General features: G+C 62.9%; 33 protein-coding genes, 3 tRNA genes and 3 rRNA genes (1 of these 39 only partly in view). 13 read left to right on the forward strand and 26 right to left on the reverse strand.

The annotated features are described in order from the left end of the window. From GRI55_RS11760 to GRI55_RS11805, 10 genes are all read right to left on the reverse strand, one after another. Nucleotides 1-2388, reverse strand: the 5' portion of a protein-coding gene (locus GRI55_RS11760; RefSeq protein WP_160767278.1) for a TonB-dependent receptor. The gene continues 537 nt to the left of window position 1, outside the view; 2388 of the gene's 2925 nt are visible here — the first part of the coding sequence; the start codon lies at nucleotides 2386-2388; its stop codon lies beyond the left edge, outside the window. Between the two features lie 201 nt (nucleotides 2389-2589). Beyond that, nucleotides 2590-3615 (reverse strand): P-type DNA transfer ATPase VirB11, encoded by a 1026-nt coding sequence (gene virB11, locus GRI55_RS11765; protein ID WP_160767279.1) that lies wholly within the window; start codon nucleotides 3613-3615, stop codon nucleotides 2590-2592. Nucleotides 3616-3630: 15 nt separating this feature from the next. Then, nucleotides 3631-4764, reverse strand: a complete 1134-nt coding sequence (locus tag GRI55_RS11770) for a TrbI/VirB10 family protein (RefSeq protein ID WP_237452505.1) — start codon at nucleotides 4762-4764, stop codon at nucleotides 3631-3633. A gap of 3 nt (nucleotides 4765-4767) precedes the next feature. Then, entirely contained in the window at nucleotides 4768-5526 is a 759-nt protein-coding gene (locus tag GRI55_RS11775; protein WP_160767280.1) for a TrbG/VirB9 family P-type conjugative transfer protein, read from the reverse strand. Continuing rightward, on the reverse strand, nucleotides 5523-6692 hold the full coding sequence (locus tag GRI55_RS11780) for a TrbL/VirB6 family protein (protein WP_307019041.1): 1170 nt from the start codon (nucleotides 6690-6692) through the stop codon (nucleotides 5523-5525). The genes GRI55_RS11775 and GRI55_RS11780 overlap by 4 nt, the downstream gene beginning before the upstream one ends. A gap of 2 nt (nucleotides 6693-6694) precedes the next feature. Continuing rightward, a complete protein-coding gene (locus GRI55_RS11785; protein ID WP_160767282.1) occupies nucleotides 6695-9148 on the reverse strand; it encodes a VirB4 family type IV secretion/conjugal transfer ATPase in 2454 nt (817 codons plus the stop codon). Next, complete coding sequence (locus GRI55_RS11790) at nucleotides 9138-9422, reverse strand: VirB3 family type IV secretion system protein (RefSeq protein ID WP_050600125.1); 285 nt, start codon at nucleotides 9420-9422, stop codon at nucleotides 9138-9140. The genes GRI55_RS11785 and GRI55_RS11790 overlap by 11 nt, the downstream gene beginning before the upstream one ends. Nucleotide 9423: 1 nt before the next feature. Then, nucleotides 9424-9723 carry a TrbC/VirB2 family protein gene (locus GRI55_RS11795; protein ID WP_156488709.1) on the reverse strand — a complete coding sequence of 100 codons (300 nt, stop codon included), beginning with the start codon at nucleotides 9721-9723 and terminating at the stop codon, nucleotides 9424-9426. Between the two features lie 4 nt (nucleotides 9724-9727). Then, nucleotides 9728-10354: a lytic transglycosylase domain-containing protein gene (locus GRI55_RS11800; RefSeq protein WP_063507087.1), complete on the reverse strand. Its 627-nt coding sequence runs from the start codon at nucleotides 10352-10354 to the stop codon at nucleotides 9728-9730. Nucleotides 10355-10500: 146 nt separating this feature from the next. Beyond that, the gene (locus GRI55_RS11805; protein ID WP_160767283.1) at nucleotides 10501-10884 is read right to left on the reverse strand and encodes a hypothetical protein; all 384 of its coding nucleotides are present in this window, start codon (nucleotides 10882-10884) and stop codon (nucleotides 10501-10503) included. A gap of 264 nt (nucleotides 10885-11148) precedes the next feature. On the opposite strand from GRI55_RS11805, the gene GRI55_RS11810 reads away from it, so the two are divergent. Further along, nucleotides 11149-12717: a hypothetical protein gene (locus tag GRI55_RS11810; protein WP_063507086.1), complete on the forward strand. Its 1569-nt coding sequence runs from the start codon at nucleotides 11149-11151 to the stop codon at nucleotides 12715-12717. 124 nt (nucleotides 12718-12841) lie between these two features. Next, nucleotides 12842-15592, forward strand: a complete 2751-nt coding sequence (locus GRI55_RS11815; RefSeq protein WP_160767284.1) for a TonB-dependent receptor domain-containing protein — start codon at nucleotides 12842-12844, stop codon at nucleotides 15590-15592. 499 nt (nucleotides 15593-16091) lie between these two features. Here GRI55_RS11815 and GRI55_RS11820 read toward each other — a convergent pair whose 3' ends face one another. The 6 genes from GRI55_RS11820 to GRI55_RS11845 form a co-directional block, all read right to left on the reverse strand. Next, on the reverse strand, nucleotides 16092-16769 hold the full coding sequence (locus tag GRI55_RS11820) for a response regulator transcription factor (RefSeq protein WP_370873255.1): 678 nt from the start codon (nucleotides 16767-16769) through the stop codon (nucleotides 16092-16094). A 106-nt stretch (nucleotides 16770-16875) separates the two neighbouring features. Beyond that, nucleotides 16876-17898 (reverse strand): aldo/keto reductase, encoded by a 1023-nt coding sequence (locus GRI55_RS11825; RefSeq protein ID WP_160767285.1) that lies wholly within the window; start codon nucleotides 17896-17898, stop codon nucleotides 16876-16878. A gap of 31 nt (nucleotides 17899-17929) precedes the next feature. Further along, on the reverse strand, nucleotides 17930-18667 hold the full coding sequence (locus tag GRI55_RS11830; protein WP_160767286.1) for an SDR family NAD(P)-dependent oxidoreductase: 738 nt from the start codon (nucleotides 18665-18667) through the stop codon (nucleotides 17930-17932). Nucleotides 18668-18680: 13 nt separating this feature from the next. After that, a complete protein-coding gene (locus GRI55_RS11835; RefSeq protein WP_050600117.1) occupies nucleotides 18681-19823 on the reverse strand; it encodes an acyl-CoA dehydrogenase family protein in 1143 nt (380 codons plus the stop codon). 14 nt (nucleotides 19824-19837) lie between these two features. After that, the gene (locus GRI55_RS11840; RefSeq protein ID WP_160767287.1) at nucleotides 19838-20815 is read right to left on the reverse strand and encodes an NAD(P)H-dependent flavin oxidoreductase; all 978 of its coding nucleotides are present in this window, start codon (nucleotides 20813-20815) and stop codon (nucleotides 19838-19840) included. A 60-nt stretch (nucleotides 20816-20875) separates the two neighbouring features. Beyond that, nucleotides 20876-21466, reverse strand: a complete 591-nt coding sequence (locus GRI55_RS11845; RefSeq protein ID WP_050600115.1) for a flavin reductase family protein — start codon at nucleotides 21464-21466, stop codon at nucleotides 20876-20878. A 186-nt stretch (nucleotides 21467-21652) separates the two neighbouring features. On the opposite strand from GRI55_RS11845, the gene GRI55_RS11850 reads away from it, so the two are divergent. Continuing rightward, nucleotides 21653-22384, forward strand: coding sequence for a 3'(2'),5'-bisphosphate nucleotidase CysQ (locus tag GRI55_RS11850; RefSeq protein WP_160767288.1), 732 nt, complete (start codon nucleotides 21653-21655; stop codon nucleotides 22382-22384). Here the strand turns inward: GRI55_RS11850 and GRI55_RS11855 are convergent, their stop codons facing one another. Then, nucleotides 22385-23278: an HpcH/HpaI aldolase/citrate lyase family protein gene (locus tag GRI55_RS11855; protein WP_160767289.1), complete on the reverse strand. Its 894-nt coding sequence runs from the start codon at nucleotides 23276-23278 to the stop codon at nucleotides 22385-22387. Between the two features lie 107 nt (nucleotides 23279-23385). Here GRI55_RS11855 and GRI55_RS11860 point away from each other — a divergent pair, with 107 nt between their 5' ends. From GRI55_RS11860 to GRI55_RS11870, 3 genes are read left to right on the forward strand one after another with little or no spacing between them, the layout of a single operon-like run. After that, a complete protein-coding gene (locus GRI55_RS11860; RefSeq protein WP_160767290.1) occupies nucleotides 23386-24597 on the forward strand; it encodes an acyl-CoA dehydrogenase family protein in 1212 nt (403 codons plus the stop codon). An 18-nt stretch (nucleotides 24598-24615) separates the two neighbouring features. Next, a complete protein-coding gene (locus tag GRI55_RS11865) occupies nucleotides 24616-25686 on the forward strand; it encodes an acyl-CoA dehydrogenase family protein (protein WP_160767291.1) in 1071 nt (356 codons plus the stop codon). A 9-nt stretch (nucleotides 25687-25695) separates the two neighbouring features. Then, a complete protein-coding gene (locus GRI55_RS11870) occupies nucleotides 25696-26997 on the forward strand; it encodes an MFS transporter (RefSeq protein WP_237452507.1) in 1302 nt (433 codons plus the stop codon). On the opposite strand, the gene GRI55_RS11875 is transcribed toward GRI55_RS11870, so the two are convergent. Together GRI55_RS11875 and GRI55_RS11880 are read right to left on the reverse strand one after the other, a co-directional pair. Continuing rightward, nucleotides 26989-28215 carry a TetR/AcrR family transcriptional regulator gene (locus GRI55_RS11875; protein ID WP_160767292.1) on the reverse strand — a complete coding sequence of 409 codons (1227 nt, stop codon included), beginning with the start codon at nucleotides 28213-28215 and terminating at the stop codon, nucleotides 26989-26991. The genes GRI55_RS11870 and GRI55_RS11875 overlap by 9 nt on opposite strands. Further along, a complete protein-coding gene (locus tag GRI55_RS11880; protein WP_160767293.1) occupies nucleotides 28212-29948 on the reverse strand; it encodes a class I adenylate-forming enzyme family protein in 1737 nt (578 codons plus the stop codon). Before GRI55_RS11880 ends, GRI55_RS11875 begins: the two co-directional genes overlap by 4 nt. A gap of 178 nt (nucleotides 29949-30126) precedes the next feature. Here GRI55_RS11880 and GRI55_RS11885 point away from each other — a divergent pair, with 178 nt between their 5' ends. From GRI55_RS11885 to GRI55_RS11900, 4 genes are all read left to right on the forward strand, one after another. After that, nucleotides 30127-31362 (forward strand): serine hydrolase domain-containing protein, encoded by a 1236-nt coding sequence (locus GRI55_RS11885; protein WP_160767294.1) that lies wholly within the window; start codon nucleotides 30127-30129, stop codon nucleotides 31360-31362. A 10-nt stretch (nucleotides 31363-31372) separates the two neighbouring features. After that, entirely contained in the window at nucleotides 31373-33409 is a 2037-nt protein-coding gene (locus GRI55_RS11890; protein ID WP_160767295.1) for a 3-hydroxyacyl-CoA dehydrogenase NAD-binding domain-containing protein, read from the forward strand. 163 nt (nucleotides 33410-33572) lie between these two features. Continuing rightward, on the forward strand, nucleotides 33573-36311 hold the full coding sequence (locus GRI55_RS11895) for a TonB-dependent receptor (RefSeq protein WP_202392473.1): 2739 nt from the start codon (nucleotides 33573-33575) through the stop codon (nucleotides 36309-36311). Between the two features lie 273 nt (nucleotides 36312-36584). Continuing rightward, nucleotides 36585-37436, forward strand: a complete 852-nt coding sequence (locus tag GRI55_RS11900) for a TonB-dependent receptor plug domain-containing protein (RefSeq protein WP_160767296.1) — start codon at nucleotides 36585-36587, stop codon at nucleotides 37434-37436. Between the two features lie 3 nt (nucleotides 37437-37439). Here the strand turns inward: GRI55_RS11900 and GRI55_RS11905 are convergent. Continuing rightward, nucleotides 37440-38791 (reverse strand): IS3 family transposase gene (locus GRI55_RS11905; protein WP_156491322.1). Its coding sequence is split into 2 segments (ribosomal slippage): nucleotides 37440-38453 and nucleotides 38456-38791, totalling 1350 coding nucleotides; the frame shifts between segments, so codons are not numbered across the junction. A 134-nt stretch (nucleotides 38792-38925) separates the two neighbouring features. Between GRI55_RS11905 and GRI55_RS11910 the strand changes: the two genes are divergently transcribed. The 3 genes from GRI55_RS11910 (at nucleotide 38926) to GRI55_RS11920 (ending at nucleotide 43596) form a co-directional block, all read left to right on the forward strand. Further along, nucleotides 38926-41457: a TonB-dependent receptor domain-containing protein gene (locus GRI55_RS11910; RefSeq protein ID WP_160767297.1), complete on the forward strand. Its 2532-nt coding sequence runs from the start codon at nucleotides 38926-38928 to the stop codon at nucleotides 41455-41457. A gap of 344 nt (nucleotides 41458-41801) precedes the next feature. Beyond that, a complete protein-coding gene (locus GRI55_RS11915) occupies nucleotides 41802-43205 on the forward strand; it encodes a sensor histidine kinase (protein WP_160767298.1) in 1404 nt (467 codons plus the stop codon). Between the two features lie 16 nt (nucleotides 43206-43221). Beyond that, nucleotides 43222-43596, forward strand: a complete 375-nt coding sequence (locus GRI55_RS11920; protein WP_160767299.1) for a response regulator — start codon at nucleotides 43222-43224, stop codon at nucleotides 43594-43596. Between the two features lie 179 nt (nucleotides 43597-43775). Here GRI55_RS11920 and GRI55_RS11925 read toward each other — a convergent pair. The 6 genes from GRI55_RS11925 to GRI55_RS11950 form a co-directional block, all read right to left on the reverse strand. Continuing rightward, nucleotides 43776-43852, reverse strand: a tRNA-Met gene (locus tag GRI55_RS11925). Between the two features lie 110 nt (nucleotides 43853-43962). Then, nucleotides 43963-44077, reverse strand: a 5S ribosomal RNA gene (gene rrf / locus GRI55_RS11930). 165 nt (nucleotides 44078-44242) lie between these two features. After that, nucleotides 44243-47034 (reverse strand): 23S ribosomal RNA (locus tag GRI55_RS11935). Between the two features lie 295 nt (nucleotides 47035-47329). Next, a tRNA-Ala gene (locus GRI55_RS11940) sits at nucleotides 47330-47405 on the reverse strand. A 15-nt stretch (nucleotides 47406-47420) separates the two neighbouring features. Next, a tRNA-Ile gene (locus tag GRI55_RS11945) sits at nucleotides 47421-47497 on the reverse strand. Nucleotides 47498-47700: 203 nt separating this feature from the next. Continuing rightward, nucleotides 47701-49189, reverse strand: a 16S ribosomal RNA gene (locus GRI55_RS11950). Together the 16S, 23S and 5S rRNA genes with 3 tRNA genes alongside form the textbook arrangement of a ribosomal RNA operon. Nucleotides 49190-49604: the final 415 nt, after the last annotated feature.

The following is a 49604-nucleotide window of genomic DNA, read 5'->3' on the forward strand; positions in this document are numbered from 1 at the left end:
GACGAAAGCGTTGGCCCCCGCGCCGGTCACCGCGCACAGCGAGCCGTTCGACAAGTCCTTGATGATCACGGCGTCGGGATCGCCGCCGCCCGGATCGCGCGGATTGCTGAAGAACTGGTCGCCTGCCACCTTCGCATTGAGGTAGCTGACATTCATGTTGACCATCCAGTTGTAGCTGGGCCGCAGGATGGTCTCGAGCTCGACGCCCCAGATATTGGCATCGATCGTGTCGTTGACCGAAGTCCGAGCGACGATGCGGCTAAGCTGCAAGCCCTTGTACTTGTAGTAGAACCCCGTGAGGTTCACCTGAGCCGCACCGTTCAGGAAACTGTTCTTCGAACCGATTTCGAAAGCGTCGATCTTCTCCGAATCGAAGCTTTCCGAAACTGCGAAGACCGGTGACAGCGGCGGGTTGATCCCGCCCGACTTGTAGCCGCGCGAATAGGAGAAATAGAGATTGTTGTCGGGCGAGATCGCGAAGTCGAGGACCGCGCGCCCGGTAATCGCGTCGAAACTGACTTCGCGTTGCTGCAACAACTGGTTCCCCGGTGTCCCGGCGTCCGCATCGAAGCTTCCGACGAATGGCGACGTGAACGGTTCGCCATTGCCGAAGGGATTGAGGAAGCTTGCGTAGGTCGTCCGCGCGGCAACGCTCTTGCTGTCGTCATTGTAGCGGATGCCGCCCGTGAACTGGAGCCGGTCGGTGATGTCGACATAGACTTCGCCGAAGATGCCGAAGCTTTCCAGTTTGAAGTCGGTCGTGTTGTTCCGGTACATCGACGTCGCGAGGTAGGATGGCGGTGCCCCTGCCCCGAATGCCGCGAATGTCCCGAGGATCGCGCTGGCGTAGTCCAGCCCGAAGTTGTTGACGTAATAGCTGTTCTCGCCGACTTCGGATTCGGCGTAGATACCGCCCAGCAGGAAGTTGAACGGTCCGTCGAAATCGCTGGAAAGAATTGCCTCGCCCGACCACGAGGTCTGCTCCTGGCTCGACCGGTCGAAGGCCAGCGGAACATCGGCGCAGATCGAATTGCCCTCGAACGCCCCCAGATTGCCCGCATCGTTATCCGATGTGCACAGCACGCCGTTGGGCCCGTTCGGGATCAGCGCGTTTGCGATCGGCGCGAAATAGGCGTTCGACCCCGGAACGAAGGGCTGGGCCGGTACGCCCGTGGGAATTCCGTTCGCTGCGAAGAAAGCCAGCGTGTTCAGGGCGCCGGCATAACCGCTGCGATCGAGGATACCGAGGTTGTAGTCCTGGCGGGAATCAACCGAGGTTTCCTGATATATTCCCGTAAGCGACAGGTTCATGGGCCCGATCCGCTGATCGAGATGGGCCTGCAACTGCAATTCGTCGGCGAAGTATTCGGGCGTGAACGCGGTGTTGACCGTGCGCACATCGTTGGGCTCGTCGAAATTGGCGTATCCGTCGGGTCCGTAGACGCTGCCCAGGGCCAGCGCCTCGGGGATGCCCTGGATGCGGAACAGTTCTACCGAAGACAGGACCGAACCCAGCGTCGAATTGGCATTGGTGCTGTCGAAATCGCGGCGGTTGTTAAGGCAGCCCAGCACACCGGTAGGGTCGCGCTGGCAGGCCTGCTTCTGGATCCGCAACCGGTCGTCGTTCTCGCGGAAGTAGAACGCCATAAGGTCGAGCGTGGTGTCGGCGGTGGGCTCGAAGCGCAACGATCCGCGCACTGCATACATGTCGCGTCCGTCGATATCGGAGTTGTCGTAGAGGTTGTCGGTGAACCCGTCGCGATTGAGATAGAACCCGGCCGCGCGGAAGGCCAGCGTGTCGCCGAGCGGCACATTCACCATGCCCTTGGCCTTGATGCTGTTGTAATTGCCGTATTCGAATTCGGCAGCGGCCCCGAAAGTACCCAGTTCGGGCTTGGCGGTCACCACATTGACCACGCCCGAAGTCGCATTGCGACCGAACAGCGTGCCCTGCGGGCCGCGCAGGACTTCGACGCGCTCGAGATCGAAATATTCGGTTTCGAAGAGGCGCGTGCCGAACAGCGGCGAACCGTTGGTATGGATCGCAGTCGCGCTATCGCAAGTCACGCCCACGCAAAGGTCGCCGATCCCGCGGATCGTGAAACTCGCACTGGTGAAGTTCGACTTGGTGAAGGAGACATTGGGCAGCGTAAGCTGGAGATCGCTGGCGTTTTCGATCTGCTGCGCCTCGAGCGCCTCGCTGTCGAACGCGCTGACTGCAATCGGCACTTCCTGCAGCGACTGGTTCTGACGCTGCGCGGTAACGATGATCACGTTGTTATCGAACCGCGGATCATCGAAGCCATCCTCGGCAGCGTCCTGCGCAAATGCAGGGAACGAAATAGCGCTCGCGCAGATACCCGCGAGCAGGGAAGCCCTTACCCTCATTAACCCTCTCCTCTCCATGTGCCGTCTTTGCGGCTTATGGCGTATTGCTAACACACATTCGTATGCACGCAAGCACGAGCGCATGATTGTTGCGCAAAAGGACGGCGAATTTTGGCGAGTGTTGTTTTAGAGACGCTAGCCGAGCGATCATTGACGCTACGGCACTCGACGCTGCGCAGGGTGTGTACAAAAATACCGCTGTCAGACGAGAGTATGGCTTTCGGCCAGTTCGATAATGCCGCGCCTGCCCGATTCATCGCGTCCAAGCTGCACGAACACGTCGATCACGCTGGCCGCATAGGCGATGGTATCGCTCCGTGTCAGCCCGATTCCCGTCTGCATGACCATCAGGGACAATTGCTCGAGCGCGCCCCGCAGCGAGTTGGCGTGGACGGTGGAGAAGCTGCCCGGATGGCCGGTGTTGATCGCGCGCAGGAAGCTGACGCTTTCCGCACCGCGCAGTTCGCCCAGCACGATGCGGTCGGGGCGCAGGCGCAGCGCGGCCTGCAGCAATTCGTTGGCGGTGACCTTGGCTTCGCCCAGTTCGCCCTTGACCGCGACCAGCCCGACGCCGTTTTCGCCGGGCAACCTGAGCTCGGGCGTATCCTCGACCAGCACGACGCGTTCGTGACGCGGGATTTCGCCGAGCATGGCGTTGAGGAACGTCGTCTTGCCGGTGCTTGTCCCACCCGAGACGAGGATGGTGCGCCGCTGGCGGATCGCCTCGCGCAGAAAGGCGATCGGCTGAGCCTGCGCATCGGGCATGGCGCCCCGCCCCTGCGGCCTTAGCGGACCGGTGTCATAGGCATCGAGCGGCAGGTCGAGCCGCCGATGGCGGCGGATCGCCATGGCCCAGTGCTTGCGCGCCGCGGGCGGACCACAGAACTGGACGCGCGCGCCGCCGGGCAGCGTCGCACCGAGCAGCGGATGTTCGCGGTTGATCCCCTGGTGGCTGACCCGCGCGACCTGTTCGGCCAAGCGCTGGATCAGCCGGTCGTCGATATCGGGCCGCACCACCTTGTGCATACCGCCCCGCGCCGCATCCTCGACCCAGACCTCGCCCGGCCTGTTGACCAGGATCTCGGTCACCGTGTCGCATTCGAGCCACTCGCGGAATGGCGCGAGATAGGCGTCGAGATAGACGCTGCGTTCGCCGTGCAGATCGACCGGCGGGGCATCCACTTCAGGCTGTCCGTCGGGTTGGAAAGGGTGGATGTCGGCGCTCACGGCAGGGCTTCCGGATCAGCTGACCGAAGAGAAATCGAGATCGCGCGCGGTAAAGATGCGGATCGGTTCGCCCTGTCGCACCCGCACGGTCGGCCCGCGCTGGCCGTCCTGCTGGGCTGCAGTGGCCGCGGCCGAGGAACTGGCCCCGCCGATCAGCACGCCTGCCGCACCGCCGGTGGCGAGCGAGCCGACGCCGCCGACGACCGACAGCAGCAGGGCCGAACCGAACCGCCTGAAGAAACCGTCACCCGAAACCTTGCCCGCAAGACCCGTGGTCCCGTCGAAACCGATCGCGGGCGAAGCCAGATTGACCGAGGCTCCGTCGGGACGGATCAGCCGGGTCCAGATGACGTAGGCGCGCTTCTGGCCGTTCTGCAGGCCCGACTGGTACTGACCGATCAAACGGCTCGAGCGCGGGACGAGTACCTTGGTCCCGTCGAAACTGCGCACGTCCTGGCTTACCACGGCGCGGACATAGCCCGGGACATTGGTGTCGATCGCCGTTTCGAGGATCGCCGGGATCAGCGTGCCCTGCGTCACCGTGGTAGTGGGATTGCCCATCGCCTTGGCCTGCGCCGGCGCCCCGCCCACACCGCCGATCCGGCTGGCGAAATCGCTGGCGCCGTTGCCGGAAGTTCCGTTTCCGGCCGCTTCGCCGGCCCCGCTTGCCTCTCCCAGTGCCAGAGTAGCGGGGGCGTTGCCGGCATCGAACACCACGGTGGGGCTGGCATAGGGATTGGCGGCAAGTCCCGGCTGCGGCTGCGCCGACAGCACGGGCTGCGGTGCGGGATCGGGCCGGGCAATGGGCGCGGCGGCAACCTGCGGCGCGATCGGCGCCGGGGCCGCTTGCGGCGGCACCGTGGATGCGGCTTCGACCGGCGCCTGCTGGCCGCCGCCTATCCCCTCGCTCGGCGCGATGCGCGCGGAATTCATGCTCCACATGGTCACAAGGCCGAGACCCGCGACGATCGCGATCCCCGCCACCAGGCCAAGCGCATCGGACTTGCCCGCCGGACGTGCGACCACGGGAAAGGCGTTGCGCTGGGCAAGGTCGATGACCTCGGCATCGCTGCCCTCGCGCGGATCGATATCGTTGGCGGCCCCGCTATCGCCGGGCTTCTGTTCGGGCAGGCGCATGGCAAGGCGCATGGGTTACTTCCTTCTCGCGGCGAAAGCGGGGCTGGCACCCGCGCTGTTCGCGGGCCGCTGGGGGCCGGTGTTGACCAGTTCGGCGCTGTCTTCGCCCGAACGCAGAACGATGCTGCGCGGCACACCGTCGACCACGATCGTATCGCCCCGCACCGTGAAATTGACCGGCCCCTCGACGCCTTCGCTATTGGTCACCAGGATTGCGGGGACCTCTCTGCCGCCCGGCCAAGTCAGGAAAGTGGCAGTCCCGTCGTCATAGGTGTTCTCGGGCAGCAGTTCGGGATCGCCGGATGCATTCCACGCGAAATTGAGATCCGCCGGATCGACCACGGCATAGGGATCGCCCGCGGCCTGCCGCTCCACCGCGTTGGGCGCTCCGGCCACCTCCACCAGCTCTTCCGGATAGGCGAAGCGCATCAGATAGAGCGGCTTGGCCGACGGGCTGGCGACGAGGTCGAACAGATAGGTCCGCTTGCTGGTGACGACCGTCAGATTGGTCGCGGCGCGCGGCTCGAGCGGTTTGACGAACAAGATATTCGCGCGTTTGTTGGGCGTCACCTGCCAGGTCGCGCTGTCGCCGATGGCGACATTCTCGATCACCTCGTCGTCGCCAAACATGATGCTCGCCTGGACTGCGATGCGGCCATCGATACGCACCACCTTGGCTTCGTCGTACAGCACTTCGACGAGGCGAGCATCCTGCGCGGCGGCTGGGCTGGCCATCAGCGCGAGGGCGAACGCGGGAATAAGCGCGCGGATCATGCGGTTTTCTCCATGGATCGATCAAGGGCCTTCGGCGCGGCGGACTTGAACCGGCTTCCGATGCCGGAACCGCGCGCACGGGCGGAACTGATGGGGGATGACGGGGCAGGGCCGGAAGAGGTCGCATAGACCTTCACCGTGCGCGAACCGCCGCTTCCGCCAGAGCCGCCACTGTCATTCGCGGCATAGGCGGCAGGGATCGCGGAAACATCGATCCGGCGGGCCTGCGAACTCGCTTGGCTGGCGGCCTGCGCCTGCGCGAGAGCAGCCGCAGGCGCGGCCTGCTGCGGCGCTGCGGCGGTCGAGGACTGTTCCTCGCGCTCGCTCGCGAGGCCGAACACGCTCCAGCCAGCCACCATCGCGCCCGCTACCTTGAGCACGATTGCCATCAGCGCGACATGCACCGCGCCGATCATGAAGAAGGCCATTCCGGCCTGCGGATCGACCTGCCCGGGGGTGGCGGTCAGCGCACCGAGGATCGGCACGGCGAGTTCGAGCATCACGCTGCCACCCAGCACCGCGAACAGCGGTGCAAGCGCGCACAACGTCAGGCCCTTGACCCACCCGGTGAACAGGCCCCGCGTGCCGTTGAACAGCGCCATGACCACGAACAGCGGACCCAGCGCGACCAGCACGCCCAGGGCGATCTTGGTGGTTACCAGCAGCCCCACGGTTCCGAGCATGAACAGCAGCGCGCCGAACCACATCATCCCGGCAGGCGAAAAGGTCGAGATATCCTGCGCGCCCGCGCTGGCTTCCTGCACCGCGAGGAACACGATATCGATCTTCTGCGCGAAGAGATCGGTGGCAGAGCCCCGTGTCCCGCTGAGAACCCCGGCAAGGTAATCGGGAGTGGCAACCGCGAGGTTCCACACCACGCTCTGATAGGCGAGCCAGCTGGTGGCGAAGGTCAGCACCAGCCCCAGCGTCATCATGCGCGGGACGAGGCTGCGCACGCCGATATTGGTGCGTCCGGTCAGCAGCGCGAACGCGAAAAGCACGATGAACAGCGTCAGGACGAGCGTGAGCACCGTGCCGAGTGATCCCCCGGGAGCGAACAGCCGGCCGAAGGCCGCCGCGCTGGCTTCACCCGCGATGCAGTCGACCCCGCGCAGCGCCGCGGCGACGCCATTGCCGACCTGATCGGCGGCTTGCTGGCAGTTCACGCTCACTCGGCCGCGAGGCGCAGGGCCTCGACCCCGGCCTCCCCTTCATCATTGGCGCCGCCCGGCCACCGGGTTCCGGTCAAGGCGGGGAACCACTCGCTCGGCGCGTCGCCCAGCGCTTCGCGCAACAGGTCGAGCCGGCGGACAGAGCTTTCCCGTCCCGACAGCAGCGTCAGCACTTCGGGCGCGCCCGACAGGTCGAGCCGCACCACCACGCTGGCATCGGGCTGTCGCACTAGGAAGCAGCGGCTGTGCGCAGGCAGCGTGCGGATCAAGGCGAGTTCGTGCTCGGTAAGTCCGAAACCATCGCAATAGTCTTCGGGCCGCGCGCGGCTGTTGGGCATGAACACCATGGTGGCGGTCTGTTCGACCAGCGCCGTCGAAATGCGGCTTTCAAGCGCATCGCGCGCGGATTGCGTAGCGAAACCGACCAGCGCGTTGCGTTTGCGCAAGGTCTTGAGCCAGTCCCGAATGCGCGCAGCGAAGACTTCGTCGTCGAGCGCCTTCCAGCCCTCGTCGATCAGGATCATGGTCGGCTTGCCGTCGAGCCGTTCCTCGATCCGGTGGAAGAGATACATCATGGTCGGCGTCCGCAGCCGCGGGTTTTCCAGCAGCGCGGTCATGTCGAAACCGAGGACGCGCGCGCCAAGATCGAGCCGGTCCTCGGAATTGTCGAACAGCCAGGCATGTTCGCCCCCTGGCCCCTCACCCGCGCCGATCCATGCGCCGAGCCGGTCGGCCAGATCGCCCGGTTGCGGACGCCGCGTGCCCGATAGCAGTTCCCTGAAATGCCGCAGGCGGCGCAGCGAAGCATCGTTGGCATAGGCGGCATCGACCGCCGCCGCGATGGTCTGCTCTTCTTCGGGACCATCGGCCTTGAGCAGCACGCCCAGCCAGTCACGCAGGAAGGCCCGGTTGCCGGGCGTGTCGGGCAGCGCCAGCGGATTGAACCCCGTCGGTTCGCCCGAGCGGATGCTGTCGTAGCGTCCGCCAATGCCGCGCACGAACAGTTCCGCGCCACGATCCTTGTCGAACAGGATCGTGCGCGGGCTGAATTTCTGCGCCTGTGCGGCGAGGAAGTTCATTACCACCGTCTTGCCCGAACCCGAAGGTCCGATGACCGAGAAATTGCCCAGGTCGCCATGGTGGAAATTGAAGAAGAACGGTGTCGCGCTGGTGGTTTCGAGCAGCGTCACTGCCTCGCCCCAGTGATTGCCCTGGGCTTGCCCCAGCGCGAAGCCGTGCAAGCTCCCGAAACTCGCCATGTTCGCGCTCGAGATCAGCGCGCGCCTTACGAGATAGGCCTCGTTGCCCGGGAACTGTCCCCAGAAGGCGGGTTCGAGATTGGTATCCTCGCGTACTGCGATCGCGCCGGTATCCGCCAGCGCGGCAGCGCAGGCGGCCATGGCGTCATCGAGCTGGCCGAGCTGCCGCTCGCGGACCATGACGGTCAGGTGATGGTCGCCAAAGCCGACCGCGCCATTGCCCAGCGCATCGCGCGCCGCCAGCATGTCCGCGCGTTCGGCAGCGGCTTCCTCGTCAGCCGATTTGAGCCGGCGGATTGCGAGGTCCATCCGCTCGCGCGCGGTCTGTCGCTCGGTCGGGGCATAGCTTTCGCTGACCACCATTTCGAAGGGCAGCCGCAGCAGGCTGTCGAGCAGGCCCGGAGAAGTCGCTTCGGGATAGTCCTTCATCCCGAGCATTGCCGCGAATTCGGGTGCACCCGAGCCGCGCGTTTCGATTGCATCGAGCCCGAAACTCACGCGGCGATAGGGCAGCATATGGCCGATATCGACATCGTCGGCTGGCTTGCGCACCGGGCGCATTTCGCCATTGTAAAGCGCGCTCAGCAGTTCGAGCATTTCCGAATTGGTGCTGCCCTGCGGGCCCGTGTATTCGCCCAGCGGGGTCGCCCCATATGCGCTCAGCGCTGCGACGAGACCCTGCGAAGCCGCGCGCAGCGAGCGCAGGTCCTTGGGATCGGGTTCGAGCCGGTCGCCGTCCTGCCGGCGGAATTTCCTGCCGACCCGTTCGACCAGGCCCGCTTTGCCCCGCGCGGGACGACGGATCAGCGTGATGAACTGGTCGTTGACGAACAGCTGGCCCGAACCCAGCCGGTCGCGCCAGCATGCATCGATATGCCGGCTGATCGGATCGGGAAATTCGGCTTCGAGATCGACCGATACGCGGCGGCGGATAACGTGGTGGTACAGCACGAACCGCGCATCGAGTGTCGAGCGCAGAACCACTTCGCGCGTGGCCGCATGCGCGTTGAGCGCTTCGCTGTCCTCGGTTTCGAACAGCAGCCCGGGAACCTGGATCGCGGTCATGACAGAACCGTCGCGCAGCAGCAGCGTGCTTTCGTCGATCAGCCGGAGATAGGGCAGCCGGTCGCCGGCCCGCGCTTCCTTCGCGCTCCAGGCGGCAGCGCCCATCCATTTGGTCTTATGCGGCATAGGAATTGCACCCCCAGCGCTGGTAATTCTTCACCCGCGGGCATTTCGATACCTTGGTGATCCACAGGTCGAAGATGCGCGGCTCGCGCAGGCAGGCGAAATATCCGATCCCGTGCATGACAGCGAAGACCAGCAGTGCCAGCCAGCTGCCGGTGATCAGAAAGGCCTCGGTCGTCACCATCCCGTTGATGATGAAATAGTTATATGTCACTCCCGCGAACATCTGCGGCCGCGTGAGTGCACGATGCACGGGATGGCGCACGAGCGTGGTCATCTCACGCGGCCACGCCCTGGATGCCGGCCACGATGGATGCCGCGCCGAACAGGATGAACACGCCGATGATCACGGTCGCCCCGAAACGCCAGTTGAGGCGGCCGGTCAGCATCATGAAGCCGACTGCGGCAACCGCCATAACTGCCACCGCCGTTGCGACATTGCCAAGCAGCGTGCCCTGAAGCCAGCCGAGCGCGGCGACGATTGGCCCCGAACCCGCGGGATCGGCAGCCTGCGCGAAAGCAGCGCTGGGCGTCAGGAAGGCGGCCAGAACTGCCGGAAGGGTGAACTTGCGACTCAATTGATTACTCCCGTGAATGATCGGACAGGCGGCCCATGATGGCCGCCACGTAAAGCTGCGTTTCGCGGATGCGCGGGACACCGCCGGCGCGGATCACCCGCCCGGGCCCGGCATTGTAAGCGGCAAGCGCCTTCTCGAGATCGCCGTCGAACCGGTCGAGCTGTTCGCGCAGGTAACGCGCGCCGCCTTCGAGATTGGCGAAGGGATCGTCGGGGTCGACGCCCAGATCGCGCGCCGTGCCGGGCATGAGCTGTGCCAGTCCGCGCGCGCCCACGGGCGATACTGCATTCGCGCGCCAGCGGCTTTCCTGCCACACCAGCGCCTCGATCAAGGTCGGGCTGAGATCGAAGCGTCCGGCGAGTTCGGCGACCTTGGCCTGGTAGTCCTGGGGCACCAGCCTCGCGTGGCGGACCGGGTCCGCCACGGCGATGTCGGGCACGACGATGTCGCCCGGGACCTCGGCCGTGCCAAAGGTCATCGATTCATCTGGCGCAGCCGGTTGCGCGCGGCCTGCGCCGGTTACCCAGCGCGCACCGTCCGCATCAATCTCCAAGACATCCGCCCTTGCATCAAGGGCGGGAAGCGCGGCGCAGGACAATCCGATTGCCAAGGCCCAGCGTGCGAGAATCATTGCACCCTCCGTCCCACCGCGTCTGGGCACGTTTCATGACAAGAACGTGACGAAGCGGCGAATGAGTGAGGGCTGGATCCGGTGACCGCATGAAAAAGCCCGCCTCCCTGTGGAAGGCGGGCCCTGCGGCTCGGCCGTTGCGAAGATCAGCGGAGCGATAGCGCGTAATAGCGTGCGAATTCGCCCTGCTCGAGCATGGCCAGCGCCTTGCGGGCAAGCCGGCGGGAATCGACCCATTCGCCAGTCGCAGTCTCGAGCTCGACGCTCCTGCGCATGTTCGCAGCGCTAGCGAATTCGGTGCGGGCCGCATCGTAATTGCCCATCCGCGCGAGCGCGATACCGTGGTTGATCAGGCGTGCTGGATCGTTCGCGGCCAGTTCGTCGCAATTCTCGATGGCCTGCCGCGCTGCGGCATTGTCGTTGGCCACCAGTTCTTCATAGCCGACGTCGAACGCGGTGTCCGGGGCCTGCGCGGTGGCAACAGGGCCCTGCGCGAGAAGGACGAGGGCAACGCTGGTAATGATCGCCATGACAGCTCTCCTTTTATGTTGTGAGTGCATGTTTGAACCCCGGCCCTGCCGACTGCAACAAATCTGTAACTTTGTCATAAAAGCGTAATCCGACCCCACGGAAACGGTTTTCCGCCATTTCGGCCAAGCCGCCCGGGATGATCCGAGGTTCTGCAACACAACGGTCATCTTTCGACAAAAACTGTCACGAACGATCCCTAGCGGGGGATTCGCGATCCGAGATTTCGCATCCGATTCATCCGGTTTTTGAGGGGACCGTTACCCGTGACCAATTTCCATCGTTCGCTCGTCCTTGGCTGCTCTGCACTGGCTCTTGCCAGCTGCGGCGCCGACGAAATCGTCTCGCCGGGTACCGGCGGTGACGTGATCATCAACAACCCGACCCCGGCCCCGACGCCGACCCCCACGCCGACCCCGACGTCGACGCTGGTGACCCCGGCCGCGGGCTGCCCGACCATTTCCGACCCGGTCGGCCTGACCGATGGCAACACCATCACCGGCCCCACCGGCGAATACCGCGTCTGCACTCTGCCCGCGCGCTTCACCGCTTCTTCGACCCTGCCCTACATCGAAGGCCTGCTCTACCGCATCGACGGCCGCGTCGATGTCGGCACCGACGGCGGGGCTGCCGATACGGGCGCGGACACCGACGTCGAACTGACGATCGAACCGGGCGTGATCCTGTTCTCGTCGGGTTCGGGCTGGCTGAACGTCAACCGCGGCAACACGATCAATGCGAACGGGACTGCCGCGCGTCCGATCATCTTCACCAGCCGCGACAACGTGCAGGGGCTGAACACGGCCAATTCCTCGGGCCAGTGGGGCGGCGTCGTCCTGTCGGGCCGCGCTCCGGTAACCGATTGCATCGCCCCGGGCGCAACCCCGGGCACCACCGCCTGCGAACGCCAGGTCGAAGGCGCAGCGCAGCCGGCCCTGTTCGGCGGCGCGACCCCGACCGACAGCTCGGGCAGCATGAGCTACGTCCAGATCCGCTACTCGGGCTTCGTCCTGTCGGGCGACAGCGAACTGCAGGCGCTCACCACCGGCGGCACCGGTTCGGGCACGCAGCTCAGCAACATCATGAGCTACAACAGCTCGGATGACGGCGTCGAATTCTTCGGCGGCCAGTTCAACCTGCGCAACCTGATCGTGGTCGGCGCCGAAGACGACAGCCTCGACACCGACACCGGCGTCAAGGTCGACATGCAGAACGTGATTGCCATCCAGCGCCCCGGCGTCGGCGACACGATCATCGAAGCCGACTCGTCGAACGGGCTCGAAGAAGACACCCCGCGCCAGAACACGCGCATCTCGAACGCCACCTTCATCGCCAACAGCGGCACCGGCGACCAGGCGATCCGTATCCGCGGTTTCGCCGACTACACGATCGTCAATTCGGTCCTGGTCGACAATGAAGGCTCCACGCCGTGTCTGCGCATCGACAATCCCGAAACGCTGAACCGCGCTGCCAATGGCGCGATCGACGAAGCCGGCCCGGTGGTGTTCAATTCCTTCGTGCTCGATTGCTCGGTGGACTTCCGCGACAGTTCGGGCGGGGTGACCGCGGCGCAGATCGAAACACGCTTCAACGCCGGTTCGAACAACGATGCCAATTTCACCAACACGCTGTCGATGGGCTTCGTAAACGGCACCAACGAGAACGGTGTCGCCGTGTTCGATCCGACCGCGATCTCGTCGTTCTTCCAGACCCCCACCAACATCGGCGCGGTCTATCCAGGCAACGACACCTGGATCCAGGGCTGGACCTGCAATTCGGCAACGGTGACCTTCGATGCCGCGGTCTCCGACTGCAGCAGCCTCCCGGTCTACTGATCCGCATCGACGGCTGCGGGGCGCGCATTCCGTGCGTCCCGCAGCCGGTTTCGCATTTCGCATCGGCGCCTTCGCAGGGCTCCAGCACAGTTTTTAAGACCTGAATATGAGGGGGTCTCGAACCATGTCGACCGGCAAGCAGCTTTCCGCGCTGCTCCTGCTCTCCACCGCGCTCACCTTCCCTGCCGGGGCCGCATTCGCCCAGGCAGCGAGCACCGGCGCCGAAGGCGTACCCGCCGATGAAGATCCCGCCACCGACGCCATCATGGCGCAGCAGGCCGAGGGCATCGACGACACGCCGCCGGAGGAAGCGTTCGAGGAACCCGATATTTCGGTCCCCGGGGGCGCAATCGTCGTCACCGGTCGCCGCCGGCAGGACGTCACTCGCGCCTCGTCGCAGGTCGTCTCGGTGCTCGACAGCGCCAGCATTGCGCGGACGGGCGAAGGCGACATCGCCGGCGCGCTGACCCGCGTCACCGGCCTGTCGACCGTGGGCAACGGCCTCGTCTATGTCCGCGGCCTCGGCGATCGCTACTCGCTCGCGCTGCTCAACGGCCTGCCGCTGCCCTCGCCGCAACCGCTCAGCCGCGTGGTCCCGCTCGACATCTTCCCGACCAGCGTCATCGCATCGAGCCTGGTGCAGAAGACCTATTCGGCCAACTTCCCCGGCGAATTCGGCGGTGGCGTCATCAATCTGACGACCCGCGCGGTGCCCGATGAGAGCTTCGTCAAGATCAGCGCGGGCATTTCAGGCGACACCGAAACGACCTTCGGCACGGGCTACACCTATTACGGGTCCGATTACGACTGGTTCGGCTTCGACAATGGGCGCCGCGACCCCGGCCCCAACCTGCAATCCTTCCTCGACAGCGGGCAGTCGCTCAACGACCCCGGCGTGGACCAGCAGGCCATCCTGACCGAACTGGGCGATCCCAATCTGATCCTCCTGCAGAGCACCGACGAACTGCCCGTCAACTGGTCGGGCGGCATCACCGCGGGCACCAGCGTCGATGTCTTCTCCGACGGCCGGTTCGGCGTGATCGCCACTGCCTCGCTCAGCAACAAGTACCGCAATCGCTTCATCACGCGGCAGGCCGCGCTGAACGGCGATCTCGACCTCGACCAGACGGGCAACCAGTTCCAGACCGACCAGCGGATCCTCGCCAATGCCATGCTCGGTTTCGGGCTCGAAGTGGGCGAGCACCGCTTCCGCCTGACGAACCTCTACATCCGCGATTCGCTCAAGCGCGCGTCGCTGGCGCAGATTTCCGACCTCACCGACGACGATGACGATCTGTTCCAGAACACCGGCTGGTACGAACGCCAGCTGCTCGACACGCAGTTTGTCGGCGAACTCGAATTCGGCGACCTGTCGATCGACCTGCGCGGCGGTTATGCCCAGACGCAGCGCGAAGCGCCGAACGAATGGGAATTCGTCTATTCGCGCGACCTCAATCCCTCGGGCGGGTTCGACGATATCTATCTCAACCTGCAGAACGGAGGGCAGCGTGGTCGCACCACGGTGGCGTTCTCCGACCTGACCGAAGACCTCTATTACGGCGGTCTCGATGTCAGTTACCAGCTGACCAACTGGCTCGGCGTGACGGTGGGCGGCGCCTATACCGACACCGAACGCCTGTCGCGGCGCCGCGAATTCGACATTCGCACGACGGGCGATTACCCGCTGGCGTTCGGCGCGCTGCGCCCCGACAATCTGCTGGGCGATGCGCTGATCGCGCTGGGTTACGATACGGAAGCGCAGACTGCCGGCGGGATCGGGCCGTTCTCCTACACCATTATCGATACCACCGCCGCCGATCCGGCGTTTTCCGCCGGGCTCGAGATCAAGGCTGGCTATGCGCAGGCGCGGATCGAACCGCTTGCCGGGGTCTCGCTCGATGCGGGTGTGCGCTACGAAGACGCGACGCAGCAAGTCGTGCCGCTCGGGCTCGACGGCCTGCCCAGCGGATCGGCCAATGCCACGCTGCTGAACAACGATTATTGGCTGCCCGCAGCCACGCTGACTTGGGAAATCGCCGACAGCCTGCAAGCGCGTTTCAATGCGTCCAAGACCATCGCGCGCCCCCAGTTCCGCGAGCTGATCCTGCAGACCTATTACGATCCGGAAAGCAACCGCCAGTTCACCGGCAACCCCGGGCTGGTCGATAGCGAGCTGACCAATTACGAAGCCCGCGTCGAATATTACTGGGGCTCGGGCAGCAAGTTCAGCCTCGCCGGGTTCTACAAGGACATCGAGAACCCGATCGAGGTGTTTTCGAGCTTCAACGACAACACCGTGGTTAGCCGCTTCGCCAATGCGCCCCAGGCTGAACTCTACGGTGCGGAAGTCGAAGTCCAGTGGAACAAGGACCTCTACACGCTGGGCGACTGGTGGGACAGCAAGCGCTTCGTCGCGATTGCCAACTACACTTACACCCAGTCCGACATCAGCGTGCAGGCGGGCGACCAGGTCAATGTCCCCGAACTGGGCGGCCTGCAGTCGGCGTCCAACTTCTTCGAGGACGGTACCGCTCTTACCGGTCAGTCGGACCATATCGCCAACGTCCAGCTGGGGCTCGAAGACCTCGACCGCGTCAGCCAGATGACCTTCCTGTTCAATTACGGCAGCAAGCGCGTGATCAGCCGCAGCACGCTGTCGCGCCCGGACATCCTCGAAAACCCCGGCCTGACTATCGATTTCGTCGCGCGGCAGGGTTTCGAACTGGCCGGGACGGACATGGAAGTGAAGTTCGAAGCGCGCAACCTGACGGGCCGCGACCATTTCGAATACCAGACCACCGGCACCACGCGGATCGAGAACAACAGCTACGACGTCGGCCGCAGCTTCAGCCTGTCGGTATCTGCCGAGTTCTGATTACACACACACAAATCTCCTTCGGAAAGGGCCGCTTTCGGGCGGCCCTTTTTCGTTGATTGGCGGCTGAAGTTGGGTGGTTAGCGGCCGTCGATGCTTTGCTCGGCATGCGAAGGGATGCTAACGCCTTGCCATGTTGTGGCATTCTCGATCAGAGCTTGAAGCTGAGGGGCGTCCTAGTCGCAATGAGCTATTCTGGGCCGTGGCAGCAACTCCACTTTTTCTCTTTCAGATTGTGGGCTGGACTCGCCGCATAATTGACGGGCTTCATGGAGAGCCGCTCGTAATATCGAGTTGGTTTGATTTATATGCCTTGAGGTCCGAGCCCACTTGGCACTTCGCTGCAGGTGTCGCGATGTATGTAATTTTCATCGCTTTCGCCCTCGTGCTTTTGTGGGCGTGCTCACTGCAATTGCAGCGATGGCTCTTCTGGCGTAATCGCATCTAGCAAGCGTCCGCAATCGCGGTCGTACACAGACAGACTGCTATCGCCCGGCGCTCAATCGTAGCTGTCGTACACATATCCCAGCGAGCGCACCGTCCGCAAGCGTTCGCCCGCCCCGACCTTGCGTAGCGCGCGGCGCAACCGGCCGACCCAGACATCGACCGTGCGCTCGTCGATCGGCGGCTCCTGCTTGCCCAGCGCCGCGATCAGAGCGCCGCGCGACAGCACACGGTCGGGGTTCTGCGCCAGAAAATGCAGCAGACGGAATTCATTGGGCCGCAGATCCAGCGCCCGGCCGTTCCACCGCGCTTGCAAGGCCGCGAGATCGACCAGCAGCGCGCCCAGTTCCAGCCGTTCGTTGACGCGTGGCTGTGCGCCGCCCATCTGCAGCGCCATCACGCGGTCCAGCACCATCGTGCGATCAATCGGGCCGGTGATGTAGTCGTCGGCCCCGGCGCGGAGCGCGCGGCGCTTGTCCTGCGCATCGTCTTCCTCGAGCACGATGGTGATGTGGGCATCCTGCATTCGCGGGTCGGAACGCAGCCGCCGGCACATCTCAAGCCCCGAGAGATCATCCATCACCCAGTCGACGAAAGCGCAGACAGGTCCTTCGACCAGCCGCCGCGGTCCATCGGGATAGAGCCGCGCGAAGGCGTAGCACAGATCGCCGTTTTCGAAGTCTGGCAAATCGCCTGCCATCGGGTCGGTCAGGAATATGTTGATCGTACGCACGCAGCCGTCACCCCACCAGTGAGGTGGCAGCGATGCCGCAGTCATATGACTCGTATGTGACCTCGTCTGCGCGTTTGTAACACTGCGGCGCAAAATGCGCCGCGTCTTACGGACTGGCGATCGTGAGCGACCAATCGCGGGGCACGGTGGAGGCCACGCCGACCGGGTTCTTCGGCAGGTAGGGCTCTTCCAGCCGGCGGACCTCGTCCTCGGTCAGTGCCAGATCCATCGCCGCGCAGGCGGCGTCGATATGACCGGGCTTGGTCGCTCCGATGATCGGTGCGGTCACGCCTTTGGCAAAATGCCAGGCGAGAGCCACGCTCGCGCGCGATACATCCCGTTCCGCGGCAATCGCACCAACGGTTTCTACGATTGCGCGATCCGCCTCTTCCTGCTGGCGATAGAGCAGCTTGCCGAAGCCGTCGGTCTCGCTGCGCACGGTGGTTTCGTCCCATGCGCGGGCAAGCTTACCACGCGCCAGCGGGCTCCACGGAATGATGCCGATGCCCTGATCGGCGCAGAGCGGCAGCATTTCGCGCTCTTCCTCGCGGTAGAGCAGATTGACGTGGTTCTGCATCGAAATGAACAGCGTCCAACCATTCGCGCGGGCCACTTCCTGCGCCTTGGCGAACTGCCAGGCGAACATCGACGAGGCGCCAAGATAGCGGACCTTGCCCGCCTTCACGATGTCGTGCAGCGCCTCCATCGTTTCCTCGATCGGCGTGGCATCGTCCCAGCGGTGGATCTGGTAGAGATCGACATAGTCCATCCCCAGCCGCGTCAGGCTGTCGTCCACCGCCTGCATCAGCGCCTTGCGCGACAGACCGCCCGCATTGGGGGCCTGCTGCCAGGGCAGGAAAGCCTTGGTCGCGACCACGATCTCGTCGCGTCGCGCAAATTCGGGCAGCAGGCGCCCGATCACCTCTTCCGATGCGCCGCGCGAATACATGTTCGCCGTATCGAAGAAGTTGATACCCGCCTCCACCGCCTCGCGGATGAAGGGACGGCTTTCGTTCTCCGAAAGCACCCAGTCGCCATGCCAGCCCTTGCTGGTGTCGCCATAGCTCATGCAGCCGAGACACAGCCGCGAAACCTTGAGGCCCGAAGGCCCGAGATTGACGTAATCCATGATCGTATCCCCTTTCAGGAGCAGGCCGGTTTCAGGCGAGCGTCATTCCGCCATCGACGCGTATGGTCTGGCCGACGATATAATCGGCCAGCGGCGAGGCAAGGAACAACGCCGCCCCGGCCATGTCCTGCGGGGTGCCCATCCGGCCTGCCGGTATGCGCGCCACCGCGCCTGCCGCGCGCTGCTCGTTCTCGGTGGTGACCTTGGTCAGCTTGGTCGGGACAAGGCCCGGCGCGATGCCGTTGACGCGAATGCCCTCTCCCGCCCAGGCCTGCGCGAGGCTGCCCACCAGGCTGACCGCACCCGCCTTGCTGGCGGCATAGGCTGGGTTGCCCAGCATGGCGTGATAGGCGCCCACCGAACTGACCACGATCAGCGATCCGCCCCGCTCGGCCAGCCGGGGGCGGACGATCCGCGCGCAATCCATCAGCGAGTTGAGATTGACCTCCATCACCGCGTCCCAGCCCTCGCGCTCGAATTCCTCGCGGCGATAGCACACCTTGCCCTGGCACAGCACGACGACATCGAGCCGGTCGGGCAGTTCAAAGCTGGCAGTGGCGGAGGCGTCCGACACGTCGAGCCGGTGGAAGGTCAGCCCCGCCAGATCGCTGCCTTCGGAGGCCGCATAATCGGATGCCGCAGCGCGGGTTCCGCTGACATGGACCAGCGCCCCGTGCTGGCGGAAGCCATGCGCAATACCGTTGCCGATCCCGCTCGTCCCGCCCACGACGAGGACGGTCTTACCGGAGAAGTCGAGCGGATCGGTCATGCGGTATTGCTCCTCAGATCGAGCGGCTGATCACTTCCTTCATGATCTCGTTGGTGCCGCCGAAGATGCGCGTGACACGCGCATCGCGCCACAGCCGGGCGATCGCATATTCATTCATGTAACCCGCCCCGCCATGCAGTTGCAGCGCCATGTCGCAGGCTTCCCACTGCAAATCGGTGTGCCACAGCTTGGCCGCGCTGGCCTCGTCGGTGGTGAGTTCGCCGGCGAGGTGCTTCCTGATCGCCCAGTCGAGATGCGCCCAGCCGACCTGGATCTTGGCCTTGAGATCGGCGAGGACGAATTTGGTGTTCTGGAACTCGAACACCGTCTTGCCGAATGCCTTGCGGTCCTTGGTGAACTTGACCGCTTCGTCGAAAGCGCGCTGCGCTGCGGCCTGCGCGCCCACCGCGATGCCCAGCCGTTCCTGCGGCAGTTCTTCCATGAGATGGATGAAGCCGCGCCCCTCGCCGCCGAGGATATTGGTCATCGGCACACGCACATCGTTGAAGAACAGTTCGGACGTGTCGGCCGAATGCTGGCCGATCTTGTCGAGATTGCGCCCGCGCTCGAACCCTTCGGTGCCGGCATCGACCAGCACCAGCGAGGTGCCCTTGGCGCCCTGCGCGGGATCGGTCTTGGCCACGACGATGACGACATCGGCGTTCTGGCCATTGGTGATGTAGGTCTTGGACCCGTTCACCACGAGGTGATTGCCGTCCTTGATCGCAGTGGTGCGGATGCCCTGCAGATCGCTGCCCGCGCCGGGTTCGGTCATCGCGATCGCCGAAATCACATCGCCCGAAACCATGCCGGGCAGGTATTTGGCGCGCTGTTCCTCGGTGCCGAGACGCTCGATGTAATTGGCGGTGATATCGTTTTGCAGCGTGAAGCCGGCCGAGCTGCCGAGATAGGACAGCTCCTCGCACAACACGCAATTGAAGCCGAAATCGAGGCCGAGCCCGCCGTTCTCTTCCTTGACCGTGGGGCACAGCATGCCCGCCTCGCCCAGCGCCTTCCACGCCGAACGCGGGACGATGCCCTCTTCCTCGTGCTGGTCGAGATAGGGCGTCATATGTTCGGCGAAGACCTTGCGCACGGTGTCGCGAAAGGCCTCGTGATCGTCGTTATAGGCGGTACGATAGCTGGTATCGAGCATGGTCCGTCCTCCTCTCAGGCGTCGAGGAAGCCGGCGAGGCGCTGGCGGATGAGCACTTCGGCTTCCGCCATGATCCCGTCGATCAATTCCTTGCAGGTCGGGATGTCGTTGATCAGACCTGCCACCATGCCGCACGACCACGCGCCTGCATCCATGTCGCCTTCGGTCATGATCCGCGGATACACGCCCGCGACTTCCTCGATGATGTTCTCGAACTTGAGGTCGTCGCCCAGCTTGCGTTCCTTTTCCAGCAGGCGTTCGACGGCATCATTGGTCATCACGCGTTCGGTGTTGCGCAGCGGGCGCATCACCAGCCGCGTGTCGAGCTCGCTCGCCGCGACGATCGCCTTTTTCACGTTCTCGTGCACCGGCGCTTCCTGGGTGGCGATGAAACGCGTGCCCATGTTCATGCCTTCCGCGCCCATGGCGAGGCTGGCAACAAGGCTGCGTGCGTCGGCCATGCCCCCGCTGGCGACAAAAGGAATGTCGAGTTCATCCGCTGCGCGCGGCAGCAGGATCATGTTGGGAATATCGTCTTCGCCCGGATGCCCGCCGCATTCGAAGCCGTCGACGCTGACCGCATCGCAGCCGATCGACTGCGCCTTGAGGCTGTGCCGCACGCTGGTGCACTTGTGGATCACCTTGACCCCGGCGTCCTTGAAATAGGGCAGCACCTGCGCGGGATTGTTGCCCGCGGTCTCGACCGCCTTGACGCCGCCGTCGATGATCGCCTTGACCAGGCCGGGATAATCGGGCGCGTTCACCGTCGGCAGGAAGGTCAGGTTCACGCCAAAGGGCTTGTCGGTCATATCCTTGCAGCGCGCGATCTCGTTCGCCAGCTTCTCGGGCGTACCCTGCGTCAATCCGGTGATGATGCCCAGCCCGCCCGCATTCGAAACCGCGGCCGCCATTTCCGCGAAACCGACATAATGCATGCCGCCCTGGATGATGGGGTGCTCGATGCCGAACATTTCGGTGATGCGGGTTTTCATGTGCTGTGCCTCTTCCCTTGGTTGCTTTTCGCAACGGGTATCGGCGCAAACGCGCTGAGTCTAGCGCTTCGCCACAGCTTCGAGAGCGGCCAGCAGGTCGGCCCCGCTCGCCGTAAGGGAAAGTCCGGTGCCCGCGCGTTCGGCCAGCCCTTCGCGTTCGAGGTCTTCGCCGGTCGGAGCCCGCATCACGCGGCCGTAGCGCCCGCCGTGATAGATCAGCGGGTCAGCCTCGCGCCGATCGAAGTCGACGACTTCGCCGAGGAAGATCGCATGGTCGCCGCCTTCATATTCGAAGCGCGCGCGGCAACCGAACCGAGCGGCATAACCCGCCAGCAGCGGGGCGCCCTCCGGCCCATCGACATCCTCGACCCCGGCGAACTTGCCATCGCCCGGGCGGGCGAACCGGTCGGACATCGCCTGCTGATCCGCCGCAAGGACGTGCACCGCCCAATTGTCGGCATCGCGAAAGACCGGGAGGCTGCCCGAGCGCAGCGACAGGCTCCACAGCACCATCGGCGGATCGAGGCTGACCGAATTGAAGCTGTTCGCTGTCAGCCCGTACGGCCGCCCTGCTTCGTCGCGCGCGGTCACAATGGTCACGCCGGTGACGAAGCTGCCGAGCGCATCGCGGAAAGCCTGGGGATCGAACATCGGCTTCCCAGCTAGTCGCGCCCCGGCATTTGGGCAACCATGGAGACGCGCAAAGCCCGTAGCTGCAAGAAAGCTGCAGCGCGGGGCGGGCAAAATTGCATCTGGCCTGCCTCAGGGGGTTCGCAGCGCGGGCGGTCTCTGCCATGCGCATCGGCCACCCTTACCAGCCAGGAATACCTTGCCGTGATGACCGATGCCGAACTCGCCGCCCACCTAGCCGAGGTTGCCGGAAAGATCCTGCTCGAAGTGCGCGGTAGCGGGGTCTTCCAGGGCAAGAGCCTGGGCAAGGCGGGCGACGAGACCGCCAACCAGTTCCTCGTCCATGCGCTACGCGAACAGCGGCCGGAAGACGGCCTGCTCAGCGAGGAAAGCAAGGACACCGACGAACGGCTGGCGAAGAGCCGCGTGTGGATCGTCGATCCGGTGGATGGCACGCGCGAATATGGCGAAGAGCGCGCAGACTGGGCCGTGCATGTCGCCCTATGCATCGACGGCAGGCCCGAAATCGGGGCCGTCGCCCTGCCCGGTCTTGGCCTGGTGCTACGCACCGACACGCCTGCCGCTGTGCCCGACGCAGCCGGAACGCCTCGCATGGTGGTCAGCCGGACTCGGCCGGCAGCCGAGGCGGTCAGCGTGGCGGAAACGATCGGCGCCGAGCTGGTCGGCATGGGCAGCGCCGGGGCCAAGGCGATGGCCGTTGTTCGGGGCGAAGCGGAAATCTACCTGCACACCGGCGGCCAGTACGAATGGGACAGCGCCGCCCCCGCAGCGGTGGCACTTGCGCATGGCCTGCATGCCAGCCGGATCGACGGCTCTCCGCTCACCTACAACCAGCGTGACACCTACATGCCCGACCTGCTTATCTGCCGGACCGAATGGGCCGAGCGGGTGCTGGAAGAGGTCGCCCGGCTGGGCTGATCAGTCTTCTACCTGTGCCAGCAATTGCCGGGCGCGGGACAGGTGCGGGCGGTCGAGCATGCCGCCCTTCCAGCCGATCGTGCCGGCACCGGGATTGGCTTCGAACAGATCGACGATCTCGCGCGCTTCGGCCACTTCCTCATCGGAGGGAGTGAAGGCTTCGTTGATCACCGGCACCTGCGCCGGGTGGATCGCCAGCATGCCGCGATAGCCTTGACGGCGCACCTCGATCGCGCGCTTGCGCAGCGCCTGGAGATCGCGGAAATTGGTGTCGATCGTTTCTACCGGCACGACTTCGGCCGCCGCGGCGCCCAGCAGGCACAGGCTGCGTGCCAGCTTGTAGGTAAAGGCGAAATCGCCTTCGAAATCCTTGTTGCTCTGCGCGCCGAGCGAATCGGCCAGGTCTTCCGCGCCCCAGGTCATTGCCGCTAGGCGCGGCGCACCGCCGTAGTTGCCGGTAGTGAACATGGCTGCGGCGGTTTCGGTCACCAGTGCAATCACCGGGGTCGATCCGGTCGCGATCCCGTTCTCGTCTTCGAGCGGAGTGATGAGCCGGTCGAGTTCTTCGACATCGTGGCGGCCACGCGACTTGGGCAACATGATCCCGCCCGGCCGAGCGGGTATGACGGCGGCCAGATCGTCGGCGGCCCACGGCCCGTCGAGCGGGTTGATCCGCACCCACAGACGCGCGCGTTCGTTTTCGCTCTTGCCGGACAGGAATTCGGCGATGCTCGCGCGTGCACCTTCCTTGCCGCTTTCGACCACCGCATCCTCGAGATCGAAGATCACGATATCGGCGTCGCCTTCGGCGGCTTTCGCCATCTTTTTCACGCTGTCGCCGGGAGCGAACAGCCAGCTGCGCATGCGGATTCGGGTAGGCTGAATATCGGTCATCCGCGCGCTTGAGACGCAAAGCGGAGCGTTCGTCAAGCATGCCCTAGCGTATTTCCGTAAGCGTAAACTTTGCGATATGCACTGCGACGGAGAAGGAGGAGAGACCCATGGCAACCCAGCTAGAACCGGACATTCATGCCGATGAGGAGGCATTCCGCACCGAAGTGCAGCAATTCCTCGCGGCCAATTTCCCTGCCGAACTGAAAGGCAAGGCCAATGCGCTGGCCGGGGTCGACGGCCCGACCGACGAAACGCCTGCGCAGACCAGATGGCGCGAAGCCGTGGGCGGGCGCGGATGGGGCACCCCGACATGGCCGAAGGAATATGGCGGGGGCGGCCTGACCAAGGCGCAGGCCAAGATCGTCGAGCAAGAATTCGCCAAGGTCGGGGCCTACAACCCGATCGGCGGCATGGGCGTGATGATGTTCGGTCCGACGCTGCTGGAGTATGGCAGCGAGAAACAGAAGCAGGAGCATATCCCGCCGATCTGCCGCGGCGAGATCCGCTGGTGCCAGGGCTATAGCGAACCCAATGCCGGGTCCGATCTCGCCAATCTGCAGACCTTCGCCGAAGACAAGGGTGATCACTACATCGTCAATGGCCAGAAGACCTGGACCAGCGGCGGCCAGTGGGCGGACAAGTGCTTCGCCATCGTCCGCACCGACAAGAGCGACAAGCACCGCGGCATCAGCTTCATGCTGATCGACATGGATGCCCCCGGCGTGGAAGTGCGTCCGATCACCATGATCAGCGGCACCAGCCCGTTCTGCGAAACCTTCTTCAGCGACGTCAAGGTGCCGAAGGAAAACCTCGTCGGCGAGGAAGGCCAGGGCTGGACGATCGGCAAGCGCCTGCTGCAACACGAGCGGACCAATATTTCGGGCGGCGGGCGGCTCGCCAGCATGATGGGCCGCAGCCTCGGCGAGATTGCCAAGCGCTACGGCAAGACCGATGCCGATGGCGAACTGGCCGACAAGGTCCTGCGCGACAAGATCGCCGACTTCGAAATCCGCTGGAACAGCTTCCTGCTCACCGCGCGCCGCGCGGTGGAGGAAAGCAAGGCGCAGGGCGGCGTGTCGGAAATCAGCTCGGTGCTCAAGAAGCTCGGCACCAAGCTGAGCCAGGAACGCAGCGAGTTGCTGATAGAGATCCGCGGCCTGCAAGGGCTCGGCTGGGAAGGCGACGAATTCACCGACGGCGAACTCGAAGCAGTGCGCGGCTGGCTCTTCGGCAAGGCCACCACGATTTACGGCGGCTCGACCGAAATCCAGAACAACATCATCGCCAAGCGTGTGCTCGGCATGCTCGACCACCAGTAAGATAGGGGAGCACAGACAATGGCAGTTCTCAACGAAGAACAGGAAATGCTGCGCGACATGGCGCGCGACTGGGCGACCAATGAAAGCCCGGTGGCAGAATTTCGCAAGGTCCGTGCGGCCGGCGAACCTCAGGCCTATAATACCGAAGCCTATGCCACGATGGCGGAAATGGGCTGGGCCGGGGTGATCATCCCCGAAGCGCATGGCGGGTCCGATTTCGGCTTCATGTCGGCAGGCCTCGTGGTCGAGGAACTGGGCAAGACGCTGACCGCCAGCCCGCTGGTCGCGACGACGATCGCCGCGAGCGCGATCATCCTTGGCGGCAGTGACGAACAGAAAGCCAAATGGCTGCCCAAACTCGCCAGCGGCGAAACCGTGGCGACGCTCGCGGTCGATGAAGGCGCGCATCACGATCCCTCCGCCATCGAAGCCAGCGTGTCGGGCGGCAAGCTGTCGGGCAAGAAGGCCTTCGTCCACGAAGCGCATGGCGCCGACCTGTTCGTGGTCGCGGCCAGGGACGGGCTCTACCTGGTCGAAAAGGGTGACGACGTCACGCTGACCACGCGCAAGCTGACCGACCAGCGCAGCCATGCCGATGTGGCGTTCGATGGCGCCGCGGCGGAAAAACTCGAAGGCGGCGGCGATACGCTGCTCGACGATGTGCTCGACCGGGCGCGCGTGCTGGCGGCTGCCGAAATGCTCGGCATGGCGCAGCAGGTGTTCGACACCACGCTCGATTATCTGAAGCAGCGCGTACAGTTCAACCAGGTGCTCGCCACCTTCCAGTCGCTCCAGCACCGCATGGCCGACCTGTTCGCCGATCTGGCGCAGATGCGCTCGGCGGTGGAAGCCGGTCTGCAGGCGGTCGATGGCGGCTTCGGTGTGGCCCGCGCGGCCACGATCGCCAAGGCCGAAGCCAACCGCGTGCTGCACGTGATCAGCAACCAGGGCATCCAGCTGCATGGCGGCATCGGCATGACCGATGAATACGACATCGGCTTCTACCTCAAGCGCGCGCGCGTGCTCGAGGCGAGCTGGGGATCGACGAGCTATCTCAAGGACCGGTTCGCCAAGTTGTCCAGCTATTGAGACCGGCGATTGAGCGACGCTAACGCCTCTTCGGGCGACACCGCAGGGGCGCTCCCGGACGACGATGTCTGGGGGCGCCACAGCGCCTTCATGGAAGCCAATCTCCGGCGCAACTACACTACCAACCTGACGCATGGCGTATTCGGGATGACGGGCTTTCGCCTGATCTACGCCCCCACGATCATCCCCGCCTACCTCTACCTGCTGACCGGCAGCGCCGCCGCAGTCGGCCTCGGCACCGCGCTGTTGCAGCTGGGCGGCACAGTATCGCCGATCCTGTCGGGGGCGCAGGTCGAAAGCCGCAAGCGTATCCTGCCCTATGCGATCACCGTGGGGTCAATGATGCGGGTGATGGTCCTCGTGCTGGCGATCGCGGCCTGGACGCTCGAAGGCACCGCATTGCTGGTGGTCACGCTCGCCAGTTTCCTGCTGCTCGGTTTCTTCAGCGGGGCGCAGCGGGTGGCGTTCCAGATGCTGATGGCCAAGCTGATCCCGATCGACCGGCGCGGCCGGCTCCAGGGCATACGCAACATGGTCGGCGGCCTCATTGCCGCCGTGCTCGCCTGGGTGGCGGGCCATTATTTCATCGAGCAGCAATGGCTGGGCAATGGCTATGCCACCACCTTCCTGCTGGCTTTCATCCTGACCTCGGTCGGGCTGTTCGTATTGCGGCTGGGGATCCGCGAACCCGATGCCCCGCAGCGGCGGCCCGCCATCCCGCTGCGCGAACGGATCGGCCAGTTCGGCGACCTGCTTCGCCACCGCGATTTCCGCGCGTTCCTGTGGGCGCATGGCCTCGCCGCGATCGCGCGCGTCGGCCTGCCCTTCTGGACGCTCTATGTCGGCGACCGGCTGGGCCTCGACGGCGCGCTGATCGGGACGCTGAGCTTCGCCTTCCTCGCGGCCGACACGATGTCGAACCTCGTCTGGGGATCGCTGGGAGACCGCTTCGGTTTCCGCGCGGTCTATCTCGGCGCGCTGATCAGCAGCCTGGTGGGCATGCTGCTGCTCGTGCTGGGCGAAGGCTGGCTGGTCTATGCCAGCTTCGTCTTCCTGGGCTTCGGGTTTTCGGGCTGGATGATGGCCGCGGTCACACTGGTGCTCGAATTCGGCGAGCACGAGGACATTCCCATGCGACTGGCGCTGACGACCACGGTCGAGGGCGGCGTGTCCTCGGTCGGCCCGATCCTCGTCGGGTTGAGCATCGCGGCACTGGGCTATGCCCCGCTGATCGTTGCCGCCTTCGCTTCGCTGCTGGCCAGCCTCGCGCTGATGCTGTGGCGCGTGCGCGAACCGCGCACCTCAGCGTGACGGTGCCAGCACGCCTTCCGACATGACCGACAGATAGGTCTCGATCGCTTTTTCCGGTTGTTCGAAACGCGCCGCCCAGTGCCGCGCCTCATAGGCTGAGTTGACCGTCGACATGATCACCTGGCCCGCCACCAGCGGATCGATAGGACGCACCGAACCATCGGCAATCCCGTCGATCAGCATGCCCGCAAAGCGGCGGGCCAGCCGGTTGGACCGCGTGACGACGCCGCTCTTGTGTTCGGTATCCAGCGCCTGCAGCGCGGTGGTGCGCAGCAGCGGCGTGCGGTCGAAGAACTGCAGGTCGACCAGCTCCGCCAGCACGCTCGACAGGCGTTTCCAATAGTCGGTGCCGATATCGCGGCCCGCGATCTGCACGGTGGAAAGCCGGTCGTAGCTCTGCTGGAAACAGGCCAGCACCAGATCGTCCTTGGCTTCGTGGTGGTGGTAGAAACTGCCCTTGGTGACATTCAGGCTTTCGGCGATGCGGTTGACCGAGGCGCCGCGATAGCCGCGCTCGTTGATCATCACGGTCGCGGCGCGCAGGAAGGCCTCGTTCTGCGTCGCATCGTCGTCTTCCCCCGTCCGCCAGCCGCCCGTCAGCGGTTCGGGTTCGAACCGGCCGCGCTGCGCCGGCAGGCCATGCGCCAGAACGTCGAACAGCCGTTCCTCGATGCGCGCGAAATCGAGCACCGAATAGCGGATCGACCACACCGGCCACCACATCATCGCTTCGAGCAGGATATGCGCGCGCGCCGAAAACAGCGCGCGTTCGGCGTTGTCGTGCCATTCGCCGAAGAAACGCCGCACCAGATCGACCACGCGCAGGTAATGCGCCATCAGCGGATCCTGCACTTCGGGATCGAGCGTGCGGATTTCCGACAGCGCCACTGTCAGCCCGCGTTCGCCCGCGCGGATACGCTTCCTCAGCTCGACATGCGCAGCGATGAAATGGCGCAGCCGCGCGGCGGGATCGGCCTGCGACAGCGCCTCGCGCGCAATGTCTTCCATCAGCGTCAGCGTCTGGTCGTATACGGCAACGACCAGCTGTTCCTTGCGCGGGAAGTAATAGGTGACGCTGGTGGCGTTGAGCCCGATTGCGCGCGCCACTTCGGCCAGCGTGGTCGCCTGGACCCCGACCTCGTTGATCAACACCGCCGCGGCATGGACGATCGCTTCGCGCTTCTCGCCGAACTTGCGGGTCGCCGCTGGCCGGATCATGCGAAGAATGCACCCAGATCCTTCTTGAGGATCTTGCCGTTGGCATTGCGCGGCAGCGTGTCCTGCACGAAGGCGATGCGCACCGGCACCTTGAACTTGGCAAGACGCGCGGCGACCCATTCGCGCAATTCGTCCTCGGTAGCGGACATGCCGGGGGCGAGGTGCACGACCGCCGCGGGTTCTTCGCCCAGTGTCGGATGCGCGATCGCCACCAGCGCGGCATCGGTCACCGCGGGGTGATCGTAGAGCACGTTCTCGACTTCGGAGGAGTAGATGTTTTCGCCCCCGCGGATGATCATGTCTTTGGCCCGGTCGACGATGTAGCACCAGCCTTCCTCGTCCAGCCGCGCCAGATCGCCCGTGCGGACCCAGCCATCGACGAATGTCTCGGCGGTCGCCTCGGGCCGGTTCCAGTAGCCCTTCACCACCATCGGACCGCGCGCCCACAGCTCGCCCACTTCGCCCACCGGCAGTTCAGTAACGCCGTCATCTCCCACGATCTTGAGATCGGCCACCGCGACGGGCGGGCCACAGCTGTCGGGCCGGTTGAGGTAATCCTCGCTCGAATGGCCGGTCACCGTGGCCATGGTCTCGGTCATGCCCCAGCCATTGGCCGGCAGCGCACCGAATTCCTCGTGGATCTTGCGGACCAGTTCGGGGGCCGCCGGGGCGCCGCCATAAGCCACCGCCTCAAGGCTGGAGAGGTCGTAATTCGCGCGTTCGGGATGCTCGAGCAATTGCCAGGCGATTGTCGGAACGCCGCCGGTCAGGTTGACCTTCTCCCGCTCGATCAACTGGAACGCCTTAACCGGGTCCCATTTGTGCATGAACACCATGGTGTGCCCGGCCACGACATAGCCCATCAGGCCCGCCGAACAGGCGGTGACGTGAAACAGCGGAATGACGGTCAGGCCGACCTTCTGCACCGGCGCCGGCGGTTCCTCGCCGCGGCGCAGGAAGGCGATCGCCCCATTGTATGCGCTCGACATGATGTTGGTGCACAGATTGCGATGCGTACCGAGCGCGCCCTTGGGCTGGCCGGTGGTGCCGCTGGTGTAGAAGATCGTCGCTTCGTCTTCGGGATTGATGTCCACCTGGGGCAGCTCGGCGGAAGGAAGCGCTGCATAATCCTTGGGCGTTCCGAGGACGTCTTCAAGCTGCTCTGCCCCTTCCAGTGGCGCATCGCTGCGCGATACGAGAGCATGTTCAAGATCGGGCAGCTCGCCGCGGTGAGGGGCGATACGCTCCCAGCGTTCGGCGTCGCACACCAGCAGCTTGGCGCCCGAATTGGCCAGGCCGAAGGCGAGCTCGGGGCCCGTCCACCAGGCATTGAGCGGCACGCAGATCGCGCCGATCGTGGTCGCGGCGAAAAACGCGACCGGCCATTCGGGCAGATTGCGCATCGCCAGCGCCACGCGGTCGCCCTTCGCCACGCCGCGCTCGCGAAGTTCGGCCGCCATTCGCGCGACTGCGCGGAACCACGCTTCATAAGTGACCCGCTCGTCCTCGTAGATGGCGAACAGCCGGTCCCCGTGGGTGCGTGCGGCCATCGCCACCTGGCGCATGTTGGTGGGCGCGTGCTTCCACACGCGGGTGGGCACGCCGCGAATGTCGATCGTCTCCATTTCGAAGCGTTCGCCCGGTGCGGTGAGGCGGTCGCGGCATTCGGCCCGCGACATGGCCGGCCAGCCGGCCGGTGGCACGAATCCGATTTCGTGCGCGAGATTATTCATGGCTCTCCCCTTCCCGCCTCTGTGGGCGAGTCTCCAACTCTCTCAAACAATCGGTCTAACCCCGCGGGGCCGCGTCGCGCAAGTCGCCTTCGAAGCAAAGGTATGAGGGTGGCAAGAACAGATGAAATCGCTATTCAGGCAAAACCGAAGCATAGGTATGTGCGGAGAGGAGATCAGGATGTTCGATCTGGCAGATGCCGGAGAGCTGGGATTCGACGCTGGCAGGCTGGCACGAATCGCGCCCTTCCTCAGCGACGCCTATATTGCGAACGGGCGTCTGCCTAATGCGCAGCTGGTGGTCGCGCGCGATGGCCGGCCGGTCCATTACACCAGTCTCGGCAAAATGGGCGACGACGGGCGCGAACTGCGCGACGACGCGCTGTTCCGCATCGCCAGCATGACCAAGCCGGTCGCTTCGGTGGCCTTCATGCAGCTGGTCGAACAGTGCAAGGTCGCGCTGGAGGAACCGGTCACGCGCGTGTTTCCCGAATTTACTGACCTCGCGCTTTATGCGGGCGGCGGCGGTTCGATCCCCTTCGCGCCGGGCACCCCTGCGCCGCCGATGCGCTTCGTCGATTTGCTGACGCATATGTCGGGCCTCACCTACGGCCTGCAGAACCGCACCAATATCGACGCGGTCTATCGCGAGAACAATTTCGACTTCGCGCGCAATCACCTCGACAGCGACGGCTACATCGAGAAGCTGGCGCAGCTGCCGCTCGAATTCGCGCCCGGCCAGGGATGGAATTATTCGGTGTCGACCGATGTGCTGGGGATTGCGGTCGAGCGGATCAGCGGCATGCGCCTGGGCGACTATTTCGAGCAGCATATCTTCGGCCCGCTGGGGATGAAGGATACGCGCTTCGGGGTCGCCGAAGGCCAGGCGGACCGGCTGGTCGATGCCTATGCCTATCGGCCCGACAAGCCCCCTAAAATGATCGACGCCGGGGCCACCAGCAAACTCAACCGAGCCGGTACCTTCGACAGTGGCGGCGGCGGACTGGTCGGCAGCATTGCCGATTACCACCGCTTCGCCACGATGCTGCTCAACGGCGGCGAGCTCGACGGCGTGCGGATACTCAGCCCGAAGACCGTGCGGCTGATGCGCACCAACCACCTGCCCGGCGGGGCCGACCTTACCGAGATGTCGAGCAGTCTGTTTTCCGAAGCCAACAATGCCGGCACCGGGTTCGGCCTGGGCTTTGCGATGGTGATCGACCCGGCGAAGACGCTGATGCCGTCGAGCCTGGGCGAATTCTATTGGGGCGGCGCCTATTCGACCGCCTTCTTCGTCGATCCGGTCGAACGGATCACCATGGTTTTCATGACGCAGGTCTATCCTTCGTCGACTTATCCCATCCGGCGGCAGCTCAAGACGCTGATCTATTCCGCCCTCACCCAATCCCACGCCTGAGGAGAAACCGATGACGTCCCCCATTCGCACCGAACGCCATGACAATGTTCTGGTGGTCATTTCCGACAATCCGCCGGTCAACGCGCTGGGCCAGGCCGTCCGCGCCGGGCTGAAGGACGCGATCGAGGAAGCGCTGGCGGACGATGGCGTCGAGGCGGTGGTCATCCGCTGCGACGGGCAGACCTTCTTCGCCGGGGCGGACATCACCGAATTCGGCAAGCCGCCGGTCGGGCCCAACCTGCCCGAAACGCTCGACGCGATGGAAGCGAGCGACAAGCCGGTCGTGGCCGCGATCCACGGTACCGCGCTGGGCGGTGGGTGCGAAGTCGCGCTGGCCTGCCACTACCGCGTCGCGGTGCCCAGCGCCAAGATGGGGCTGCCCGAAGTGAAGCTCGGCCTGATCCCCGGGGCTGCGGGGACGCAGCGCCTCCCGCGCCTGATCGGCGCCGAAGCCGCGCTGCCGCTGGTCGTGGGCGGCAATCCGATCCCTGCCAAGAAGGCCAAGGCGATCGGCCTGCTCGACGCGCTCGTGGGCGAAGACAGTCTCGAAGCCGATGCGATCGCCTTCGCCAGGTCGAAGATCGGCCAGCCGGTGCCGCGTTCGTCGGAAGGCAAGGCCAATGAGGACGGCTTGCGCGATCCCGACCTGTTCGACCGTTTCCGCGCCTCGCAGGCGCGTAAGATCCGCGGCTTCGACGCACCCAATGCCGCGATCGAGGCGGTCAAGGCCGCCGGGCAGATGTCCTATGCCGACGGGGTGAAGAAGGAACGCGAGCTGTTCACCGAGCTCATGACCGGCACGCAGAGCGCGGCCATGCGCCATTATTTCTTCGCCGAACGCGCTGCGAACAAGATCGACGACGTGCCCAAGGACACGCAGCTCATCCCGATCAAGAAGGTCGGCGTGATCGGCGCCGGCACGATGGGCGGCGGCATCGCGATGAACTTCCTGGCGGCCGGCATCCCCGTGACGATCCTCGAGATGGCGCAGGACGCGCTCGATCGCGGCACCGGGATCATCCGCAAGAATTACGAAGCGACCGCGAAGAAAGGCCGCATGTCGCCCGAGCAGGTCGAGCAGGCGATGGGCCTGCTGACCCCGACGTTGGCCTATGAAGACCTCGCCGATTGCGACCTGGTGATCGAGGCCGTCTTCGAGGACATGAAGGTCAAGAAAGAGGTGTTCTCGAAGCTCGACGAGGTGGTCAAGCAGGGTGCGATCCTGGCATCGAACACCAGCTATCTCGATGTCGACGAGATCGCCACGGCAACACAGCGGCCGGGCTATGTGGTGGGGCTCCACTTCTTCTCGCCGGCAAATATCATGAAGCTGCTCGAAGTCGTCCGCGGCAAGGAAACGCGGCACGATGTGCTGGCCACGGTGATGAAGCTGTCGAAGAAGATCGGCAAGGTCGCGGCGGTGTCGGGCGTGTGTCCCGGCTTCATCGGCAACCGCATGCTGTCGAAGCGGCAGGAACAGGCGAACGAACTGCTGATGGAAGGCGCCAATTACTGGGAAGTCGATGACGTCCTGCTCGACTTCGGCTTTCCGATGGGCCCGTTCCAGATGGCCGACCTCGCCGGTATCGACATCGGCTGGCACCGCGATCCGAGCAAGGTGACCACCATCCGCGAAGCGCTGTGCGCGGCGGGGCGGTTCGGGCAGAAGGCCGGCAAGGGTTTCTACGACTACGACGAGGCGCGCAACCGCACGCCGTCGGACGAGGTCAAGCAGATCATCGCCGATTTCGCGGCACAGGAAGGCAAGCCGCAGCGCGCGATTTCGAAAGACGAGATCCGCGAACGGCTGCTTTATCCAATGGTCAACGAGGGCGCCGAAATCCTCGATGAAGGCATGGCGCAGCGCGCCAGCGACATCGACGTGGTGTGGATCAACGGTTATGGCTGGCCCCTCTACACTGGCGGACCGATGTTCTGGGCGCAGACGATCGGGCTGGATACGGTGGTCGCCGGGCTGGAGCAGCACGGACTGCCGGTGAGCAACTATCTGCGCGCGCGAGCCGAAGACAGCGGAAAGTTCGCCTGACCTTCATCGAATCTGCGACATAATTGAAACGCCGGTATGGAAATCGGTCGAACGGTGAAGTCGTTCGTCCGCTGCGCCTTGACAGCGCCCGCCATGCCCGTTTGAACTGCAAAAAAACAACAAATGGGCCCGGTGTGTGCCGGGCCCGGTGAGAGGAGAAAAAATGAGTAAATTCGGTTTACGCCACCAATGCGCCTTCGGTGCCCTCGCCTGTGCGCTGGCGCTTACCCCGGCCATGGCCCAGGCGCAGGATGCAGCCACAAGTGTCGATGATACCGACCTAATCGACAATGCCGAAGTCGATGGCGGCAATGTCATCATCGTGCGCGCGCAGGGCCGCGAACAGGCGCTGTCCGACGTTCCGGTCGCGGTCTCGGCAGTGTCGGGCGAAATGCTCGAGAAATCGGGCGTGGCCGACATTCGCGACCTCAACCAGGTCGCGCCTTCGCTGCTGGTCTCCTCGACCGGTAACGAAGCCAATGGTTCGGCCCGTATTCGTGGCATTGGTACGGTCGGCGACAACCCCGGCCTCGAAAGCTCGGTCGCGGTCTTCGTCGATGGCGTCTATCGCTCGCGCTCGGGCAATGCGCTGTCCGAACTCGGACCGCTCGACCGGGTCGAGATCCTCCGCGGCCCGCAGGGCACGCTGGGCGGCCGCAACTCCTCGGCCGGCCTCATCAACATCTACACCGCCCCGCCCGAGTTCGAATTCTCGGGCTACGGCGCCTTCACTTATGGCAATTACGACGCGATCAAGGTCGAAGCCGGCATCAACGCGCCGCTGGGCGATACGGTCGCCGCGCGGATCGACGGCGTCTATTTCGAGCGCGACGGCTTCTACAACGATGTCGTCAACGATGTGCGGATCAACGACCGCGACCGCTATCTCGTGCGCGGCCAGCTGCTGTTCGAACCGACCAGCGATCTCAGCATCCGCCTCGTTGGCGATTATTCGAACAAGGACGAGGCGTGCTGCGCCGCAACCTTCGTCCAGCCCGAATTTGCGCCGCTCGCACGCGTATCGCCCGGGCTCGACCGGTACAACCGGCCCGAAGGCGGCCCCGCCCTCACCAGCACCGACAATCCGATCATCCCGATCCTGCTCGGGCTCGGGCAGGATCCGCGCGGGCTGACGCAGTCGACCTTCAACCGCGATATCTACGTGTCTCCCGGCCGTTCCTACCAGGGCGAGACCGAAGACTGGGGCATTTCGGGCGAAGTGAACTGGAACTTCGGCGATGTGACGCTGACCTCGATCACCGGCTATCGCGAATATTCGAACTTCCAGGGTTCCGACACCGACTACACGCAGGTCGACCTGCTGTACCGTGCCCCCGGCCCCGATGCCGGCGCGCGTGAATTCAAGACCTTCACGCAGGAATTCCGCCTCAACGGCACGGCATTCAACGACACGCTCGACTGGCTGATCGGCGCCTATTACGCCAATGAAAAGCTGGAAACGCGCGACAACCTGCGGTTCGGCAACGATTACGGCACTTTCGCCAACTGCCGTATCGTGCTGGCGATCAACCCGGCGCTGGCCAACCCGTCGGCCGACAACTGCCTGGGTGCCAATGTCGCTGCACTGGACGGGACGCTTACCGGCACTCCGGCATTCGGACCGGCAACGCCGCTGATCATCGCCGGTATCAACAATCTGGCGCAGGTGCGCGATATCGGCAGCAATGGCGACCGGTACAACCAGACGAGCGAGAACTTCGCGGTCTTCACGCATAACATCGTCCACGTCACCGACACGGTCGATCTGACGCTTGGCCTTCGTTACACCAACGAAACCAAGGATTTCGACGCAGCCTTCAGCAATGACAACGTGTTCTGCCCGCAGAGCCGCGCGCTGCTGGACGGCTTGCTCTCGGTCCCGTCGCTTGCTGGGCTTGCTGGCGGTCTCATCGGCCTGTCGTGCCAGGGCAACTCGACTGCCGAACTCGACGGCGTGACGCTGTCGGACCAGCGCAAGGAAGACGAATTCACCGGTACCGCGATCCTCAGCTGGAAGCCCGATCCCGACTGGATGGTCTACGGCTCCTACTCGAAGGGCTACAAGGCCGGCGGCTTCAATCTCGATCGCTCGGCGCTCGCTCTGCCGGTCGAATTCGACGCTGCCACTCTGGACCCCAGCGCGCTGCAGTTCGACGCCGAAACGGTCGATGCCTTCGAAGTGGGCGTGAAATATTCGGCCCGCGACTGGGGCTTCAGCGTTGCCGCGTTCCGCCAGGAGTTCTCCAACTTCCAGCTGAACACCTTCAACGGCACGGTCTTCCTGGTCCAGAACATCAATGGCTGTGACACCGATCTCGGCGGGGCCGATCGCGATGGCGACGGAACCACCGGAAGCTGCGCTGCCGAAAACGTCGCTCCGGGCGTGATCGCGCAGGGTGTCGAGTTCGAGGCATCGGTCAGCCCGATCCGCGACCTCACCATGACGATGGGTCTCACCTATGCCGATACCAGCTACGAGGACAATCTCGTGGGCCAGGACAACGGATCGCCGCTCGATCCCGCGCTGCGGCTGCTTCCGGGCGACAATCTGTCGAACGCCCCCGAAGTGACCGCCACCGCCTCGCTCAGCTGGACCCCGCCGATCGGCAATTCGGGTCTGTCGGGCCTGTTCTTCCTGAACGCCCGCACCACCGATGACTTCAACACCGGTTCGGACCTGCTGTACGGCAAGGAACAGGACGGGTTCACGCTGGTCAACGGACGCGTCGGCATCACCGGTCCCGACCGTCGCTGGGGCGTCGAGCTGTGGGCGAACAATCTGTTCGACATCGACTACAGCCAGGTGGCCTTCAACACGCCGTTCGTTGCCGAGCAGCAGACCTATTCGGCCTTCCTCGCCGAACCGCGCACCTACGGCATCACGGTACGCGCAGGCTTCTGATCGCGTCACCGACCATGAACGGGGACCCGGCATCACGCGATGCCGGGCCCCTTTTTTGTGCGTCGAGCACGGTCGGTGGAAAAATTTCGGGCCGTAGCAATCGCGCCGCTATGCCCGCGTAACTTAAAGAGTAATTTAGAATTATCGGTATGAGCCTAGGGCGACCGATTACAAAAGGAACTTGTTGCCGACTTGACATAAAGCGAAACTGCGCATTCTCTTTCGAGTGGAAGGTACGCGATAAAAAAGACGTACCTCCAAATGGAGAGGGACATGACCAGATTCACTTTACGCCACAGTTGCGCGCTGGGCGCGCTCGCCACTGCTGCGCTTTCGGCAACCCCGGCCCTGGCCCAGGCAGAGGTCGAGACCGCCGGAGCCGCGACGCAAAATGAAAACCGCATCGTCGTTACCGGTTCCTATATTCGCGGGACGCCCGAAGACGCGGCGCTGCCGGTGGATGTCTTCACCGCCGACGACCTCGCCGAACAGGGCGTCGACAGCCCGCTCGAATTCATCAAGGAACTGCCCTCGGTCGGCGCATCGTTGGGCGATACAAACCAGTTTTCCACCGACGCACAGGGTTTCCAGGGCGTCGGCTCGCTCAACCTGCGCGGGCTCGGGCCGCAGCGCACGCTAGTGCTGCTCAACGGCAAGCGCACCATCCTCAGCCCCGGCGCGGGTTTCGTCGACACCCAGCTGATGCCGCTGTTCGCGCTCGAACGGATCGAATTGCTCAAGGACGGGGCCGGTTCGACCTACGGTTCGGATGCGATCGCGGGCGTCGCCAACTTCATCACCCGCTCGACCTTCACCGGTCTCGAAGTGCAGGGTGACTACAATTTCATCGACGGTTCCGACGACAATTACAGCCTGAGCGCACTGGCCGGTGTCGAGTTGGGCGACACGGGCAATTTCGTCTTCGGCGCCGGGTGGCAGCACCGCAGCGAACTCGGCACGCCGCAGCGCGACTTCGTCAACGTCGGTTACGAAACCAATCCCTCGGCCTATTCCGCGCTGGCGACCCCGGGGCTGTTCGCAGTCTCCTATCTCGTGTCCGTCGTCAAAACATTTGGCACAACTCGCGGCGTAGGATTGCGGAGTGCGGGCCTCGTCTGGGTTTGATGTTTAGGCGGCGAGCTTGCGGTGTTGCAAGCGCCGATGTTCGAGTGTCTTTCGCTTGATCCTTTCTCGTCGTTTGATGATGGCGGGAGCCCTGCCGAAGTAGGCATCGGCAGGCGTCACGTTGTCGAGGCTTTCGTGATAGCGCTGGTGGTTGTAATGCTCGACGAACGCCTCGATCTGCTGTTCGAGGTCGCCAGGCAGGAAGTAGTTTTCGAGCAGCACGCGGTTCTTTAGCGTTTGATGCCATCTCTCGATCTTGCCCTGGGTCTGCGGATGGAAGGGTGCACCGCGCACATGGCTCATCCGGTTCGCTTCGATGTATTCGGCCAGTTCCCCGGCGATGTAGCTGGGACCGTTGTCGCTCAGCAGACGTGGTCTGTGCAGCACATTGGCATGGTCGCAGCCTGAGGCTGCCAGAGCCATGTCGAGCGTGTCGGTGACCTCCTCGGCTCGCATGGTGGTGCAGAGCTTCCAGGCGATGATGTAGCGCGAGTAATCGTCGAGCACGGTCGAGAGGTAGACCCAGCCCCACCCGATGATCTTGAAGTAGGTAAAGTCGGTCTGCCACATCTCGTTGGGGCGCATGGTCTGGGTGTGGAACGCCTCTGCCGCCTTGATCACAGTATAGGCCGGACTGGTGATCAGATCGTGGGCCTTGAGCAGCCGGTAGACGGTGGCTTCCGACACGAAGTAGCGCTTCTCGTCAGTGAAGCGCACCGCCAGTTCCCTTGGGCTGAGGTCAGTCTGCTCCAGCGCCATCTCGACGATCTGATCCTGAACCTCGGGTGCGATCCTGTTCCACACGCGGATCGGCGTCGATGACCTGTCTGCCAGCGCCTCCGGCCCGCCTTCAAGGTAACGGTCATACCAGCGGTAGAAGGTGCGCCGTGCGACGCCGAGCTGGTCCAACGTGCGCTTGGCCGGGAGATGCGATTGCTCAACGATCCTGATGATCTCCAGCTTCTCGGATGCGGGGTATCTCATGCGTCGTCTCCCCCATCCGCGATCATGCTTTTTTTGAGCAAGCGGTTCTCCAGGATGAGGTCGGCCACGCATTCCTTCAGATCGCGGGCCTCACGGCGCAGATCCCTGACTTCGTCCGTAGTTGCTGCACGGGCGGTGTCGCCAGCCAGGCGGCGTTTGCCGGCCTCCATGAACTCCTTGGACCAGGTGTAGTACAGGCTCTGGGCAATGCCTTCCTTGCGGCACAACTCAGCTAACGAGTCATCGCCGCGCAGGCCTTCCAGCACGATCCTGATCTTGTCTTCCGATGAAAAATGCCGACGGGTCTTGCGGCGGATGTCCTTGACCACCTGCTCGGCAGGCAATTTGGACCTTGAGGATTTGGGCTTCATCTTCGTTCCTTCGTCACTACGACGAAGCCCAAATCCTCCTTAAATCACAACCTCAAATCTGTGCCATAGGTGCTGACGGGGGACAGGTCCACAAATCGCTGCTGCCGAGCCACGAATCCACCGGCTCGGGCGGCTTGGTCGAGATCGAGACCAAGTCCGGCCTCGACTATGGCGAATTCGCCTTCAACGTGAGCGTCGAGGGCGAAACCAATTTCGAACGCGACTTCGGCGAAGAATATCAGATCAACGGAACCATAGCCAAGGAACTGACGCCCAGTTTCGGTATCGCCGCCACGCTGCAGTACCGTAACACCGACCGGCTCAACTACGACGTCTCCATTCTCGATACTGTCCCGCCGGTTCTGCCCGAAGGCTACACGTCGATCTTCTTCGTCCCCGCCAGCTTCGAGTTTCCCTTCGATCCCGCGCTCGACCAGCAACTGGTCACCAGCACCAGCTATTTGCGCCGCGAGCGTGCGGAGGAAGCGTTCGTCGGCTCGGTCAACCTCGCATGGGACATTGCCAGCCACACAAGGCTGCGGCTCGACCTCCAGCGCAACGTCCGCGACAGCGAGGGCAGCGATTCGCGCACCGCAATCGGCTTCCTGACCTCCAGTCTCGACATGCCGATCCCCGAGCTGGATGGCGAAGTGCGCCGCCGCACGACGCTGCGCGCGCTGCGCCCCAGCATCGCCTTTCGCTCGACCGATCAGAAATTCACATCCGATACAATCAGCTTTCGCGGCGACACACACGTCGGCCGCTGGGAGTTCGAGTACAAGCTTGGCTATTCCAAGGCACGGCAAGAGGGCAGCAACACGTCCATCACGCTGCTAGGGAACAGCTTCACCAATCTCGAAGACCTGATCGACCCGGCAACGCTCGAAACCGCGCCCGACGATGATGCGGCGCAAACCGAGCGAGTGATCGCCGGGGGTTTCATCCCCGGACCCGACGGACTGCCGCTTCCATCGCTGACCGCCGAAGGGTTCGCCCTGATCGGCGATCCAGGCGAGTATGACCTGTTCTCGGCGGTCACGAACCCGATCGACAGCCCTTCGGAATCCTACATCGGCGAGTTCCAGGCACGTTACAACACGCCGCTCGGCTTCCTCGAATATGTCGAACTCGGAGGTAAATACGATTCGAGCAAGCGCCAGACGGTCGGCAATGTGACCAACCCGCGCAACGTGACCAGCCAGCGTTATTTGCGCATTTTCGGGGCCGAAAGCGATCTCGCATTGTTCGACCCGAACCTGCTGGGCGCTGACGATATCTCGTTGATCGGCATCGATGCCTTCGACCTGCCCTATCTGTCGGCAAGCGGCGGACGCACGATTTTCGACCTACTCCCGGGATACACCGAGGATGATCCTGCGACTGCCATCAACGAAGAACGGTTCACATTCACGGATTTCACGCAGCTCGACCCGATCGCCGATGGTTCCGGGAACCTGGTCCCGACCGAGACGACCGAGGACAACTGGGCCACCTATCTCGAATCCAAGTTCGTCTTCGGTGACCTGTCGGTAATCGCAGGCGTGCGCTACGAACGTGAAAAGCGCAACGGTTTCACCATATCCTCGCCATCGGTCCGGCTCGACGAACCGGGCTTCCGCTCGGAAGATCGGGAAACCTTCGTGCAGGCAGGCCTCGTACGCTTCGCCAACACCGGCGGCACGGTCGACACCTGGACGCCCAGCTTCCTCGCGACCTACCGGCCTCATCCCAACATCGCGGCGCGGCTTGGCTACTTCCGTTCGACCGTCAATCCCGACTTCCGCCTGCTCAATCGCAACACGCAGTACAGCGTCGACCTGCGCCCCGGTTTCGGCCGCGTCACGATCCTCGAAGCCAATCCCGACCTCAAGCCGTCGACCACCGACAATATCGACCTCGACCTGGCCTATTATTTCGACGACACGCCGGGCCTTGTTCGCGCGGGTTTCTTCTACAAGAAGATCAACAACAACTTCACCAATGTGAACTTTACCGCGGTGGACGACGATGGTGTGCGTCAGCGTTTCCTCGACGAGTTCGCTCCGCTTGCCGAGAGCCGTCCCGACCTGCTGGCGCTGCCCGAAGATACCGAATTCCTCGTCAATCTTCCGACCAATGGAGAAGGCGGGAAGATCTGGGGGCTCGAGTTCGAACTCATCCGGCGGCTCGACTTCCTGCCCGGTTTCCTCAGCGATTTCGGCGTGCTTGCGAATGCGACCTATACCAATGGCCATTTCCCGACTCTGGTCTCGGCGCGGTCCGACGATAACGAAATCATCCAGCTCAGCCTCGACCGCCCGCTGCGCGACCAGGCTCGCTGGGTTTACAACCTTTCGCTCGACTATGATCGCGACGGGTTTCAGGGCCGGGTCATTTACACCAGCCAGTCGGCTACCGTCGAAGCCTTCGACGAGTTCAATCTGAATACGGTCGTGCCGTCATACGACACGCTGGATGCGCGCCTGTCCTATACATTCGACAATTTCGGCGGGCTCTGGTCGATCTTCCTCGAGGGCGACGATCTCCTGCGCGGCGCCGAGGACGCGGATATCCGCAGCACCACCAGTTCGCAGTTCGGCGACGGTGCCGCGTTCTTCAGCTATCCGCAGGCCTACCAATTCAATGGCGGCCGAACGGTGACAATGGGTATTCGCGCACGCTTCTGAACCGGATACCCTTTGGCTGGCTTCTCGCCTCAAAACGGGGGAAGCCAGCCATCTTAAATAGTCGTAAAGAATAAGAGGAGGCAAAGCCGGTCAGGACTGACTTGGCGGCGATACGCGCTATCGGCATACCGTAGCGGCCGCTCGAGTAGCCACGCGGGTCTCCCGCCTCCGTCAGGCCAAGCACACCGTACCAAAAACCACTGACCTTGCCCCGATAGGCCAAGCTGCATATCAAGCCGGTCGTTTCTGTTTCAGGCTTTGGCTTCTGGCGTCCCGATCCGGCGCGATCGGGCCCAGTCACCCAAGAGAGGAATTCGGCCCTGGATACTTCGATCGACATGGGCGTGCTGTTCGACGCCCAACCGACGGCACAAATGGTGTTCCGGCCCGATCTGCACGTCGTCGCTGCCAATCGCTGCTATTGCGAGATGCTCGGTATCGAATGGGCGGAGCTTGTCGGCAAGCGTGTCTTCGAAGCCTTCCCCGCCAATCCCGACGATCCCCAAGCGGATGCCGAAGCCGAATTGCAGGCGTCGGCCGATCGCGTCGTGGAGACGGGCGAAGCGCAGGAGATGCCGCTTCGCCAGCACGATGTGGCAGGGCCCGACGGACATTACCGGGTCCGGTACTGGCGGATCGTCAATTCGCCGGTGTTCGCCGATCGCGGCGATCCGACCAAGGTCACGCACATCATCCATACGGCCGAGGACATCACCGGCAGGATCCTCGGCGACCGCGTTCACGAGGCGAAGCGGCGCGCTGCCATGCGCGGCGCGGATCTTGCCTATTTCGAATGGTGCCCGGGCAGCCGGAGCGTGTCGAGAACCCCGCAATTCGATACCATGTTCGGCTTCGCCGAGGAGGACCACGCCAATCCCATCCGGCCATTCATGGAGCGGGTCCATCCCGACGACCTGGCCGGACTGGAGGCCGAGATGGAGCGGGTTTCCCGGACAGTGGGCGCCGACCTGCACCAGGATTTTCGCACTGTCTGGCCGGACGGTACGACGCGCTGGCTGCTGGTCCGCGGGGAATCGATCCGCAATCCCGATACGGAAGAGCTGCTGGTCGTCGGCATGCTGCTCGACGTCACGCATATCAAGCAGAGCGAAGCCAAGCTGCGGGACGCGATCGCCGTGCGCGACCTGCTGATCGCCGAGGTCAATCACCGCGTGAAGAATTCGCTGCAGATGGTCACGAGCATCCTGAACCTCGAAGCGCAAGCGACCGGGGACGAGACCGCCCGCGTATCGCTGAATGCGGCGACGGCGCGCGTGCAGGCGGTCGCCGCCATTCACGCCTCGCTCTACGAAGACAACGATTTGAAGACGGTCAGGCTGGACAACCATATCGGGCGCCTTGTCGAACATCTTCGCGCATCGCTGCCCGGGAGAGAGGAACAGGCGCCTCAGATCGTTCTGCAGGTGGCGCCGCTGCGCCTGCCGATCGACAAGGCGGTAACGCTGTCGCTGGCGGTCAACGAACTGGTGACCAATTCGGTCAAGCATGCCAGCTGGCCCGAGCAGGGCGGAACCGTCACGGTCGAACTGCGACGGGAGGAAGGCGAACAGATCGTGCTCGAAGTGTCGGACAATGGAACAGGCGGCACGTCCGGCTTGTTGAGCGAGGACATGCCGTCATCGGGTTTGGGCAAGCGGCTTATCCGCGGGATGGCGGCCCAGCTGCGCGGTACGATAGAAGAGGAATGCGTGAATGGATGGACAACCCGCATCCTCTTCCCCGAATAGGGATTCCCGCGTCCGCGTGCTCATCATCGAGGACAACGCCCTCATCGCGCTCGATCTCGAAACACAGATGGAAGACCTGGGATGCGATGTCGTTGGCGTCGCGGTGACCGCAGCCCAGGCGATCGACACCGCGCGCCGGACCCTGCCCGACCTCGCGCTTGTCGATCTCCAGCTTGCTGACGGCTCGCGCGGGCAGGACGCGGCGCTGGTCCTGCGCTCCGAACTGGATGTGGCCTGTATAATCCTGAGCGGGAGCTTGCACAGCGTCACCGAGGAGGAACGGCTTGCGATCCGTCCCCTGGCGATGCTTTCGAAGCCGGTTCTCCCGCACGAACTGGGCGATGTCGTCTCGCGGTACCAGAAACCCCGTCGCCAAACGAAGCGTCTGTAGCCAAACCGCTTCCCGTGATCCTTAGGAGATCACCGGCAACTGCCGTGAGGCGTTCATTTGCTCTTTCCCTAGGTCTCAGAGCGAATTGCTCTTCCCGAACCCACGGTGCGCATGCGCGCAGTTCCGGGTCCGCGGGCATGCTGCGGCGGAGCGTCGCTATTGGAGAGTTATTTGGGAGATGGTTGCGGGGGTTGGATTTGAACCAACGACCTTCAGGTTATGAGCCTGACGAGCTACCGGACTGCTCCACCCCGCGGTACCTTCTTTTACGCCTCAAGCAGAGACGAAAAAGCCGCCGCGCGGTTTGCACCGGCAGCGGCTTTTTGAAATCGTGAATGGGTTTGTTCCGCGTCCGTCCGCTATAATGCCTGGCGGCGACCTACTCTCCCAGTGCTTGAGCACTAGTACCATCGGCGCAGTCCGGTTTCACGTCCGAGTTCGAGATGGGATCGGGTGGGTCACAGACGCTATAGCCACCAAGCAATAAAGCGGGCGGACGGGCCGCCCGCAGGTTTTGCCCTGCGGGGACCGTATCGGATTTTAAATCGATGCTGTTGAGCTTTTGAGGGCTTATCCGGCTGAAGTTTCCTCTACCACCGTTGAGCCGCCTGTCTTGCGACAGGGCTGTCATTGATGGTGCAGATCCTACAAGCGCGAAAAGAACTATTAGGACCGGTTAGCTACACGCATTACTGCGCTTCCACACCCGGCCTATCAACGTCATGGTCTATGACGGTTCGAAGATTGCTTATCTCAAGGGAGGCTTCCCGCTTAGATGCTTTCAGCGGTTATCCCGTCCATACATAGCTACCCTGCGGCACCCTTGGCAGGATGACAGGTACACCAGAGGTATGTTCACCCCGGTCCTCTCGTACTAGGGGCAACTCCTTTCAACAATCGACGCCCACGGCAGATAGGGACCAAACTGTCTCGCGACGTTCTGAACCCAGCTCACGTACCACTTTAATTGGCGAACAGCCAAACCCTTGGGACCTGCTCCAGCCCCAGGATGTGATGAGCCGACATCGAGGTGCCAAACGATTCCGTCGATATGAGCTCTTGGGAATCATCAGCCTGTTATCCCCGGCGTACCTTTTATCCGTTGAGCGATGGCCCTTCCACGAGGGACCACCGGATCACTATGACCGACTTTCGTCTCTGCTCGACCTGTCGGTCTCGCAGTCAGGCATGCTTATGCCATTGCACTCTTGCAGACGGTTTCCAACCGTCCTGAGCATACCATCGCGCGCCTCCGTTACTCTTTAGGAGGCGACCGCCCCAGTCAAACTACCCGCCACAGAGGGTCCCAACACCGGATAACGGTGCGTGGTTAGACATCAGAAAATCACAGGGTGGTATTTCACAGGTTGGCTCCACACCAGCTGGCGCCGATGTTTCAAAGCCTCCCACCTATTCTACACAGTAATTTCCTAATGCCACTCTGAAGCTGCAGTAAAGGTGCACGGGGTCTTTCCGTCTAACCGCGGGTACTCCGCATCTTCACGGAGAATTCAATTTCGCTGAGCATATCCTGGAGACAGTGGGGAAGTCGTTACGCCATTCGTGCAGGTCGGAACTTACCCGACAAGGAATTTCGCTACCTTAGGACCGTTATAGTTACGGCCGCCGTTTACTCGGGCTTCAATTCGGAGCTTGCACTCCTCCTCTTAACCTTCGAGCACCGGGCAGGCGTCACACCCTATACGTCGTCTTGAAGCCGACTTAGCAGAGTGCTGTGTTTTTGCTAAACAGTCGCTACCCCCTGGCCTGTGCCCCCCACAAAGACTTGCGTCGATATGGGGCCTCCTTCTTCCGAAGGTACGGAGGCAATTTGCCGAGTTCCTTCAGGATACTTCTCTCAAGCGCCTTGGTATACTCTACCTGACCACCTGTGTCGGTTTCGGGTACGGTCTATAGTGAAGAGGCTATTTCCTGGAACCGCTTGGCTGCCCTCTCAATCCAATAAGAGAAAACAACTTCCACGATCCGTCACACATCTTCAGGCCCACGAATATTTACGTGGTTCCCATCGACTACCCCCTTCGGGCTCGTCTTAGGGGCCGGCTAACCCTGCGCCGATTAGCGTTGCGCAGGAACCCTTGGTCTTTCGGCGACAGGGCATCTCACCCTGTTTGTCGCTACTCATGTCAGCATTCGCACTTCCGATACGTCCAGCGTCGGTTACCCTTCGCCTTCACTCGCTTACGGAACGCTCCGCTACCGCTCAGAATAAATTCTGAACCCTAAGCTTCGGTGCATATCTTTAGCCCCGTTACATCTTCGCCGCAGGAACCCTTGTTTAGACCAGTGAGCTGTTACGCTTTCTTTAAAGGATGGCTGCTTCTAAGCCAACCTCCTGGTTGTTTTGGGATTCCCACATGCTTTCCCACTTAGATATGACTTGGGGACCTTAGCTGTAGGTTAGGGCTGTTTCCCTTTTGACGACGGACCTTAGCACCCGCCGTCTGTCTGCCGGATAAGACTCGATGGTATTCGGAGTTTGGTTAGGTTTGGTACCGCTCGCGCAGCCCTAGCCCATCCAGTGCTCTACCCCCATCGGCATACATCCGACGCTCTACCTCAATAGATTTCGCGGAGAACCAGCTATTTCCCGGCTTGATTGGCCTTTCACCCCTAAACACAGCTCATCCGAGAATTTTTCAACATTCACCGGTTCGGTCCTCCAGTGCATGTTACTGCACCTTCAACCTGGCCATGCCTAGATCGCCGGGGTTCGGGTCTAATCCATCATACTCAGTCGCCCTATTCAGACTCGCTTTCGCTGCGCCTACACCTAACGGCTTAAGCTTGCATGGTAGATTAAGTCACTGACCCATTATGCAAGAGGTACGCTGTCACCCCCTATGGGGCTCCAACTGCTTGTAAGCATCCGGTTTCAGGTACTGTTTCACTCCCCTAATCGGGGTGCTTTTCACCTTTCCCTCACGGTACTGTGTTCGCTATCGGTCATGTGCGAGTATTTAGGCTTGGAGGGTGGTCCCCCCATGTTCAGACAGGATTTCACGTGTCCCGCCCTACTCGAGTCCTTCATCATCACTTTCGCATACGGGGCTGTCACCCGCTATGGCCACTCTTTCCAAAGTGTTTTGCTAGTTGAAATGAAGGCACTGGCCTGGTCCCGGTTCGCTCGCCACTACTACGGGAATCTCTGTTGATGTCTTTTCCTCCGGGTACTGAGATGTTTCAGTTCCCCGGGTTCGCTTCACCAAACCTATGTATTCAGTCTGGTGATACCCTATCCACCTCTTTCCGACTGTCCGAAAACAATCGAAAGGAAATGGTGAGGGTGGGTTTCCCCATTCGGAAATCGCCGGATCAAAGATTGCTCACATCTCCCCGACGCTTATCGCAGCGTGCCACGTCCTTCATCGCCTGCACATGCCAAGGCATCCACCAAATGCTCTTACCTCACGCTTGAGAATCCACACCATCAACGACAGACCTGCATAAAAGTCCGACGTCTCGCGATAGTGCAGAGGAATATCTCAGCCAGATAAATCAATTTGATTGATCTTGTTTGTGATGCATCGATCGCTCCGATCGGCCAAAGCCAACCATCACAATCCATGCGCCACGGCATCGATTTAAAAACCCATTCACAATGTCAAAGACAGCGGCTCGAAGCCGCCTACCCGCATGACGCGGGATCCGCTTTCGTTTCATCTATCGGATAACTGCCACGCACAGCCGGCCAAAACCGTACCACAACGCCTGGTGGAGCCTATCGGGATCGAACCGATGACCCCCTGCTTGCAAAGCAGGTGCTCTCCCAGCTGAGCTAAGGCCCCGTAAGACCAGGCAAATGGTAGGCCCGAGTGGATTTGAACCACCGACCTCACCCTTATCAGGGGTGCGCTCTAACCAACTGAGCTACGGGCCTATGCGCCAGCGCAGGCCCCCTTCTCTTAGGAAAAGGCATGGCCGCGGGCGGCATGAGCCAGCTCAGGCAAACAGCCACGGCAGGCAAACGCCCGCCAGGCTGTATCCGATTGATGAAAGGACATGAGGACGACGGCATGTTTCTTTGAAAAGGTGCGAAGCTCTTCCGACGACCAGCGCCGGCGCTTTCGTACCAATCCTTAGAAAGGAGGTGATCCAGCCGCAGGTTCCCCTACGGCTACCTTGTTACGACTTCACCCCAGTCGCTGAACCCACCGTGGTTGGCTGCCTCCAGTAAACTGGTTAGCGCACCACCTTCGGGTGAATCCAACTCCCATGGTGTGACGGGCGGTGTGTACAAGGCCTGGGAACGTATTCACCGCGGCATGCTGATCCGCGATTACTAGCGATTCCGCCTTCATGCTCTCGAGTTGCAGAGAACAATCCGAACTGAGACATCTTTTGGAGATTAGCTAACCCTCGCGGGATCGCTGCTCACTGTAGATGCCATTGTAGCACGTGTGTAGCCCAGCCTGTAAGGGCCATGAGGACTTGACGTCATCCCCACCTTCCTCCGGCTTATCACCGGCAGTTTCCTTAAAGTGCCCAACTGAATGATGGCAACTAAGGACGAGGGTTGCGCTCGTTGCGGGACTTAACCCAACATCTCACGACACGAGCTGACGACAGCCATGCAGCACCTGTCACTAGGTCCCCGAAGGGAAGGAATCTGTCTCCAGAAACCGTCCTAGGATGTCAAAGGCTGGTAAGGTTCTGCGCGTTGCTTCGAATTAAACCACATGCTCCACCGCTTGTGCAGGCCCCCGTCAATTCCTTTGAGTTTTAATCTTGCGACCGTACTCCCCAGGCGGATAACTTAATGCGTTAGCTGCGCCACCCAAGCTCCATGAGCCCGGACAGCTAGTTATCATCGTTTACGGCGTGGACTACCAGGGTATCTAATCCTGTTTGCTCCCCACGCTTTCGCACCTCAGCGTCAATAACTGTCCAGTGAGTCGCCTTCGCCACTGGTGTTCTTCCGAATATCTACGAATTTCACCTCTACACTCGGAATTCCACTCACCTCTCCAGTATTCTAGCCATCCAGTTTCAAGGGCAGTTCCGGGGTTGAGCCCCGGGATTTCACCCCTGACTTGAAAAGCCGCCTACGTGCGCTTTACGCCCAGTAATTCCGAACAACGCTAGCTCCCTCCGTATTACCGCGGCTGCTGGCACGGAGTTAGCCGGAGCTTATTCTCCAGGTACTGTCATTATCATCCCTGGTAAAAGAGCTTTACAACCCTAAGGCCTTCATCACTCACGCGGCATTGCTGGATCAGGCTTTCGCCCATTGTCCAATATTCCCCACTGCTGCCTCCCGTAGGAGTCTGGGCCGTGTCTCAGTCCCAGTGTGGCTGATCATCCTCTCAGACCAGCTATAGATCGTCGACTTGGTAGGCCATTACCCCACCAACTATCTAATCTAACGCGGGCCCATCTAAAGGCGATAAATCTTTGGTCCGAAGACATTATCCGGTATTAGCAGTCATTTCTAACTGTTATTCCGAACCTAAAGGCAGGTTCCCACGCGTTACGCACCCGTGCGCCACTCACCCCGAAGGGTTCGTTCGACTTGCATGTGTTAGGCATGCCGCCAGCGTTCGTTCTGAGCCAGGATCAAACTCTCAAGTTTGTGTCACACACCAATCAAGCACGGGGAAAACCCCGCTAACCTGCTTGGCATGAGCTTCAAGGAGCCGATACCTGCACTGTCAAACGTAATGGATACGAATGAACATGCATCACCCAATGGCAAACGTGGAGTTCACCAGAGGATGTGGCAATCGGCTTGAATTAACCGGTATCCGGAGCCTTAAAACCCCCGGACCGGGCGCCGTCGCCCACATGTCCCTTCATCAATAAACAACAATGTCAAAGAACCGCCAGACACTAACAACGGACAGCTGATCCTGCCCCGACCTTAAACCGGGGGACCGGCTATCCGACAATGTTGGCGACCGTTGCAGCGGACAGTGGAAGCCGTCAGCACCGCGTCGGTGAGGGCCATCTAGGTCCCACCAAGGATTCGGTCAATAACCTTTTTGCAG

This window comes from Qipengyuania citrea (assembly GCF_009828015.1).
Lineage (GTDB): Bacteria > Pseudomonadota > Alphaproteobacteria > Sphingomonadales > Sphingomonadaceae > Qipengyuania > Qipengyuania citrea.

Excerpts from the sequence above, each read along its gene's own strand:
- GRI55_RS11885 (WP_160767294.1), top strand. The coding sequence starts at position 30,127 with ATGTTCGATCTGGCAGATGCCGGAGAGCTGGGATTCGACGCTGGCAGG.
- GRI55_RS11825 (WP_160767285.1), bottom strand. The coding sequence starts at position 17,898 with ATGGATTACGTCAATCTCGGGCCTTCGGGCCTCAAGGTTTCGCGGCTG.
- GRI55_RS11815 (WP_160767284.1), top strand. The coding sequence starts at position 12,842 with ATGTCGACCGGCAAGCAGCTTTCCGCGCTGCTCCTGCTCTCCACCGCG.
- GRI55_RS11790 (WP_050600125.1), bottom strand. The coding sequence starts at position 9,422 with ATGACCACGCTCGTGCGCCATCCCGTGCATCGTGCACTCACGCGGCCG.
- GRI55_RS11855 (WP_160767289.1), bottom strand. The coding sequence starts at position 23,278 with ATGACCGATATTCAGCCTACCCGAATCCGCATGCGCAGCTGGCTGTTC.
- GRI55_RS11845 (WP_050600115.1), bottom strand. The coding sequence starts at position 21,466 with ATGTTCGATCCCCAGGCTTTCCGCGATGCGCTCGGCAGCTTCGTCACC.
- GRI55_RS11850 (WP_160767288.1), top strand. The coding sequence starts at position 21,653 with ATGACCGATGCCGAACTCGCCGCCCACCTAGCCGAGGTTGCCGGAAAG.
- GRI55_RS11880 (WP_160767293.1), bottom strand. The coding sequence starts at position 29,948 with ATGAATAATCTCGCGCACGAAATCGGATTCGTGCCACCGGCCGGCTGG.
- GRI55_RS11785 (WP_160767282.1), bottom strand. The coding sequence starts at position 9,148 with ATGCCGCATAAGACCAAATGGATGGGCGCTGCCGCCTGGAGCGCGAAG.
- GRI55_RS11900 (WP_160767296.1), top strand. The coding sequence starts at position 36,585 with ATGACCAGATTCACTTTACGCCACAGTTGCGCGCTGGGCGCGCTCGCC.
- GRI55_RS11860 (WP_160767290.1), top strand. The coding sequence starts at position 23,386 with ATGGCAACCCAGCTAGAACCGGACATTCATGCCGATGAGGAGGCATTC.
- GRI55_RS11890 (WP_160767295.1), top strand. The coding sequence starts at position 31,373 with ATGACGTCCCCCATTCGCACCGAACGCCATGACAATGTTCTGGTGGTC.
- GRI55_RS11865 (WP_160767291.1), top strand. The coding sequence starts at position 24,616 with ATGGCAGTTCTCAACGAAGAACAGGAAATGCTGCGCGACATGGCGCGC.
- GRI55_RS11840 (WP_160767287.1), bottom strand. The coding sequence starts at position 20,815 with ATGAAAACCCGCATCACCGAAATGTTCGGCATCGAGCACCCCATCATC.
- GRI55_RS11805 (WP_160767283.1), bottom strand. The coding sequence starts at position 10,884 with ATGGCGATCATTACCAGCGTTGCCCTCGTCCTTCTCGCGCAGGGCCCT.
- GRI55_RS11830 (WP_160767286.1), bottom strand. The coding sequence starts at position 18,667 with ATGACCGATCCGCTCGACTTCTCCGGTAAGACCGTCCTCGTCGTGGGC.
- GRI55_RS11800 (WP_063507087.1), bottom strand. The coding sequence starts at position 10,354 with ATGATTCTCGCACGCTGGGCCTTGGCAATCGGATTGTCCTGCGCCGCG.
- GRI55_RS11835 (WP_050600117.1), bottom strand. The coding sequence starts at position 19,823 with ATGCTCGATACCAGCTATCGTACCGCCTATAACGACGATCACGAGGCC.
- GRI55_RS11770 (WP_237452505.1), bottom strand. The coding sequence starts at position 4,764 with ATGCGCCTTGCCATGCGCCTGCCCGAACAGAAGCCCGGCGATAGCGGG.
- GRI55_RS11895 (WP_202392473.1), top strand. The coding sequence starts at position 33,573 with ATGAGTAAATTCGGTTTACGCCACCAATGCGCCTTCGGTGCCCTCGCC.
- GRI55_RS11775 (WP_160767280.1), bottom strand. The coding sequence starts at position 5,526 with ATGATCCGCGCGCTTATTCCCGCGTTCGCCCTCGCGCTGATGGCCAGC.
- GRI55_RS11875 (WP_160767292.1), bottom strand. The coding sequence starts at position 28,215 with ATGATCCGGCCAGCGGCGACCCGCAAGTTCGGCGAGAAGCGCGAAGCG.